The 57,671-nt window shown below is 69.8% G+C and carries 45 protein-coding genes and 1 tRNA gene; 29 read left to right on the forward strand and 17 right to left on the reverse strand.

What is annotated here, in order from left to right; all coding sequences use genetic code 11:
- Window positions 1-195 precede the first annotated feature (195 nt).
- The gene (locus tag MOX02_RS16765) at window positions 196-9,093 is read left to right on the forward strand and encodes an Ig-like domain-containing protein (protein ID WP_170267901.1); all 8,898 of its coding nucleotides are present in this window, start codon (window positions 196-198) and stop codon (window positions 9,091-9,093) included.
- Between the two features lie 153 nt (window positions 9,094-9,246).
- A complete protein-coding gene (locus MOX02_RS16770; protein WP_147026947.1) occupies window positions 9,247-9,702 on the forward strand; it encodes a four-helix bundle copper-binding protein in 456 nt (151 codons plus the stop codon).
- Window positions 9,703-9,711: 9 nt separating this feature from the next.
- Here MOX02_RS16770 and MOX02_RS16775 read toward each other — a convergent pair whose 3' ends face one another.
- Together MOX02_RS16775 and MOX02_RS16780 are read right to left on the reverse strand one after the other, a co-directional pair.
- On the reverse strand, window positions 9,712-12,879 hold the full coding sequence (locus MOX02_RS16775) for an efflux RND transporter permease subunit (protein WP_147026948.1): 3,168 nt from the start codon (window positions 12,877-12,879) through the stop codon (window positions 9,712-9,714).
- Between the two features lie 72 nt (window positions 12,880-12,951).
- Window positions 12,952-14,202 carry an efflux RND transporter periplasmic adaptor subunit gene (locus tag MOX02_RS16780; protein WP_147026949.1) on the reverse strand — a complete coding sequence of 417 codons (1,251 nt, stop codon included), beginning with the start codon at window positions 14,200-14,202 and terminating at the stop codon, window positions 12,952-12,954.
- 355 nt (window positions 14,203-14,557) lie between these two features.
- Between MOX02_RS16780 and MOX02_RS32965 the strand changes: the two genes are divergently transcribed.
- Window positions 14,558-15,019, forward strand: a complete 462-nt coding sequence (locus MOX02_RS32965; RefSeq protein WP_373866759.1) for a CYTH domain-containing protein — start codon at window positions 14,558-14,560, stop codon at window positions 15,017-15,019.
- Here the strand turns inward: MOX02_RS32965 and MOX02_RS16790 are convergent.
- Both MOX02_RS16790 and MOX02_RS16795 read right to left on the reverse strand, forming a co-directional pair.
- Window positions 14,923-16,743 carry a PhoX family protein gene (locus MOX02_RS16790; RefSeq protein WP_238178810.1) on the reverse strand — a complete coding sequence of 607 codons (1,821 nt, stop codon included), beginning with the start codon at window positions 16,741-16,743 and terminating at the stop codon, window positions 14,923-14,925. The genes MOX02_RS32965 and MOX02_RS16790 overlap by 97 nt on opposite strands.
- Before the next feature lie 193 nt (window positions 16,744-16,936).
- On the reverse strand, window positions 16,937-18,127 hold the full coding sequence (locus tag MOX02_RS16795; protein WP_147026951.1) for an adenylate/guanylate cyclase domain-containing protein: 1,191 nt from the start codon (window positions 18,125-18,127) through the stop codon (window positions 16,937-16,939).
- Between the two features lie 304 nt (window positions 18,128-18,431).
- Here MOX02_RS16795 and MOX02_RS16800 point away from each other — a divergent pair, with 304 nt between their 5' ends.
- Window positions 18,432-20,075 (forward strand): hypothetical protein, encoded by a 1,644-nt coding sequence (locus MOX02_RS16800; protein ID WP_147026952.1) that lies wholly within the window; start codon window positions 18,432-18,434, stop codon window positions 20,073-20,075.
- 22 nt (window positions 20,076-20,097) lie between these two features.
- Here the strand turns inward: MOX02_RS16800 and MOX02_RS16805 are convergent, their stop codons facing one another.
- A complete protein-coding gene (locus MOX02_RS16805) occupies window positions 20,098-20,670 on the reverse strand; it encodes a DNA-3-methyladenine glycosylase (protein WP_147026953.1) in 573 nt (190 codons plus the stop codon).
- 161 nt (window positions 20,671-20,831) lie between these two features.
- On the opposite strand from MOX02_RS16805, the gene MOX02_RS16810 reads away from it, so the two are divergent.
- The 4 genes from MOX02_RS16810 (at window position 20,832) to MOX02_RS16825 (ending at window position 26,446) form a co-directional block, all read left to right on the forward strand.
- Window positions 20,832-21,197 carry a hypothetical protein gene (locus tag MOX02_RS16810; RefSeq protein WP_147026954.1) on the forward strand — a complete coding sequence of 122 codons (366 nt, stop codon included), beginning with the start codon at window positions 20,832-20,834 and terminating at the stop codon, window positions 21,195-21,197.
- A 286-nt stretch (window positions 21,198-21,483) separates the two neighbouring features.
- The gene (locus MOX02_RS16815) at window positions 21,484-22,575 is read left to right on the forward strand and encodes an efflux RND transporter periplasmic adaptor subunit (RefSeq protein ID WP_170267902.1); all 1,092 of its coding nucleotides are present in this window, start codon (window positions 21,484-21,486) and stop codon (window positions 22,573-22,575) included.
- 66 nt (window positions 22,576-22,641) lie between these two features.
- A complete protein-coding gene (locus MOX02_RS16820; protein ID WP_147026956.1) occupies window positions 22,642-25,776 on the forward strand; it encodes an efflux RND transporter permease subunit in 3,135 nt (1,044 codons plus the stop codon).
- A gap of 49 nt (window positions 25,777-25,825) precedes the next feature.
- Window positions 25,826-26,446 carry a TetR/AcrR family transcriptional regulator gene (locus MOX02_RS16825; protein ID WP_147026957.1) on the forward strand — a complete coding sequence of 207 codons (621 nt, stop codon included), beginning with the start codon at window positions 25,826-25,828 and terminating at the stop codon, window positions 26,444-26,446.
- Window positions 26,447-26,459: 13 nt separating this feature from the next.
- Here MOX02_RS16825 and MOX02_RS16830 read toward each other — a convergent pair whose 3' ends face one another.
- The 5 genes from MOX02_RS16830 to MOX02_RS16850 all read right to left on the reverse strand — a co-directional run bounded on the left by MOX02_RS16830 (window position 26,460) and on the right by MOX02_RS16850 (window position 32,251).
- Window positions 26,460-27,110, reverse strand: a complete 651-nt coding sequence (locus MOX02_RS16830) for a LuxR C-terminal-related transcriptional regulator (RefSeq protein WP_147026958.1) — start codon at window positions 27,108-27,110, stop codon at window positions 26,460-26,462.
- Window positions 27,107-30,178, reverse strand: a complete 3,072-nt coding sequence (locus tag MOX02_RS16835) for an ATP-binding protein (protein WP_147026959.1) — start codon at window positions 30,176-30,178, stop codon at window positions 27,107-27,109. Before MOX02_RS16835 ends, MOX02_RS16830 begins: the two co-directional genes overlap by 4 nt.
- 446 nt (window positions 30,179-30,624) lie before the next feature.
- Window positions 30,625-30,834 carry a hypothetical protein gene (locus MOX02_RS16840; protein WP_147026960.1) on the reverse strand — a complete coding sequence of 70 codons (210 nt, stop codon included), beginning with the start codon at window positions 30,832-30,834 and terminating at the stop codon, window positions 30,625-30,627.
- 265 nt (window positions 30,835-31,099) lie between these two features.
- Window positions 31,100-31,444: a hypothetical protein gene (locus MOX02_RS16845; protein WP_147026961.1), complete on the reverse strand. Its 345-nt coding sequence runs from the start codon at window positions 31,442-31,444 to the stop codon at window positions 31,100-31,102.
- Window positions 31,445-31,567: 123 nt separating this feature from the next.
- Window positions 31,568-32,251: a protein-L-isoaspartate(D-aspartate) O-methyltransferase gene (locus tag MOX02_RS16850; RefSeq protein WP_147026962.1), complete on the reverse strand. Its 684-nt coding sequence runs from the start codon at window positions 32,249-32,251 to the stop codon at window positions 31,568-31,570.
- Window positions 32,252-32,814: 563 nt separating this feature from the next.
- Here MOX02_RS16850 and MOX02_RS16855 point away from each other — a divergent pair.
- Window positions 32,815-34,512, forward strand: coding sequence for a methyl-accepting chemotaxis protein (locus MOX02_RS16855; protein ID WP_147026963.1), 1,698 nt, complete (start codon window positions 32,815-32,817; stop codon window positions 34,510-34,512).
- A 33-nt stretch (window positions 34,513-34,545) separates the two neighbouring features.
- Here MOX02_RS16855 and mgtE read toward each other — a convergent pair whose 3' ends face one another.
- On the reverse strand, window positions 34,546-35,916 hold the full coding sequence (gene mgtE / locus MOX02_RS16860; RefSeq protein WP_147026964.1) for a magnesium transporter: 1,371 nt from the start codon (window positions 35,914-35,916) through the stop codon (window positions 34,546-34,548).
- Between the two features lie 535 nt (window positions 35,917-36,451).
- On the opposite strand from mgtE, the gene pqqA (MOX02_RS16865) reads away from it, so the two are divergent.
- The 3 genes from pqqA (MOX02_RS16865) (at window position 36,452) to pqqA (MOX02_RS16875) (ending at window position 36,856) form a co-directional block, all read left to right on the forward strand.
- A complete protein-coding gene (gene pqqA / locus MOX02_RS16865; RefSeq protein ID WP_109888205.1) occupies window positions 36,452-36,541 on the forward strand; it encodes a pyrroloquinoline quinone precursor peptide PqqA in 90 nt (29 codons plus the stop codon).
- 66 nt (window positions 36,542-36,607) lie between these two features.
- Entirely contained in the window at window positions 36,608-36,697 is a 90-nt protein-coding gene (pqqA, locus tag MOX02_RS16870; RefSeq protein WP_109888207.1) for a pyrroloquinoline quinone precursor peptide PqqA, read from the forward strand.
- Window positions 36,698-36,766: 69 nt separating this feature from the next.
- Entirely contained in the window at window positions 36,767-36,856 is a 90-nt protein-coding gene (gene pqqA, locus MOX02_RS16875; RefSeq protein WP_147026965.1) for a pyrroloquinoline quinone precursor peptide PqqA, read from the forward strand.
- Between the two features lie 174 nt (window positions 36,857-37,030).
- Here pqqA (MOX02_RS16875) and ldtR read toward each other — a convergent pair whose 3' ends face one another.
- The 3 genes from ldtR to MOX02_RS16890 all read right to left on the reverse strand — a co-directional run bounded on the left by ldtR (window position 37,031) and on the right by MOX02_RS16890 (window position 39,218).
- Window positions 37,031-37,540, reverse strand: a complete 510-nt coding sequence (gene ldtR, locus MOX02_RS16880; RefSeq protein WP_147026966.1) for a transcriptional regulator LdtR — start codon at window positions 37,538-37,540, stop codon at window positions 37,031-37,033.
- A gap of 162 nt (window positions 37,541-37,702) precedes the next feature.
- The gene (locus MOX02_RS16885; protein WP_147026967.1) at window positions 37,703-38,155 is read right to left on the reverse strand and encodes a DUF6163 family protein; all 453 of its coding nucleotides are present in this window, start codon (window positions 38,153-38,155) and stop codon (window positions 37,703-37,705) included.
- A 1-nt stretch (window position 38,156) separates the two neighbouring features.
- Window positions 38,157-39,218: an enoyl-CoA hydratase/isomerase family protein gene (locus MOX02_RS16890; RefSeq protein WP_147026968.1), complete on the reverse strand. Its 1,062-nt coding sequence runs from the start codon at window positions 39,216-39,218 to the stop codon at window positions 38,157-38,159.
- Between the two features lie 190 nt (window positions 39,219-39,408).
- On the opposite strand from MOX02_RS16890, the gene hemB reads away from it, so the two are divergent.
- The 10 genes from hemB (at window position 39,409) to MOX02_RS16945 (ending at window position 46,836) form a co-directional block, all read left to right on the forward strand.
- Window positions 39,409-40,479 carry a porphobilinogen synthase gene (hemB, locus tag MOX02_RS16895; protein WP_147026969.1) on the forward strand — a complete coding sequence of 357 codons (1,071 nt, stop codon included), beginning with the start codon at window positions 39,409-39,411 and terminating at the stop codon, window positions 40,477-40,479.
- The gene (locus tag MOX02_RS16900; protein WP_238179782.1) at window positions 40,476-40,874 is read left to right on the forward strand and encodes a hypothetical protein; all 399 of its coding nucleotides are present in this window, start codon (window positions 40,476-40,478) and stop codon (window positions 40,872-40,874) included. Before hemB ends, MOX02_RS16900 begins: the two co-directional genes overlap by 4 nt.
- Before the next feature lie 126 nt (window positions 40,875-41,000).
- The gene (locus tag MOX02_RS16905) at window positions 41,001-41,489 is read left to right on the forward strand and encodes an RDD family protein (protein ID WP_147026970.1); all 489 of its coding nucleotides are present in this window, start codon (window positions 41,001-41,003) and stop codon (window positions 41,487-41,489) included.
- A 128-nt stretch (window positions 41,490-41,617) separates the two neighbouring features.
- Complete coding sequence (locus MOX02_RS16910) at window positions 41,618-42,364, forward strand: arginyltransferase (protein ID WP_147026971.1); 747 nt, start codon at window positions 41,618-41,620, stop codon at window positions 42,362-42,364.
- A 206-nt stretch (window positions 42,365-42,570) separates the two neighbouring features.
- Window positions 42,571-42,771 (forward strand): hypothetical protein, encoded by a 201-nt coding sequence (locus tag MOX02_RS16915; protein ID WP_147026972.1) that lies wholly within the window; start codon window positions 42,571-42,573, stop codon window positions 42,769-42,771.
- A 141-nt stretch (window positions 42,772-42,912) separates the two neighbouring features.
- A complete protein-coding gene (locus tag MOX02_RS16920; RefSeq protein WP_147026973.1) occupies window positions 42,913-44,247 on the forward strand; it encodes a polyhydroxyalkanoate depolymerase in 1,335 nt (444 codons plus the stop codon).
- A gap of 73 nt (window positions 44,248-44,320) precedes the next feature.
- Entirely contained in the window at window positions 44,321-45,007 is a 687-nt protein-coding gene (locus MOX02_RS32970; protein ID WP_373866760.1) for a response regulator, read from the forward strand.
- A gap of 304 nt (window positions 45,008-45,311) precedes the next feature.
- Entirely contained in the window at window positions 45,312-45,560 is a 249-nt protein-coding gene (locus MOX02_RS16935) for a hypothetical protein (protein ID WP_147026975.1), read from the forward strand.
- A 103-nt stretch (window positions 45,561-45,663) separates the two neighbouring features.
- Window positions 45,664-46,311: a hypothetical protein gene (locus MOX02_RS16940; protein WP_174804941.1), complete on the forward strand. Its 648-nt coding sequence runs from the start codon at window positions 45,664-45,666 to the stop codon at window positions 46,309-46,311.
- 141 nt (window positions 46,312-46,452) lie between these two features.
- Entirely contained in the window at window positions 46,453-46,836 is a 384-nt protein-coding gene (locus MOX02_RS16945) for a response regulator (RefSeq protein WP_147026976.1), read from the forward strand.
- Window positions 46,837-46,839: 3 nt separating this feature from the next.
- Here the strand turns inward: MOX02_RS16945 and MOX02_RS16950 are convergent, their stop codons facing one another.
- Window positions 46,840-47,175: a hypothetical protein gene (locus MOX02_RS16950; RefSeq protein WP_147026977.1), complete on the reverse strand. Its 336-nt coding sequence runs from the start codon at window positions 47,173-47,175 to the stop codon at window positions 46,840-46,842.
- A gap of 484 nt (window positions 47,176-47,659) precedes the next feature.
- Here MOX02_RS16950 and purB point away from each other — a divergent pair, with 484 nt between their 5' ends.
- The 6 genes from purB to MOX02_RS16980 all read left to right on the forward strand — a co-directional run bounded on the left by purB (window position 47,660) and on the right by MOX02_RS16980 (window position 55,126).
- On the forward strand, window positions 47,660-48,982 hold the full coding sequence (gene purB, locus MOX02_RS16955) for an adenylosuccinate lyase (protein ID WP_147026978.1): 1,323 nt from the start codon (window positions 47,660-47,662) through the stop codon (window positions 48,980-48,982).
- 155 nt (window positions 48,983-49,137) lie between these two features.
- A complete protein-coding gene (locus MOX02_RS16960) occupies window positions 49,138-50,424 on the forward strand; it encodes an SAM-dependent methyltransferase (RefSeq protein WP_238179785.1) in 1,287 nt (428 codons plus the stop codon).
- Between the two features lie 319 nt (window positions 50,425-50,743).
- The gene (locus MOX02_RS16965; protein ID WP_147026980.1) at window positions 50,744-51,595 is read left to right on the forward strand and encodes a D-amino-acid transaminase; all 852 of its coding nucleotides are present in this window, start codon (window positions 50,744-50,746) and stop codon (window positions 51,593-51,595) included.
- Window positions 51,596-51,677: 82 nt separating this feature from the next.
- Window positions 51,678-52,016, forward strand: coding sequence for a hypothetical protein (locus tag MOX02_RS16970; RefSeq protein ID WP_147026993.1), 339 nt, complete (start codon window positions 51,678-51,680; stop codon window positions 52,014-52,016).
- Between the two features lie 172 nt (window positions 52,017-52,188).
- Window positions 52,189-53,481, forward strand: a complete 1,293-nt coding sequence (locus tag MOX02_RS16975) for an adenylosuccinate synthase (RefSeq protein ID WP_147026981.1) — start codon at window positions 52,189-52,191, stop codon at window positions 53,479-53,481.
- Between the two features lie 115 nt (window positions 53,482-53,596).
- The gene (locus MOX02_RS16980; RefSeq protein WP_147026982.1) at window positions 53,597-55,126 is read left to right on the forward strand and encodes a histidine kinase; all 1,530 of its coding nucleotides are present in this window, start codon (window positions 53,597-53,599) and stop codon (window positions 55,124-55,126) included.
- Between the two features lie 82 nt (window positions 55,127-55,208).
- Here the strand turns inward: MOX02_RS16980 and rpoH are convergent, their stop codons facing one another.
- Window positions 55,209-56,099 (reverse strand): RNA polymerase sigma factor RpoH, encoded by an 891-nt coding sequence (gene rpoH / locus MOX02_RS16985; RefSeq protein ID WP_147026983.1) that lies wholly within the window; start codon window positions 56,097-56,099, stop codon window positions 55,209-55,211.
- A 287-nt stretch (window positions 56,100-56,386) separates the two neighbouring features.
- The gene (locus MOX02_RS16990; RefSeq protein WP_147026994.1) at window positions 56,387-57,286 is read right to left on the reverse strand and encodes an RluA family pseudouridine synthase; all 900 of its coding nucleotides are present in this window, start codon (window positions 57,284-57,286) and stop codon (window positions 56,387-56,389) included.
- Window positions 57,287-57,486: 200 nt separating this feature from the next.
- Here MOX02_RS16990 and MOX02_RS16995 point away from each other — a divergent pair.
- Window positions 57,487-57,562: transfer RNA gene (locus tag MOX02_RS16995), tRNA-Glu, on the forward strand.
- The last annotated feature ends 109 nt before the right edge of the window (window positions 57,563-57,671 follow it).

Here is a 57,671-nt window from a genome sequence, read left to right on the forward strand (position 1 = left end):
CCCTGAGGCGGGCCGCACGGCTCGGACCTTCGGCGAACGGGCGGGGCCGCGGATCGGACCAAGGTCCGAGGCGGCCTCGGACCATCAGAGCCCAGTTCGCCGGACCTTCGCATGTATTGGGCGGGCTGGAGCCCGTGGAACACTCCCCTCAGCGCGAAGGAAGAGCGGATCTTCCGAAGTAACGGAGGGGCTGTCATGGGCGTCGAGTTCAACCGCACCGACCTGGAGTTCGTTCTCACGCAGATCGAGATGGCGGAGGCCGGGCAGGACCCCGTCAACCCGCACCTGACCTTCGGCCTGCGGCACGTCGACGGCACGGACAACAGCGTGGTCGCGGGCCAGCCCCTCTACGGCTCGGTCGACCAGCCCTTCCCGCGGCTCACGAACCCGGTCTTCCAGAGCGCCGACCCCTCGGCGTTCGGCCCCCCCGGCGGTCCGGCGACCTCCTACGCCAGCACGGCCGGCAACGTGTTCGACGCCGACCCGCGCATCATCAGCAACCTGATCTCCGACCAGTCGCTGAACAACAACGCGGCCGTGGTCGCCGCCCTGAAGCTCACGGGCTCGCAGGACCCGGACGCCGACGCCGCCCGGGTGGCCACCGCCTGGGCGGCCGTGAAGGCGGCCAAGGCCGGCACCGACGCGGCCCTCCTCGTCCAGAAGAACGCGGACCTCGCCGCGCTCATCGCCGAGCTCGGCCTCAAGGTCGAGAACGGCAGCCTCTACATCGAGAACGTGACGCCGGATGCCGGGCTCTCGGCGCCGTTCAACACGCTCTTCACCCTGTTCGGCCAGTTCTTCGACCACGGCCTCGACCTGATCGCCAAGAGCAGCGCCAGCGGCACGGTCTTCATCCCGCTCAAGCCCGACGACCCGCTCTACGTGCCGGGCGCGCAGACGAACTTCATGGTGCTGACCCGCGCGGCCAACCAGCCGGGGCCCGACAAGATTCTCGGCACGGCCGACGACGTCCACCAGAACACCAACCAGGTCACGCCCTTCGTCGACCAGAACCAGACCTACACCTCCCACCCCTCGCATCAGGTCTTCCTGCGCGAGTACATGACCGGCTCGGACGGACGGCTGCACGCCACCGGCCGCCTGCTCGAGGGGAAGACCGGCGGCGAGCCGACCTGGGCCGACGTGAAGGCCAACGCCCTCAAGCTCGGGATCCTGCTCTCCGACGAGGACGTGAACAACATCCCGCTCCTGGCCACCGACGCCTACGGCAACTTCATCCCGGACCCGGTCACCGGCGGCGTGCAGGTCGTCTTCAAGGGCGCGGACGGGATCGCCGGCACCGCGGACGACGTGCTGCGCTCCGGCACGCCGCAGAGCCCGGTCTCGACCGTGGGCGCGGTCCGCACCGGCCACCAGTTCCTCAACGACATGGCCTTCGGCGCCGCCCCGAGCGACCCGGAGGCGCCCGGCACCCATCTCAACCCCGATGCCGACACGATGGCGGGCGGCCCGCCCCCGGCCACCGGAACCTACGACAACGAGCTCCTCGACGCGCACTACATCGCGGGCGACGGGCGCGCCAACGAGAATTTCGGCCTCACCGCCATCCACGAGATCTTCCACGACGAGCACAACCGGCTCGTCCAGCAGGTCAAGGACCTCGTGACGAAGGAGCTCGTGGAGAACGGCGACACCGCCTTCGCGAGCCACTGGGTGCTCGACGGCGCCGACCTCTCGGACGGCATCCAGGACAACGAGTGGAACGGCGAGCGCCTGTTCCAGGCCGCCAAGTTCGGCACCGAGACGCAGTACCAGCACCTCGTCTTCGAGGAGTTCGCCCGCAAGGTCTCGCCGGCCATCCACCTGTTCGGCAACACCAACGTCCATCTCGACGCGGCCATCACCTCCGAGTTCGCCAACGCGGTCTACCGCTTCGGGCACTCGATGCTCGACGAGGACCTCAACGTCTACACGCTCCAGGGCAAGTACCTCGACGCGAACGGCAAGCCGACCGACGCGGTCACCGGCACGCTGAACCCGCTCGCGGGCACGCCGCTCCTCGACGCGTCGGGCAAGCCGGTGCTGAACGCGGTCGGCCTCATCCAGGCCTTCACGAACCCGCTGGCCTTCGCCGCCATGGGCACGGACGCGGCGGGCCAGGTCGCCCTCGGCACGCTCAACCAGGCCGGCAACGAGATCGACGAGTTCGTCACGGGCGCGCTGCGCAACAACCTGCTCGGCCTGCCCCTCGACCTCGCCGCGCTCAACATCGCCCGCGGCCGCGAGACCGGCGTGGCGCCGCTCAACCTCGTGCGCAACCAGATCTACGCGCAGACCCACGATTCGTCGGTCAAGCCCTACGAGAGCTGGACCGAGTTCGGCCAGTACCTCAAGCACGACGCCTCGCTGGTCAACTTCCTGGCGGCCTACGGCACCCACTCCTCGATCCTCGGCGCGACGACGCTCGACGCGAAGCGCGTCGCGGCGCTCGCCCTGATCGAGCACGGCAAGGACGGGTATTCCGGCGGCGGCCTGACGGCCGCGGAGATCAAGGACGCCCACGATTTCATGCACAGCATGGGCGCCTACGCGAACATCACCGACCCGGCGGCGCTGAAGGACAACGGCAACGCGCTGCACGACGCCAGCGGCGCGATCCCCTTCTGGAGCACGGGCAGCATCACCGGCCTCGATCAGGTCGATCTCTGGATCGGGGGCCTGGCCGAGAAGCAGAACCTGTTCGGCGGCCTGCTCGGCTCGACCTTCGACTACATCTTCCGCATCCAGCTGGAGAACCTGCAGGACGGCGACCGGCTCTACTACCTGCCGCGCCTCGAAGGCACGCACTTCCTCGGCGAGATCGAGAACAACGCGTTCGCCGAGATGATCATGCACAATCTCGGCACCAAGCACATGAGCGCGAGCGTGTTCCTCACGCCCGAGTTCACGGTCGAGGCCAGCGCCGTCAACCCGGACGACGTCTCGACCTGGACACGCAACGAGAGCGGCAAGCTGATGATCGAGGCGAGCTGGGTGCTCGACGATCACGGCAACCACGTGAAGGGCTCGGACGGGGCCGACGTCAAGTCGATCCACTTCCTCGGCGAGGACAACTTCTTCGGCAACACGATGGTGCTCGGCGGCACCGAGCACGACGACCACCTGTTCGCCGGCAACGCCGACGACGACACCGTCTACGGCGACGGCGGCAACGACGTCATCGACGGCGGCAACGGCAACGACTTCCTCTACGGGGGCGCCGGCGACGACCGCATCACCGACACGGCCGGCGACGACACCATCCACGGCGATGCCGGCGACGACTGGATCGACGGCGGCATCGGCGACGACATCATCTTCGGCAACGACGGCAACGACACCCTGTCGGGCGGCAAGGGCATCGACGACATCCAGGGCGGCCAGGGCAACGACGTCATCTACGGCGGCGAGAACGACGACGAGATCCAGGGCAACGAGGGCGACGACTGGATCGAGGGCGGCCAGGGCGGCGACCTCCTGGTGGGCGATGCGGGCGCGCCGACCGGCCAGCTCCCGCTCTACGGCGCCGACGACGTCCTGATCGGCGGCACCTGGCTGCCGACCGGGCCGGACGGCCACCCCGTCACCGGGCCCGGCACCGACGTCGCGGCCAACGGCGGCGACCGCATGCAGGGCTTCAGCGGCGACGACATCATGATCGGCGGCGGCGGCTTCAACCGCTTCGAGGGCCGCAACGGCTTCGACTGGGCCTCCTACGAGTTCGACCGGCTCGGCGTCTCGGTCGACATGAACATCAAGGACTTCATCCTCGATTCCCCGCCGCTCTCCCCCGACGCGATCCGCGACCGCTTCATCGAGACGGAGGGCCTCAGCGGCTCGTCCTACGACGACGTCCTGCAGGGCACGAACGACGCGGTCGCCGACCCGACGAACGAGCTCAACAACATCACGCTGATCACCGGGCTCGACACGTTCTTCTCGCCCGACGCGCCGGTCCACTTCTCGGGCGGCAACATCATCCTGGGCGGCGGCGGCAGCGACCGCATCGAGGGCCGGGCCGGCAACGACATCATCGACGGCGACGCCTACCTGCACGTCCGCCGGGAGGGCGGCCAGATCGTCCGCGAGATCCTCGACGGCGGCCGGCCGAACGACGTCGACACCGCCGTCTACTCCGACATCGCGGCCAATTACGTCATCGGCGCCCGCACGGCGGACGGCCGCGGCTGGGACGGCCTCGACGCCGAGGGCTTCTTCTCCGTCGTGCACGTCACGGTGGGCGGCGGGGGCGGCGGCGGGGCGGCGGGCGGCGGCGGGGTGAACCCGGTCGTCGACGACGGCGCCGACAAGCTGCGCAACATCGAGCGCCTGGAGTTCCAGGACGGCGTCCACAGCGTCGGCGAGTTCGTCCCGACCACGCCGGTCAAGAACCAGATGCCGTTCGGCACCGTCGAGATCGGAGGCAACCCCGTCATCGGGACGGTCCTGACGGCGACGAACTCGCTCCTCGACTTCGACGCCATCGGCTCGACCAACCCGGCGGCCTCCGTCGTGCCGACGGTCACCTACCAGTGGGAGTACCTCGATCCGGCCCGCGGCGAGTGGGTGCCGATCACGGGAGCCACCGGCGCCGAGTACAAGGTCTCCGCCTTCGTCGTCGGGCAGGCGCTGCGCGTCACGGCCTCCTTCGTCGACGCCCTCGGCTACCGCGAGCACGTCGCCTCGGCCCAGACCGGCGTCGTCACCACGCCGCCGAACGTCAACACGGCGCCCTTCGTGGTGCCGCAGCAGGGCCAGGTCGGCCTGCCCGACACCAGCGTCCTCGAGAAGGGCGCGGTCAACCTCTACCTGCCCGTCACGACCGTGTTCGGCGACGCGCAGACGCCGGCGGCGCAGCTCACCTACACGGTCACGCTGGCCAACGGCCACCCGCTCTCCGAGATCGGGCTCAAGGTCGAGAACCTCGTCGCCCAGAACGGGTCGCTGCGCATCACCGGCACCCTCGCGGCGAGCGTCACCGGGCCCGTCGACCTCAAGGTCAGCGCCACCGATCTCGGGCCGGGCACCCCGCTCACGGTCACCGACATCTTCCGCCTGAACGTGGTCCACCCGACCCCCGGCTCGCAGGCCGTGATCAACGGCTCGCTACAGGACGGCTACATCGCCGGCGCCACCCTGTTCATGGACTCGAACGGCGACGGCTTCCGCCAGAGCTTCGAGGCGCAGGCTACCACCGACGCCACCGGCCACTTCACCCTGGTCGGCAAGCCCGGCACGCTCATCGCGACGGGCGGGAACGGCGCCGTCGACACCGCCACCAACCTCGCCTTCAACGGCACCTTCAAGGCCCCCACCGGCTCCCTCGTCATCACCCCCCTCACCACGATCCTCGTGGAGCTGATGGGGCTCGGCGCGAGCCTCACGGGCGCCCAGAACCAGCTCCGCTCGGCGCTGAGCCTCGCCTCGGGCGTCGACGTCACGCAGATCGACCCGATCGCCACGGTGATGGATCCGGAGGCGTCGCCGGCCGACAAGGCGCTCGCCGAGCACCTCATCGTCACGGCCTCGCAGATCCTCGACACGGTCGCGATCCTGCAGGCCGCCTCCCCCTTCGGAAACCCGATGGGCGGCATCGTGTCGATGATCGCGTCCGGCGAGCCCTTCGACCTCGCGAACCCCGCCACCGTGGCGGCCCTCGTCGCGCAGGCCGGCTTCTTCCCGCCCTTCTCGACCGAGGTCGAGGCGCTCCTCAACGCCCATAACGGTCTCGTCTCTGCCCAGGCCGCATCGGGCGACGGCCTCGACTTCCTGGTCGGCGTCGCGGCGGTGAACCGGGTCGCGCAGGGCGCGGCCTCCGAGGGCCTCGCCGGCTCCTACGGCGCCGAGGAGATTGCGGGCCTGCTCCAGAAGTTCACCGGCCCCGGCCTCGCCGAGCAGGTGGGCTTCGCCAAGCACCATGTCGGCGACGTCGACGGCAACGGCCATGTCGAGGGCGACGGCGACGAGACGCCGCCCGGCCTCGCCATTACCTCGGCCGTCGAGCCTGAGGGCGCCGGCAAGCGCACCATCTCCGGCACGGCCGGGCTCGACGATGCCGGGATCACCGTGCACATCCTCGACAACGGCACCGAGATCGGCACCGCCATCGTCGACGGCACGGGCCACTGGAGCGTCGAGGTCGAGATCGCCGGCGGCGGCGAGCACCGCATCGTCGCCTCGGGCACCGACGCCGCCGGCAATACCGGCCAGAGCCAGCCCGTCACCGTCATGGTGGACGGGACGCCGCCCGCGGCGCCGAGCGTCGCCCTCGACCACGACACCGGCGCCTCGGCCGAGGACCGAGTCACGAGCGATCCCGAGATCGCGGTGACGCGGGCCGAGTCCGGCGGCACGCTGAGCTACAGCATCGACGGCCACGACTACGCGGCGGCCTACGACGAGAGCGAGCTGACGGACGGCGAGCACACCGTGCGGGTCCGGCATACGGACGCGGCCGGCAACGTCTCGGAGGCCGGCACCCTCACCTTCACCCTCGACCGCACCGCCCCCGCGGCCCCGGGCCTCGCCCTGGCGCACGACACCGGCACGGCGGGCGACAAGGCGACCTCGGACGCGACCCTCCTGCTCGCGCCGGCGGAGACCGGCGGCAGCTACGCCTACAGCGTGGACGGGGGTGACTACGCCGGCAGCTACGATCCGGCGGCGCTCGGCAACGGAGAGCACACCGTCTCGGTCAAGCACACCGACGCGGCGGGCAACGTCTCCGAGGCGGCCTCGCTGACCTTCACGGTCGACCGGGCGGCCCCCGCCGCCCCGACCCTGGCGCTCGCCCACGACACCGGCACGGCCGGGGACGGGCTGACGCAGGATGCGGGCCTGATCGTCGGCGGGACCGAGATCGGCGCAACCCTGAGTTACAAGGTCGACGGAAAAGCCGTCGACGCCTACGACCCCGCGGCCCTCCTGGACGGGCGGCACACGGTCTCGGTGACGCAGACCGACGCGACGGGCAACGTCTCGGAGGCCGCCGCCCTCAGCTTCACCCTCGACCGGGCGGCACCGGGTGCGCCGACCATCACCCTCGCCAACGACACCGGAATCGCGGGCGACAGGCTCACCCGGGACGCGAGCCTCGCGATCATTCCGACCGAGTCCGGCGGAACCGACACGTACAGCGTAGATGGCGGTGCCTACAGCGGAATTTACGCTCCGGGCAGCCTCGCGGACGGCCAGCACACCATCGCGGTGAAGCACACCGACGCGGCCGGAAACACCTCCGAGGCGGGTCATCTGACCATCACCCTCGATACGGCAGCTCCCGCGATCCCGACGCTCGCGCTCGCCAACGACACCGGCACCGCGGGCGACCGCATCACCGGCGACCCGCGGCTCGTCGCGACGGGCGCCGAGGCCGGCGGCAGCTTCAGCTACAGCGTCGACGGCAAGGCCTACGGCGCCTACGACCCGGCGAGCCTCGCGGACGGCCAGCACACCGTCTCGGTCAAGCACACCGACGCCGCCGGCAACGTCTCGGCCGCGCGCTCCCTGACCTTCACCCTCGACACCACCGCCCCCGGGGCCCCGGCGCTGGCGCTCGCCAACGACACCGGCGCCTCCCAGACCGACCGCATCACCAGCGACGCCCGCGTCACGGCGACGGCCTCGCAGCCCGGCGCCACCCTGAGCTACAGCCTCGACGGCGCCGCCTTCGGGAGCAACTACGACCCGGCCTCGCTCCCGGACGGCAGCCACACGCTGGCGGTGCGCCAGACGGACAGCGCCGGCAACACCTCCGCCCCGGCCTTCCTCACCTTCACGCTCGACCGCGGCGCGCCGCAGGCCCCCGCCGTCACCCTCGCCGACGACACCGGCCTCGCCGGCGACGGCATCACCCGGGACGGCCATCTCTCGGCGACGCCCGCGGAGGCCGGCGGCACCCTCGCCTACGTCGTGGACGGCAAGGTGTCGGCGACCTACGACCCCGCCACCCTCGGCGACGGCCAGCACAGCGTGGCGCTCCGCTACACCGACGCGGCGGGCAATGCCGCGACCTCGGCGCCCGTCAGCTTCACCCTCGACACCACCGCGCCGACACTCTCCGTGGAGATCTCCGGCTCCGGTCACACCGTCGGCCACACGGTCTCCGGGACGATCGGACCGGCGGATGCGGGCGCCGTCATCACCGTCCGGGACGGGTCCGCCGTCCTCGGCACGGTCACGGCGGACGCGGCCGGCACCTGGAGCCTGCCCGTCCTGATGACGGAGGACGGCCCCGGCCACCACTACGCCCTCACCGCCACCGCCACCGACGCGGCCGGCAATGTCGGCCACAGCGAGAGCTTCGTGTTCGACCTCGATTTCTCGGGCAATCGCGACCTGTTCTGCACGGTCGGCCACGACATGCGGAGCTTCGAGGGACAGGTCTACGCCCTCTACGACGCCATCCTCGACCGGGCGCCCGACGCTGCCGGGCTCGAGGGTTGGGTCGGCGCGATGCGGAGCGGCATGAGCCTTCGGGATGTCGCGGACGCCTTCCTCCACTCCGCGGAGGCGCAGGCGAAGTTCGGCGGCCTCGACGATCGCGGCTTCGTCGGGCACCTCTACGAGACCGCCCTGCACCGCTCCGGCGAGGCGGCCGGCCTCGATACCTGGACCGGCGCCCTCGGCCACGGCGCGAGCCGCGCCGACGTCGCCCTCGGCTTTGCCCTCTCCGGAGAGAACGTCGCCGGCCTGCAGGCGGCGCTCGGTTCGGGTATCTACGTCGACGACCACGCGGCGACCGACGCGGCCCGGCTCTACTACGCCCTCCTCGACCGCGCGCCGGACGCGGCCGGCCTCCAGTCCTGGACGCAGGCGCTCAAGGGCGGCCTGTCCGAAGCCGGCATGGCGCAGGCCTTCCTCGGCTCGGGCGAGTATCAGGGCAAGCACGCCGGCCTGTCCGACGCGGCCTTTATCGATATGCTCTACGAGAACGCGCTCGGCCGCCACGCCGAGACGGCGGGCCTCGCGAACTGGACGTCAGCCCTCGGGCACGGGGCGACGCGGGCGGAGGTCGCGCTCGGGATCGCGCAGAGCGAGGAGGCGCACCACCACCTCGCCGGGCACATCGAGCAGGGCTGGCACCTCGTCTGATCTCCTGTGCCCCGATCCTGACGGCCGGGCCCTGCGCCCGGCCGTTGCCGTCCGGCAACCCTGTCGACGGCGCAAGCTCGACCGCTCGACCCGCCGGCCGTTCCGCGGCATTCTGCCCGCGCCGCCTCGTGCGCCGGATCTGGGAGACACTCGATGGAACGCCGTGATTTCATGACCGCGATCGGGGCCGCGGCGGCCTTCGGCGCCGTCGGCTCGGCCAGGGCGCACGAGACGGGTCACGACCATGCCGGGCACGGAGCTGCCGGCCACGAGCACCCGCCGAAGTACAAGGCCCTCTCGGAGGCGAGCGCGCACTGCGTCTCGACGGGCAACAACTGCCTGCGCCACTGCTTCGGCATGCTGGCGATGAAGGACACCAGCATGGCCTCCTGCACGGCCTCGGTCCACGATCTCGTCCAGGCCTGCACGGCACTGGAGGCGCTGGCCGCCGTCAACTCGCCGCACACGGCCGTGCTCGCCAAGGCGGTGGGCGAGATCTGCACCGCCTGCGGCAAGGAGTGCGACAAGTTCCCCGACATCGCCGAGTGCAAGGCCTGCGCCGCCTCCTGCCGGGCCTGCGCCGAGGAGTGCCGCAAGCTCGCGGCCTGAACCTCCCCTTCAAGCCTCGAACGGCGCCAGCTCCGGCTCGTCGATCACGCCGTCGGATTCCGGCTGGGCCGCCGTCCGCCGGCGGGACAGGAGCAGGATCAGCACGGGCAGGATCAGCAGGATCAGGAGCGGCGCCAGCGCCATGCCGCCGACGACGACCAGCGCCAGCGGCTTCTGGACCTGCGAGCCGACACCCGAGGACAGAGCCGCGGGCAGGAGCCCGACGCCGGCCACCACGCAGGTCATCACGACGGGCCGCATCTGCGTGAGGCAGGTGCGCATCATCGCGCTGACGCGCTCCTCGCCCGCCGCGAGCAGCGCGTTGAACTGCGTGATCACGATGATCCCGTCCATCACCGCGATGCCGAGAAGCGCGATGAAGCCGATCGCCGCAGAGACGCTGAAGGGGGTGTCGGTGAAGACCAGGGCGAGGATGCCGCCCGCCACCGCCATCGGGATCACGCTGAGGGCGAGCAGCGTGTCGACGACCGAGTTGAAGTTTACGAAGAGCAGGATCGCGATCAGGGCCACCGCGAGCGGCACCGTCACCGAGAGCCGGGCCAGAGCACCCTGCATGTTGTTGAACTCGCCGACGAGCTCGAGCCGGTAGCCGGGCGGCAGCGGGACTTCGGCATCGACGCGCTGGCGCGCCTCGATGATCGTGCTGCCGAGGTCGCGCTCCCGGACGCTGAACTTCACCGGCAGGTAGCGCTCCTGGCCCTCCCGGTAGATGTAGGCCGGCCCAGACACCAGACGCACGCTGGCCACCTCGCTGAGGGGCACCTGCACCACCGTGCCGTTCGGCCCCTGGCCCGCGATGCGCAGGTTTCGGATCGCGCCGACGCTCTGCCGATACTGGGAGGCGAGGCGCACGATGATCGGGTAGTGCCGGTCGCTCCCCATGTCGTAGAGGTCGCCGGCGCTGTCGCCGCCGATCGCGGTGCGGACCGTGGTGTTGATGTCGCCGGGCGTGAGACCGTAGCGGGCGGCGCGCACCCGGTCGACGTCGATCTGCACGGTGGGCTGGCCGAGGGAGGTGAACACGCCGAGGTCGGTCACGCCTGACACCGTCTTCAGGACCGACTCGACCTTGCGGGCGACGTCGGTGAGCGTCTGCAGGTCCGGCCCGAACACCTTGAACGAGTTCTCGCCCTTGATGCCGGAGACGGCCTCCGCGACGTTGTCCTGCAGATACTGCGAGAGGTTGAACTCGATGCCCGGGAACTCCGCCCGGAGCTTGTCGAGAAGCTCCGCGGTCATGCTCTCCTTGGTGACGCCGGGACGCCACTGGTCCGCCGGCTTGAGGGGCGCGAAGAACTCGCCGTTGAAGAAGCCGGCCGCGTCCGTGCCGTCGTCCGGGCGCCCGTGCTGGGAGACGACCCGCTCCACCTCCGGCACCGCGGCGATGATCCGGCGCATCCGGTTGACGTAGAGGTTGCCCTCCCGGAGCGAGATCGTCGCCGGCATCGTGGCGCGAAGCCACAGATTGCCCTCCTCGAGCTTCGGCAGGAACTCGGAGCCGAGATTGCGCGAGGCGAAGCCGACACCGACCGTCAGGAGGGCGGTCAGTCCCAGCACCAGTGCCTGGTTGCCGATCGCCATGCGGATCGCGGGTCGGTAGAGGCGGTCGAGGGTGCGCACGAGGACGGTCTCGACCTCCTCGATATGCTCCGGCAGCAGGTAGGCCGAGAGGACGGGCGTCACCGTGAAGGTCGCGATCAGGCCGCCGAGCAGGGCGTAGGCGTAGGTCTGCGCCATCGGCCCGAAGATGTGCCCCTCGACGCCCGTGAGGGTGAAGAGCGGCAGGAAGCCCGTGACGATGATGATGGCCGCGAACACGATCGAGCGGCTGACGTCGCTCGAGGCGCGGACGATCGCCCCGAGCTTGCCCGCGAGACCCTTGGCGGCCCCGCCCGCGGAGGGCGGTCCGTGCCCCGAGAGGCGCCTGAAGATCGCCTCCACCATGATCACGGTGCCGTCGACGATGAGCCCGAAATCGAGCGCGCCGACGGAGAGGAGATTCGCGGACTCGCCCCGCAGCACGAGGATGATCACGGCGAAGAACAGCGCGAAGGGGATCGTCGCTACGACGATGATCGCGCTGCGCAGGTTGCCGAGGAACAGCCACTGGATCACGAGGATCAGGCTGATGCCGAAGATCATGTTGTGCAGGACGGTGTGGGTCGTGACCTCGATCAGGTCCGATCGGTCGTAGATCCGCTCGATCCGGACCCCGGGCGGAAGGATGCCGGAAGCCTCGATACGGGCGACCTCCGCCTCCACCGCCTTGATGGTCGGCGTGCTCTGCTCGCCGCGCCGCATCAGCACGATGCCCTGCACGATGTCGTCGTCGTCGTTCATGCCCGCGATGCCGAGGCGGGGCTGGTGGCCGATCGTGACCTGGGCCACGTCGCGTACCAGCACCGGCGCGCCGCCCGATTGGGTCAGCACGGTCCCCTCGATGTCGTCGGTCGACCGGATCAGGCCGACGCCGCGCACCACGGCCGACTGGCTGCCGAGGGTGATCCGGTTGCCGCCGACGTTGAGGTTGCTGTCGTTCAGCGTCTTCACCACCCCCGCCAGGGTGAGGCCGTAGGCGCTGAGCTTGTCGATATCGACGCTGATCTCGAAGGTCTTGGTCTTGCCGCCCCAGCCGATCACGTCGATGACGCCGGGCACGGCTCGGAACCGGCGGCGCAGCACCCAATCCTGCAGCGTCTTGAGGTCGAGCACGCTGTAGCCGGGCGGCCCGGCGAGCTTGTAGCGGAAGATCTCGCCGATCGGACTCACGGGCGAGATGGTGGGCTTGGCACCGTTCGGGAGCTGATCGAGTTGGGCGAGGCGGTTCAGCACCTGCTGCTCGGCCTCGTAGTAGGTGTACTCGAAGCCGAATTGCAGCTTCACGTCCGAGAGGCCGTAGAGCGAGACGGTGCGGACCTGCTTCAGGTTCGGCAGGCCCGAGGTGATCACCTCGATCGGCACCGTGATGTAGCGCTCGATCTCCTCTCCGGAGAGGCCCGGCGCCTGCGTGACCACGTCGATCATCGGCGGGGTCGGATCCGGATAGGCCTCGATGTTCAGCGTGCGGAACGCCGCGAGCCCGCCGATCAGGAGGAGCACGAAGGCGAGCACGACCAGCACGCGCTGCCGCAGGGCGAAGGCGACGATGGCGTCCATGTGAGTGTTCCCCCTGGCCGGCGCCCGGCCGGCCGCGCGATGCGGCGGCTCCTCCGGGAGCCGCCCGCGCCCTCAGCCCTGCGTGGCCATCCGGTCGACGAAGAGCGACCCGCGCGAGATCACGCGCTCGCCGGTCTTCAGGCCGTCGAGAACCTCGATCGTGCCGCCGTCGACGATACCCGGCTTGATCTCCCGATTCTCGACGGAGTTGTCCGGTTTCAGGACCCAGACGCTCGCCTTGCTCCCCTCGAGGATCACGGCGGCCCGCGGCACCGAGTGGGAGAGGCTCTCGCGCTCGTTGATGATGCGCACGCTCGCGAACATCTCGGGCTTGAGCAGGCCCTGCGGATTGTCGATGTCGGCGCGCACCACGATGCGGCGCGTCACCGGATCGACCGCGGCGCCGATGTAGTTCACCCGCCCTTCGAAGACCTTGTCGGGCAGCGACAGGACGCGGAAGGTCAGGCGCTCGCCGAGATCGACCTTCGCGGCATCGCTCTCTCGCAGCTGCGCGATGAGCCAGACCTTGGAGAGGTCGCCGATGATGTAGGACGGGTCGCTGCCGCCGGTGCCGATATACTGCCCGGGGCCGATCTTGCGCTGGATCACCGTGCCGGAGAGCGGCGCGTAGATCGTCGTTGTGGGATTGATCGCACCCTTCTGCAGGGCCGCCATCTCCTCGTCCTTGAGGCCGAGGATGCGCAAGCGGTTGCGCACCGCCTCCAGCCCGACCTCGGTCGTGCGCGCGTCGTTCGTCGCCGAGGTGAGGTCGTTCTGCGCGTTCTGAAGCTCGCGCAGGGTCGTCGTCCGCGACTCGAAGAGGTCGCGTTGGCGCTTCTCCACGGCCTGGGCGAGGGTGAGCTGCGAGCGGCTCTTGTTGAGGACGTTGAGGGCCGCGAGGTAGTCGTTCTGGGCTTGGACCATCTCGTTGGCCTGCAGGGCGAAGAGCGGGTCGCCCTGCTTCACCTGCTCGCCCGTGCGCGCCAGGATCGACACCACACGTCCCGGATAGGGCGAGAAGATCGGGGTGGCGCGGTACTCGTCGACGCCGACCTTCCCCTCGGTGGCGATCTCCTCGAAGAAGAGGCGCTGCTCGACGGGCTCGCTCGTCAGCGTGGCAAGTTGCGTGGGCGTCAGCACGAAGCCGCCGGCCGGAGCCGCCATCGGTGTCGCCGGCCGCTGCACGGCCGCGTCGGCGACGCTGCCGCGCTGCAGGAAGGCGTAGCCCAGCAAGCCTGCGACCGCGAGGCCGGCGAGAATGAGGAGTTGCGTGCGCAGCCTCAGCCCGATCGGGCGGAGGTGCTGACCCTTGATGTCGCTCATCGGAGGAGGCTCAGGCGTTCGCGCTGGAGGGCGGCGTAGGTTGGGACACGCGGTTCATCGGCCGCTCTCATGCATAGACGGGCGATCCGACACCAGTCCTGAACGCCGCGAGCGCGTCGGTAGGCCAACATTTTGACGGGTCCGTGACTGATTTCACCCAGCCCAACATGGCAGAACACTGAGACCCCGAGGCGCGCTCCCGAAAACGATCCTGCCGCCCTTACAAAGATGGGCACGTTGTCGTGAGCGACCGGCGCCCGAACGCCTTCGAGTGGCCGCCTCGCTCCATCGGCCGGGTGCCCGGTCGCCGGCGCCGTGCTCATCCGCCGCGCAGTCTGTGATCTCTGAGTTGTGAATGCGCGTAGAGATCGAGCGGAAGTTCAGGGTCGCCCATGACGGGTGGCGGGCAGCAGCGACCGGGTGCCGCATCCTCAAGGATGGCCTCGTCGGACAGTTGGAGCGGGGCAAGGTGCGCGTGCGGCTCGAAGCGGATCGCGCTTGGCTCACGGTCAAGGGCGCGCGCAGCTGCCTCGCCGAGGTCGAACTGGCGCACGAGGCGCAGGATTTCGACCGGCCGGACTGGCTCGGCGCGGAGGTCACCGGCGATCTCCGCTTCCGGCAGACGGCCCTGCTGCATCTCTGCGGCCAGCCGGACGGTCAGCGCGCACTCGCCGATCTCCTGTCGATCGATCCCGCGCGGCAGGCGATGTCCCGCCGCGCTCAGGCGATGGCCCCGCCGCCCTTCCGCGTCACCGCGACGATCGCGGGACGAGGCGGCATGTCGGGGCGGAAGTCGGGCCAGCGGGTCGAGGGCTGATCGAAGCTCGCGGGGATCGCATCGTCGTCCGACTCGCCCGGGTGCTGGACGGCGACGAAGAAGGTCTCGTCGTCGGGCGTGAAGCAGGGGCCGCACAGCTCGGCGCCGATCGGCACCCGGAAGAAGTGGCGCGACGTCGCCCGGCGCGGCCCGTCCGTCTCGACCGCCCAGATCCCGTCCGCACGGCCGGTCGCCTTGCGCGAGTTCCCGTCCGTCGAGACCCAGAGCCGGCCGCGGCTGTCGATAGTGCAATTGTCAGGCATGCCGAACCAGCCGTTCTCCGTCGTCTGCGACGAGAAGGTCGCGCCTGCGGCGGGCGGCCCGCACCGCACCAGGATCTCCCAGCGGAAGGCCGTCGCGGAATGGTCCTCGTTCTCGGGAAGCATCTCGATGATGTGGCCGAAGGCATTCTTCGGACGCGGGTTCGCCGCGTCGACCTGATCGGCCTGTCGCCGCCCGTTGTTCGTCAGCATCACGTAGACGCGGTTCGAGCGCGGGTTCGCCTCGATGTCCTCGGGACGATCCATCTTGGTGGCACCGAGGATGTCGGCGGCCCGCCGCGTCTCGATCAGCACGTCGGCCTGCGAGGCGAAGCCCGCGGGCGCGTCGAGGCCGCCGGTCCCGTGGACGAGCGGGAGCCACGTCCCGGTGCCGTCCGCGTCGAAGCGCGCCACGTAGAGCGTGCCGGCATCGAGGAGATCGCGGTTCGCCGCACGGTCGCTCGGGTCGACGCGGCCCGCGGTGACGAACTTGTAGACGTAGTCGAAGCGCTCGTCGTCGCCGAGATAGACCACGTAGCGGCCGTCCCTGGCCACGATGCCGGCCGCACCCTCGTGCTTGAGGCGCCCGAGCGCCGTCCGCTTTTTCGGCACGGAATGAGGGTCGAACGGGTCGATCTCGACGACCCAGCCGAAGCGGTTCGGCTCGTTGGGCGCCTTCGACAGGTCGAAGCGGTCGTGGAAGCGGCCCCAGCCGTAGAAGGGGCCGCCGAGCCCGTAGCGTCGGGCGTTCTCGGCCTCGCGGCTCCCCTCGGGCAGCGCTCCGATGAAGTAGTAGTGGAAGTTCTCCTCGCCCGAGAGCCAGGTGCCCCAGGGCGTGATCCCGCCCGAGCAGTTGTTGATCGTGCCGAGCACGCTCCGGCCGTTCGGGTCGTCTGAGGTGCGCAGGCGCGGATGCCCGGCCGCCGGCCCGGTGATCTCCATCGGCGTCTCGGCGGTGATGCGGCGGTTCAGGCCGGAGCCGAGCACCGGCTTCCAGCGTCCGTCCTCGCGCCGGATCTCGACGACCGAGCCGCCATGCGCGGCGATCTCCACCGCGACCTGCTCGCGCGAGAGCACGTCGAGGCTGGTCTTGCGGCTCTGCGGCCCGAGCCCCGGGAACATCAGCTCGCTGTTCGTGTACTCGTGATTCACGACGAGGAGCCCGTGCTCGCTCGATCCGCCGATCGGCAGGTAGCCGACGAAGTCGTTGTTGTACCCGAACTGCCGCCGCTGACGCTCCGCATCCTGCGCCCTCGGGTCGAGGGGCGCCGCATCCGAGAACAACGGGTCGCCCCAGCGCAGGAGGATGTCGGCCTCGTAGCCCTCGGCGACGTGGTGCGTCTCGTCCACGCCGGCCTCGATCTCGGGGAACGCGAAGCTCCCCGCCGCCTCGGCCTCCTCGGCGGACAGGAGCGGCGCGCCGAGTCCGGCAGTGAGGGCGGAGGCGGCGAGTGCGCCGCGCATCAGGTCGCGCCGACTGAGGCGGACGGCGATGAGATCGTCGAGGGTCGGGTGAGCCCCGATCTCACCGGCACCCGTTCCGGGCTCAGGATTGCGGACGCTGCGTCCGTTCGACATCGCGGTGGGCCTCGGACTGGAGAGGGCTGCAGGAGCGCGGGAAGCTCCCGCATCCGCATGTCAGACCTGTGACGGGAAATCAGGCGAGGCCGTAGAGCGTTCGCTCGGCCCGCACGCCGCGCAGGCCGAACGTGCCCAGGCGAACGGTCGGCCGCGCGCAGCGGCGGGCGACGTCCTCGGACAGGACGATGCTGCGCCCGAGCTCGTCGCAGAGCGCCTCCATCCGGCAGGTCTCGTTGACTGCCCGTCCGATCACCGTGAAGTCGAGCCGGCGGCTCGCCCCCACATTGCCGTAGACGACCTCGCCGTAATGCAGCGCCACGTCGACCGCGAGCGCCGGCTCGCCGCGGCGACGCCGCGCCGCGTTGAGCGCGTCGTTCCTTGCGACGGCCTCCTCGGCCGCCCGGAGCGCGGCCTCGCAGCTCGGACAGGGCAGGCCTCCGGCCTCGCGCACCGGAAACACGGCGAGCATCCCGTCGCCCAGAAACTTCAGGATCTCGCCCCCCTCCGCGGTGACGGCGTCCCCGATCGCCTCGAAATGCTCGTTGAGCCACGCCACCACCTGCAGCGCGTCGGCCCGCTCCGTCAGGTCGGTGAAGCCCTTGAGGTCGGCGAACAGGATGGCGGCGGCGATGCGCTCACCCTCGCCGCGGCGGATCTCTCCGGCAAGCACGCGCTGCGCGGTGTTCGGGCCGAGATAGACGCTGAGAGCGCTCGCCGCCGTGCGCGCCGCGCTCGCGCGGTAGGCCGCGAGCCCGAGCGCCGGCATCAGGCCCGCGACCGCGGCGATCTCGGATGCCGTGAACCCGCCGGGGCGATCCGTCGCGAAGGAGAAGGCGAAGCCGCGCACCACGGAGCCGCCGTCGCCGAAGGTGACGAGGCGCATCACGTAATCGGTGCCGCCGGCCTCGCGCAGTGTCGCGAGTAGCTCGAAATCGTTCGAGCCCTCGCCCGCCTCCAGTCGCCAGCGGAACTCCGCGAGGTCCTGTGACAGCAGATGGTAGATCACGCTGCGCTGGAAATTCCGCTCCTGCTCCGGCCCGTGCAGGAAGGTGCCGACCGTCACCGGCTGATCGCGCCACCATTTGTGCGTGAGCGCGCGGAAGTGCGGATCGATGGTGGGCAGGTCGAGGCTCGCCCGCCAGACCGGCACGCCCCGCGCGACGAGCCGCTCGCAGATGCCGGCGAGCAGGCTGCCGAGATCGTCGGTGGCGAGAGCGTGCCTGAGGATCCAGTCGATGAGGTCGTGGGGTTCGGCCGAAGCGTCCATGCGGCAGATATGCGACTCGAAACGTGCCGGAGCGTAACCTCGTCGCGCTCGGGGCGCAGGAGGAGCGTCCTGGCGAAAAACAGATTCCTGCCGAAATCGGCAACAGCGGATTATCTCAGTAAGACCGCCCCTCTCTCCGCAGCATTAGACTTCCGAGTGTTTCCTGATACTGTCGATCTTACGACGGTCGGCAGTGCTTCGACCGTGCGGTTTCGTACAGGACCGCCGGCAAGCGAGGCCGTCCTGTGGTGTGACGCGCGAGATCCCTCCCGCCCCTTCCCGGGCCCCAGCGGAGACGGTTCAGATGGCACCGCCGACCCTGCAGAACTACTACGACATCTCCCGCTGGATGTACGGGTTCCCGGACAGCAACGCCCTGCCTCCCATCCCGACGGGACTGCAACCGTTCGTCTACGGCGGCGGCCAGTTCGACTCGGGGCTCCTGCCGAGCGGCTTCCACGGAGCGTCCTTCCTGACGCAGGGTCCGCAGCCGGAGGTCGTGATCGGGTACGAGGGCACCGATACGGCGGGCATCGAGGAGCGCCCGGACTTCCTCCTCGCGCAGGTCGAGGCCGACGTCGCGCTCTATTTCGGTGGTGTCCCGACAGCGCTCACGGACGCCGTGGCGTTCAGCCGGCAGGTGATCGCCGCGGCGGCGCTGCAGGGGATCACGGCGGACCGCATCACCATCACGGGCCACTCGCTCGGGGCGGCCGAGGCGGCCTACGTCGCGGCCGAACTCGGCGTCGACGGGCTGACCTTCGCGGCACCCGGCCTGTCCACGACGCAGATCCCGTCGAGCGGAGCCGGCACGCTGACGAACTACGTCGAGTATCTCGACCCGATCGCGAACTACAGCTTCACCCCGGTCAATTACGAGACCGAGTTCCTCTGGAGCGACACGATCCGGCGCGTGGGCGATCCGACCTATATCGGGTCAGCGCTCGAAGAGGCGCTGCGCGGGCTGCTCTCCAGCGCGGGCGACCAGTTCGGCCCGAATTCGACGCTCGCCGACCGGACCGCCGGCCTCGCCGCGTTCGGAGCCCTCGCCCTCACCTACCACCCGCTCACGAACTACGGCGCGGATCTCAATCTCCTCGAGAACAACACGCCGATCCTGGTCGACGGCAGCCGCATCGTGTCAGGGCGCGACTACCTGCTGCTCTACGGCGACATCGCCGACCGCAGCGGTCTCGTCAGCGATGCCTTCTACACGATCTCCAACCCGGACGTTCGGGCAGCCGGGCTCGACGCCGAGGGGCACTACGCCGCCTTCGGCTGGCGTGAGGGCCGCGATCCGGACGCGTTCTTCTCGACTCTGGGCTACCGGGCGGCCTACTCCGATGTCGGGCGCGCGCAGGTGAACCCGCTGGCGCATTACGACCAGACGGGATGGCGCGAGGGGCGCGACCCCGGCGCGAACTTCGACACCGATCTCTACCTCCTGCGCAATCCCGACGTGGAGGCGGCCGGCATCGATCCTCTCGCCCACTACCTCGATTTCGGGCGCTACGAGGGGCGGGCAGCGCCGGATCCGGCCATCGGACGGGCCGCGGACCTCGGCGCCGCCCGCGGCTTCGACGCGGCGTTCTACCTGCTCGACAACCCGGACGTGGCGCGGGCAGCGCTGAACGCCGGTGACACCCTCACCTACGCGCGCCAGCATTACCTCGCCTTCGGCTGGCGGGAGGGCCGCGACGGCAATGCCTACTTCGACACGGACGCCTATCTGGCGGCCTACGGCGACGTGCGGGCGGCCGGGATCGACCCCCTCGCCCACTACGACGCCTTCGGCTGGCGGGAAGGCCGCGACCCTTCGTCCACCTTCGACACGCAGGCTTACCTCGCCCAGAACCCCGATGTCGCGGCCGCCCGCATAGACCCTCTGCTGCACTTCCTGACGCAGGGCATCTACGAGGGTCGCACCGCGACGGCGGGCGACATCTGACACGCGATCCAGGCCGGGCGAGTCAGGCCGGGGCTGAGCGGACGCGCGGAGCCCGGCGGCTCACGAAGGGCGAGCCCGCGAGCAGAAAGCGCCAGGGCGTCTCGGCCCCGCGCGTGATGCCGATCCTCGGCCCGGCCTCGATCGTCCCGCCCGGCGCACCGGGCTCCACCCGGAAAGGCGGGCGGTCGAGGGGCAGGCCGTCCTGCTCGGCCGTGATGCCGAGGGCCTGGCACAGCCGCCCGGGCCCAGCGCAGAGAAGGCGCGGGTCGGAGAGCGCCCGGCGCGCGCGCATCGTCTCGAGCCCGCAGGTCGGCTCGAGCGCCCGGATGAGAACGGCGCTTCCCGGCTCGCAGACGACGTTGAGGCACCAGTGCATCCCGTACGAGCGGTACACGTAGGCGTGCGCGGGCAGCCCGAACATGCTGGCGTTGCGACGCGTCGGCCCGGCGAAGCTGTGCGAGGCCGGATCCGTCCTGTCGTAGGCTTCGGTCTCGACGATGATCCCACCCGCCTCCTCGACCATCAGGCGCCAGCCGATCAGGTCCGGCGCGACGCTCGCGGCAGGCCGGTCGAAGAAGGCTGAGGAAGGCATCATGACGATGGGGCGGAGGTTCGGGTGAAGAGGCGGGGATCGTGTCCTCCCATCGCACACATCTACGCGATCTCTCAGCGCAACCTTCGCGCGAATCAGTCAAAGTCATCTCTCGCGCGTCGCGCGGCCGCCGGTGCGGCTCCTCGCGTTCGGAGATGGTGAGGATGAGACGGATCGCGGTGCCCGTGCTCGCAGCCCTCGCGGCTGGCGTCTGCTTGGCCGGTGGTGCAGTGCCCGCGCGCGCCGCGGACTACTTCGAGGCGGAACCCCTTCCGCCCCCCGTCGTGACGCGGCGGACCATCGTCGAGCGGCCGGTGCTGCTGCCGCCCCGCCGCGCCGTGCGCGAGGTCATCGTCGAGCGTCCCATCGTGTACCCTCCGCCCGTGGTGCGGGAAGTGATCGTCGATACGCCGATCGTCTACCCGCCGGGCCCTTACATCCCGGCCGCCGTCCAGGCGCGGATCGGGCTGTTCGAGACCCGTTTCGGGCCGAGACCCTTCCCTTACGCGGGAATCGATCCACTGGATTGAGAAGCCGCATTCGAAACCTCGGCCGCGCGGCGTGGCGTGGCCGTAGAGGCAAATATGTGCTCCCGCGCACATCGAAGAGGATGCTCGGGACGAGACCCCGGAGCAGTTTTCAGTTCTTCAAGCCGCTGGTTTCGTTAAATAAAATTCCGTCGGCCGCGACTTTGCCCGCGCCTGCCGAGAGCATCTGAGCGCGCTTCCAGAAATTGACGATTATTGACGATCGTCAATTTTGTGGCAGCTTATGGCTGCCGGACGAACCCGGATGCCCGATATCGCGAGGGCTCCCATGAAGTGGTCTCCTCTTTCCATCGCCCCCGTCCTAGCGGTCGCAGCCATCGGCCTCGCCGGCTGTGACGAGGCGCAGACTTCGACAGCCCGACCCGACACGACCCGGCCTGTCCTCGTCCAGCGCGTCGCCGCCGAGAGCCGGGTGCCCGAGCGCAGTTTCGTGGGCACGATCCGCCCGCGCATCGAGAGCGATCTCGGCTTCCGCGTGCAGGGCAAGGTCGCGCGCCGCCTCGTGAATGTCGGCGACGTGGTCAAGGCGGGCCAACCCCTGGCGAGCCTCGACGAGATCGATCTCAATCTCCAGACCGAGCAGGCGGAGGCCGAGCGCCGGGCCGCGAACGTCGCGTTGGAGCAGGCCGAGGCCGACCTCAAGCGCACCCTGACGCTCGCCGCGCAGGGCTGGACCGCGACCTCGGTCACCGACCGCCAGAAATCCGCCACCGAGGAGGCGCGCAGCCGCCTGCTCCGTGCCGAGCGCGCCCTGAACCTCGCTCGCAACGCCGCCTCCTACGCCGTGCTGAGCGCCGACGCGGACGGCGTCATCACCGCGACCTCCGTCGAGCCGGGTCAGGTGGTCTCGCCCGGTCAGGCTGCCATCCGGCTGGCCCGCACGGCCGAGCGCGAAGCCGTGGTCGCGGTGCCCGAGGCGCTCGTCGGCCGGGCGCGGGAGAACGGGGCGAGCGTCTCGCTCTGGTCGCAGCCGAACGTCCGCTACCGGGCACGCCTGCGCGAGCTCGCGCCCGCGGCGGACGCCGCGACACGAACCTATCTCGCCCGCTTCTCCCTCCCCGACGCCGATGCCGCCGTGCAGCTCGGCATGACGGCCACCGTGACGCTGACGGCCGACGCCGCCGAGCGCGTGGTGCGCCTGCCCCTGGCCGCGCTCTTCAACCAGGGCAGTGGTCCCTCCGTCTGGACGGTCGACGACGACGGGCGCCTTGCACTGAAGTCCGTCTCGGTGGCGGCCTACGAAGCGCAGGACGCGCTGATCGGCGCCGGCCTCTCCGAAGGCGAGCGCGTGGTGCGGCTCGGCGTGCAGAAGCTCGATGCCGGGCAGCGCGTGCGCGCCGTCGAGGCGATGGATTTCTGAGGCCGGCGGCCAGGCCCGCCTCGAAGCGAGGCGGCCTCCGATCTGCGAAGGCAGGGAGCGGATCCCATGAAGCGCTTCAATCTCTCCGAATGGGCGGTTCACCATCGGGCGGTGGTGCTGTTCCTTATCCTTGCGGTGGCGGCGAGCGGAACCTTCGCGTTCCTGCGCCTCGGCCGCGCCGAGGACCCGAACTTCACCATCAAGGTCGCCGTCGTCACCGCGATCTGGCCCGGCGCCACCGCCCGCGAGATGCAGGACCAGGTCGCGGACCGGATCGAGAAGAAGCTCCAGACGCTGCCCTATTTCGAGAAGGTGATGACCTACGCGAAGCCTTCCTTCGCGGCGATGCAGGTCACCTTCCGCGACAGCACGCCGGCCGCTCAGGTGCCGGGCCTGTTCTACCAGATCCGCAAGAAGCTCGACGATGTGCGGGGCGAGCTCCCCGCGGGCGTGATCGGCCCGAGCGTCAACGACGAGTACGGCGACGTCGATTCGATCCTCTACATGCTCACCGGCGAGGGGGCCGATTACGGCCAGCTGAAGAAGGTTGCGGAGGGCTTGCGCCAGCGCCTGCTGAAGGTCGACGGCGTCACGAAGGTCAACCTCTACGGCGTTCAGGAGCCGCGCATCTTCGTTGAGTTCAGCCACGCCAAGCTCGCGACGCTCGGGATCACGCCGCAGACTCTGTTCGACTCGCTCGCCCGCCAGAACGCGGTGACGCCGGCCGGCACCGTGGAGACGGGGGCGCAGCGCATCCCGCTGCGGGTCACCGGCGCCCTCGACGGCGTGCGCGCCGTGGCCGAGACGCCGGTCGAGGCGAACGGGCGCACGTTCCGCCTCGGCGACGTGGCGAGCGTCACGCGCGGCTTCGCAGATCCGCCGGACCAACTCGTGCGCCAGCGCGGGGCGCCGGCCCTCGGGGTCGGCGTGGTGATGGCGCGCGGCGCCAACATCCTGGCGTTCGGCAAGGCCGTCGATGCGGCCACGGCGGAGTTCATGCAGGCCGTGCCGCGGGGCATCGCGGTCGAACAGATTGCCGACCAGCCGAAGGTGGTCGAGGGCGCGATGTCCGAGTTCGAGCACTCCTTCGTGGAGGCGCTCGCGATCGTGCTGCTCGTGAGCTTCCTCTCCCTCGGCTGGCGCACCGGCATCGTCGTGGCGCTCTCGGTGCCCCTCGTGCTCGCCATGACGTTCGTGGTGATGCAGGCGATCGGCCTCGACCTCCACCGCATCACCCTCGGCGCGCTCATCATCGCGCTCGGGCTCCTCGTGGACGATGCCATCATCGCGGTGGAGATGATGGTGGTGAAGATGGAGCAGGGCTGGGACCGGATGCGGGCGGCGGCGTTCGCCTGGGAATCGACCGCCTTCCCGATGCTGACCGGCACTCTCGTCACGGTGGCGGGCTTCCTGCCCGTCGGCTTCGCGAACTCCTCCGTCGGCGAGTACGCGGGCGGCATCTTCTGGGTGGTGGCGATCGCCCTCGTGGCGTCCTGGTTCGTGGCGGTGATCTTCACGCCCTATCTCGGCGTCCTGCTCCTGCCGAAGAACCTCGCCAAGCGGCACGCCGCCCACGCCGACCCGGACGCACTCTACGACACGCGCCTCTACCGGGGGCTGCGCCGCGTCATCCAGGCCTGCGTGCGGTGGCGGTCCACCACCGTCCTCGCCACGGTCGGCATCTTCGCGGCCGCCGTCGTCGGCTTCGGCCACGTGCAGCAGCAGTTCTTCCCGCTCTCCGAGCGCCCGGAACTGTTCCTGCAGCTGCGCCTGCCGCAAGGCACCGCCATCGGCACCACGCGGGCGACGGTCGAGCGGGCCGAGGCGCTGATCGGGCAGGACGACCCCGACGTCGCCACCTACACCGCCTATGTCGGCCAGGGCTCGCCGCGCTTCTGGCTCGGCCTCAACCCCGAACTGCCGAACGAGGCCTACGCCGAGATCGTCATCGTCGCGAAGGGCGTCGAGGCGCGCGAGCGCGTCAAGGCCCGCATCGAGACGTCTGTCGCGGCGGGTGCGCTCGCCGAAGCCCGCGTGCGCGTGGATCGCTTCAACTTCGGACCGCCGGTGGGCTTCCCCGTGCAGTTCCGCGTGGTCGGACCCGATCCGGCCAAGGTGCGCGACCTCGCCTACCGCGTCCGCGACGTCGTTCGGGCTGACGACCGCATCGTCGAGGCGCAGCTCGACTGGAACGAGATGGCCCCCTCCGTGCGGCTCGTCGTCGACCAGGAGCGGGCGCGCGCCCTCGGGCTCAACGTGCAGGACGTCTCTCAGACCCTCCAGACGCTGCTCACCGGGATCAGCGTGACCACGGTACGCGAGGGCATCGAGCAGGTCGGCGTGGTGGCGCGGGCCAACGCCGCCGAGCGGCTCGATCTCGGCCGGATCGGCGATCTGACCGTGATGGCGCGCAACGGCGTCGCCGTGCCGGTGGCGCAGGTTGCCCGGCTCGAATACGCGCACGAGGAGCCGATCCTGTGGCGGCGCAACCGCGACATGGCGATCACGGTGCGCGCCGACGTGGTCGACGGCGTGCAGCCGCCCGACGTCACGAACGCGCTCTGGCCGCGTCTCAAGCCGATCCGGGAGGCGCTGTCGCCGGGCTACCGGCTGGAGATCGGCGGTGCGGTCGAGGAGTCCGACAAGGCGAACGCCTCGCTGTTCGTGCTCTTCCCCGTGATGATCCTCGCGATGCTCACCCTGCTGATGATCCAGCTTCAGAGCTTCTCGCGCCTGATCCTCGTGTTCCTGACGGCGCCGCTCGGGCTGATCGGGGCCTCGCTCGGCCTGAACCTCGCGGCCAAGCCCTTCGGCTTCGTGGCGCTCCTCGGGCTGATCGCGCTCGCCGGCATGATCATGCGCAACGCCGTGATCCTCGTCGATCAGATCGAGGCCGACGTGGAGACGGGCCGGCACAGCCGCCGCGAGGCGATCGTGGAAGCCACGGTGCGGCGGGCGCGGCCCGTGGTGCTGACGGCGCTCGCGGCGATCCTCGCCATGATCCCGCTCTCGCGCAGCGCCTTCTGGGGTCCGATGGCCATCACCATCATGGGCGGGCTGTTCGTGGCGACCTTCCTGACGCTGCTGTTCTTCCCCGCCCTCTACGCCCTCTGGTTCCGCCGGCGCCTGGACGAGCGGGCCCCCGCGACCCAGAATCAGGTAAGCGTGCCTGTCCCCCACCTCGCCATCGCCGCCGAGTGACGGACTCTACGCGGATGGCATTTCTCAGCGTTCGAGCGTTCTGCCTTCGATGCCCGTGACCGACCTCGCCACCGATGCCACCCTCGACCGCGACACGGGCGACCTTCGCTCGCGCATCCTGACGATCGCCGAGCGCCTGTTCCGGGAGATGGGCTACCGCAAGACCACGGTGGCCGACATCGCCGCCTGCCTGCGCATGAGCCCCGGCAACGTCTACCGCTTCTTCCCCTCGAAGAAGGCGTTGAACGAGGCGGTGGCCGAGCGCCTGCTCCGGCAGATCGAGGCCGAGCTCGGGTGCATCGTCGCCGATACCGGGATGTCCGCGCGCGAGCGGCTGCGCAGATTCGTGCTCACCATGCACGCGATGAGCGCGGGCCAGTTCACGGCCAACCGCCGCATGCACGACATGGTCGAGGTGGCGATGGCGGAGAGCTGGGAGGTCATCCACGCCCATATCGGCCGCGTCGAGGAACTCCTCGTCACCCTGGTGGCCGAGGGCGCCCGGAACGGCGAGTTCCGGGTCTCCGATCCGCGGGCCGCGGCGCGCTGCGTGCAGACCGCGGTCGTCCGGTTCTGCCACCCGGCGCTGATCGCTCAGTGCGCCGACCGCGAGCAGCCGACGATCGAGGAGATGACGGATTTCCTGATGACGGGCCTGCGCGCAGAATGAGCGCCGCCCGTCCTCAGGCCGGGTCCGCCATGTGGGCCGCGCCGTAGCGGTTGTGGACGCCGAGCGCCCGGTAGAGGGCGTTGGCGTGCACCTTCACCGTGTTCTCGGTGAGTCCGAGGGCGATCGCGATCTCCTTGTTGGAGCGGCCGCAGCGGATCAGGCGCAGCACGTCCTGCTGGCGCGGAGTGAGCTTGCCGGTGAGCTCCGGCAGCCGCGCCGGCACGTTCACGACCGGCGGGGCCGATTGCGGCGGCAGCTCGGTCACCGCGGCGGGCACGTAGATGCTGCCGCCGAGCACCGTGCGGAAGGCATTGGCGATCTCGGCGATGCCGAGCGTCTTCGGCACGTAGCCGTGGAGGCCCGCCTGCAGGGCGAGGAGGATGTCGTCCCGCCCGCCCGAGCCCGTGACCACGACGACGCGCACCTTCGGGAACACTTCGCGCACGCTGCGCAGGCTGGTGGCGTTGCCGACGCCCGGCATGGCGAGGTCGAACGACGCCAGCGAGATCTCCGGGTGCTCGCCGAGGACCTGCATGGCCTCGTCGAGGGAGCCCACCTCGATCACCGAGGTGAAGCCGCAATCGCGCTTCAGGAGATCGGCGACGGCCGCTCGGAACAATTCGTGATCGTCGGCGACGAGGGCGACGGCGCCTGGACTGGTCATGGTCTGCCACCTGCGCGTGAGTTGAGCCGCTTCATGAGGCTGCTGGGATAGGAGGACGCCATCGCGGTGCCGTCAGGGGCCGCAGCCCCCTCGCCCGGCGGCATCACAGCGTCCGGCACCTCGATGGCCCGTGAGCGCTGCGCCGCGCGCGCCTCGCCGATGGCCGCGACGGTCTCGTCGAGGCAGTCGAGGAAATGCGCGCGCTCCGGCCCGTCCGGCGCGCCGGCCTTGCAGGCGACCTCGAAGGATTGGGCCGCCTTGCTGAGCGAGGGGAAGTCGAGGATGCAGGCTGTCGAGATCATCGCGTGCGCCTTGCAGGCGGCGGCCTCGAGATCGCCGGTGGCGATCGTCTCGCGCAGGATGCGGATGTCTTCGCGCAGGTTGCCCCGCGCCGCGTCGAGGCGTTCGTCGGACAGCCAGTGCCGGCCGGACGTCGAGGCTTCGGGGCTCGGGACCGGCGGCGTCTCGCGCTGTACCGGCTGGGTGCGGAGGCGGAACGCGTAGCGGATCAGGACCTTGGCGAGCGCGGCCTGGGTCAGAGGCTTGCCGACATGGCCGTTCATGCCCGCCTCCTCGAAGCGGCGCAGATGGTGCGAGAGCACGTCGGCCGAGCAGGCGATCACCGGCACGTCGCGCGCCGGATGGTCGAGGCCGCGGATGATGCGGGTCGCGGCGCTGCCGCTCATGCCGGGCATCTGCTCGTCCATCAGGACGAGATCGTAGGACTTGGCCTGGACGGCGGCGATCGCTTCCTCGCCGGAGGAGACGATGTCGACGCTGGCGCCGAGCGCTGTGAGCAGCTCGCCGATCAGCTCGCGGTTGAGCGAGATGTCCTCGACCACGAGGACGTTGGCCTCGAAGGCGCTGCACGCGAGCGGCACCTCCTCGGACGGGCCGGCCGACATGTCGGCCACCGCGAGGTCGAGGAAGAGCCGGAACACGGAGCCGGTGCCGAGCGCGCTCTCGACCTCGATGCGGCCGCCCATCTGCTCGATGAGGTGGCGCGAGATGGCGAGCCCAAGGCCGGCGCCGCCGAAACGCCGCTCGCTGCCCGCATCGACCTGCGAGAAGCGCTGGAACAGGAGATGCTGCAGCTCGGCCGGGATGCCGATACCGGTGTCCGAGATCTGGATGGTGAGGCGGCAGCGCCCGTCCTGCGACGGCGGCGCCTCGGCCCGCAGGACGACACCGCCGGTCTCGGTGAACTTGATGGCGTTCCCGAGCAGGTTCAGCATGATCTGCTTGAGGCGGTCCGGATCACCGAGGAGCGCCGGCGGCAGACCGTCCTGGATCTCGATGTCGAGGGCGAGCGACTTCGCCTGGGCCATCGGCATGACGATGGCGGACGCCTTCTCCACGAGGTCCTTCAACGAGAAGGGGCGCAGCTCGAGGGTGACGTCGCCGGCCTCGATCTTGGCGAGGTCGAGGATGTCGTTGACGATCCGCAGGAGGCCGCTCGCCGCATCTTGGATGCGGCTGATGCGGCGGCTCTGCGCTTGGCTCAGCGTGCGGTCCGATCCGAGGAGATCCGCGTAGCCGAGGATGCCGTTGAGCGGCGTGCGAAGCTCGTGGCTCATCGTGGCCAGGAAGTCGGCCTTGGCGACGGAGGCGGCCTCCGCCTTCTCCTTGGCGACCTGCAATTCCTCGTCGCGGGCGTGGTGGGCGGTGACGTCGCGCGAGATCGCGAGGATGCGCCGGGTCAGGCCGTCGGCCCCGACCATGGGTGTGACCAGCACGTCGAGCCAGCGCTGCTCGCCGCCTGCCGTCTGACGCCAGGCCGTGAACCGGCTCGGACGGCCGCGCTGGGCCAGGGCGATGGCCTCGCGGGCCGCCTTGCCGCCCTCGCCCGGCCAGAAGGTCGACCACAGGCGGCCCTTGGCGACGCTGCGCGGGTCGCCGCCGTGCAGGGTGCGACAGCGGTCGTTCGTGAAGATGACGCGGCCCCGCACGTCGAGCACCTTGATGATGTCGGGGCTGCTCTCGAGGATGCTCTCTGTCAGGACGTGGCTGTCGGCGAGCTCGCGCGTGCGGTCGGCGACGCGCCGCTCCAGCTCCTGGTTCGTGCTGCGCAGGCTCTCGGCCTGGTCGCGCAGGCGGTCGGACGCCTCCGCCAGGATGTGACAGATCATGTCCGACTCGGCGATGCCGGTGCTGCGGCGATCGACCGGCTCACCGCGCACGAGCTGGCGGGCGGCCTCCTTGGTGAGACGGGCCGCGAAGCGCATCCGCCGGGTCAGGATCACGGCGCAGGGCACGGCGATCAGCATCAGCGAGGCCGCCACCGCGGCCAGCAGCCAGAGCGACTGGCGGGTCGATTTCTGGAGAGCCGCGTGCGAGACCGAGGTCAGCACGAACCAGCCCGAGATGGGCGAGCGCCGGTAGAACCGCCGGACCTCGACGCCACCGACATTCGTCGCGTCGACGCGGCCCGTGGCACCTTCCATCGCCGAGAAGTCGGTGACGCGCGAGCCCATGAAACGGTCGCTCTCGACGGTCCGGGCGATCATCGCTCCGGTCCGGTCCACAAGGGCGCCGAAATGCGGAGGCGCGAGGCGGGCCGACTGCAGCAGCGCGGTGAAGTGCGCCGGTTGGAGCGCGAAGACGAGAAAGTAGCGCTGACCCGCTGAGCCGGCGACCGGCAGCGAGACCGTGACCTGCCGTCCGCGTCCCTGCGCGGCGGGCAACAGGTCGGAGATGAGAACGTGTCCGGCCTCGCCCGCCCAGGCCGCAGCGCTCGGCCTCAGAACCTCGGGCACCCAGTGAGGCTCGCCCTTCGCCAGAACATCGCGACCCTCGTGGTCGAGAAGCATCAGGTCTCCGGGGCGGCCGGCGAGCGCTTCCTGACCCTGGAGGCGGAAGCGCGCGAAGTCATCATCGAGGATAGGAGCGGCTGCCAGCGCTTTCAGCGCGGCGATCAGCGTGATCAGGTCACGCTCGACCAGCAGACCGAGATCGATATTCGCCTCGATGGAGACCCCTTCGAGCTTGGAGCGCTCCGACTGGATGAACCGGCTCGTGACGAAGGTCAGGATGCCGAGCAGGGGCAGCGTCAAAACGAGGGCGAACACGCACAGGTAGAACGAGAACGGCCAGACCCGGGGAGACTTTCGCTGCCCCGCTCCGGCGAGTCGTGCGACCCGGTCTGTGCTTACAACCCAGGACACTGGTCCGTCCGCTTATGCACACTTTCAAGTTGGTACGATTTTGAGCATGGGTCGGAAATGCTGACAAGAGACTTTCGCCCCCGATCAGTCGGATATTTGGAATTTTCCCCTTCTGACAACTTTTCTGCCACACGAACACTGGTGCTAGATCGGGTACTAATACCGTGTCCACACGAAGACACAGCTTAACATTGGATAGAACTTTGCGGCCGAAACGACTCAGTAGTTTGCCGCACAAAACCTGCTCTTTCGCGAATACCAGCCCGTGATCAGAAGTTGTTTCAGCGGCTTGGATTGCCGCGCTGCACAAATCGCCGCCCGCAGATCAGAGCGTCAGCGACAGGGAGAATTCAATCGAGCCCATGCAGCCGAGGCATCCGTAAGTCCCGGTTGCCGCGCAGTCTCGCACCAATGTGAGGTAGTTTTCCTAAAAGCCCCTGAACTACATGCACGTACTGCATGCGCGCGATCTGGCGTGTATCATACCAAAATAGCTGATGCTGCGGCGCAAAACGCTGTGCGCCGGAACAATCATCGAGGAGCGCCACGACGATCGGCATTGCTTGCGATCGTTGCCGCAGGCGCCGCGCATCTGCTCCACAATCTTGGCCGCTCGCGCTCCGCCGCCGAAGAACCACGCCGCGGGTCCTGAGGCACTGCAGGGCGGAAGCCGAGCGAACTGCGCCGCGCAGCCCCCCAGCCACCGTCAGGAACCAGGAGGTTCACCCGACGCGAAGCTCCGGGCCGATTCTAGGAATCCTCACCTCGCCGCTGCGGGTCCTCCAGGGCTCTCGTCCGCGAGACGCGGTGTGACGGGCCGGCCTGTCAGCGAGGCGCCGGCTCGGACTTCTCGGACGGAGGCAGCGTGGCATACCACGCGGCGTAGGGTGTCGCGGCTATGAGGCGCCGGTCGAGATCGGGGGCGCCGTCCGTCCACCAGGCCGGGCCGCGCTCGCCGAGATCGCGCTTGGCCGCCTCGATGGCGGTGCGGGCCTCGGCCAGCGCCTCAGGATCGCGGGCCCGCCGGCCGGCGCGGAGCGCTCGGCGCGCCTCCATGAGGGCCCTCAGGCTGCGGTCGCGCGAGACCGGCTCGAGATCCGGCCGGTGGCGCCGCCAGAGCCGGCCGAGGAGCACGATGTAGCGGCCGTCCGGCGTCTCGATCACCCGCATGCCGGCTCTCCAGAGAGCAGGATCGAGGCGGGATGATGCGCGCGCCGGCAATCTGCGGCAACCGCTGACCGGCGCGCCGCTCCGACCGGCATCGGCCCGGCATCGCGGACCTCCGATGCAGGCTCAGGGGAGCATCGTTGCGACCGGCTCCGACTCGTCATCGCGCCACCCCATCGCGCCGATCAGAGGCACGAAGCTTACCGGACCGAGCGGGAGCGTGTCGAAGCGGTCCGCGTCCCGACGCAGCACCTTCACCAGAACTTGATCGCCCCTGCGCGACCCGACCGGCATGATGAGCCGCCCCCCGACGCGGAGTTGCCGGCGCAGCGTCTCCGGAACCTCGGGCCCTCCCGCCGCCGAGAGGATCGCGTCGAACGGCGCCCGCTCGGGCAAGCCCAGGGTGCCGTCGCCCGCGTGGACCCGTACGTTGCCGAAGCCGAGGCGCGCGAGGCGTTCGGACGCCTCGTCCGCGAGCGCGCCGTGGCGCTCGATCGCGTCGACTTCGCCCGCGAGCCGGCTCATCACCGCCGCTGCGTAGCCGGACCCTGCGCCCACCTCCAGCACCCGGTCTCCCGGACGGATCTCGGCCGCCTCGACCATCAGGGCGACGATGTAGGGCTGCGAGATCGTCTGGCTCGCTCCGATCGGAAGCGGCCCATCCTGGTAGGCGGCTCCGCGCACGGCCTCGGGCACGAAGCATTCGCGAGGGACGGCACGCATCGCCTCGATCACGCGAGAGTCGACCAAGCCGCGCCCCACGATCTGCCGCTCGATCATGCGGTCACGCTCACTGGAGAATCCCGTCATGCGCGCCTCCCGAGGTTCGCCATGCGTTCTCCGAGACAAGACCGGCGCACCGGGCGCGTTCCAGTCCGGCGCGCGGCACCACCTCGGACGAATCGGGTCCTCAAGGGCGGCCATCGCGAATGTCACGAAAGCTTGGCTGTGCCGCGGCGCGGTCGCCCATCCCCAGGCGCGAGGGAAACTCCGCACCGTGGCGAACCCCGCGCCGGCTGCGCCCGCTCCGTGCGGCTGACCCGGCGTTTCTCCCCCTCTTCGGAGGCGCGGCCGGCCGAGAACGCCACGATCCGCAAGAGCTACCCCGCTCCGGCGACGCAGCGAGCAACGAACCGGACTCCGCCGACGCGCCAGCGGCGAATCCCAGAGTTGATCAATGCCCGCCCCTGCGCAGCGCGGACCACCTGATCGTTGATGCCCACCCCGCTCATTTTCCGAAGAATATCAGGCTATTCATCGCCGAATTTGATTGTATCTAGAAGTTGTAATACAGAGCAATATTGCGTGATTAACGATTTATTCACTGTGCGAGCAGATGAATCTTCTCCAACGCGCAACTTATGGAGCCGCCGGTGAGACTTTTCAGCAACGCCAAGTTCATGACGAAGATCGCCTTGCCCCTGATCATCACGGTCATCGTGGCGGCGGGGCTCGTCGTGTATGCACACTCCGCGCTCCAGAACCTTTCGGATCGGACCCGCCAGATCGTCGACGTCCAGGCGGCACGCCTGGAGAAGATCATGAGCGTCCGGATCAACGTGACCGAGGCGGCGGTCCAGGCCCGCAACATGATCCTCGAGACGCGCGACGCGGAGATGGCGGCCTTCCGGAAGCGCTACGAAGCTGCCGTCAAGGAGACCTATGCGGCCACCGACACGCTGAGCAACCTCGCTATCACGCCCGAGCGGCGCGCGACGATCCAACGGCTGCGCGGCGCCGCTGAGGACTTCTTCGCGATTCTCGAACGCGGCAACGCCCTTGCGTTGAAGAACGAGAACGAGGTCGCCACGAAGATCCTTCTCAACGAGGGGTCGGTAGCGCGAGGCAAGGTCCGTGAAGCCGTTCAGGAACGCATCGACACGCTGACGCAGGAATTGCGCACGGCGCGCGACGATGCGGAGGCGGAGGCCCGGATGGGTACGGTGGTTCTCGTCACTGCGGCCGTCATCGGCCTGCTCGCTGCCGTCGCGCTCGCCGGCGGCATCGTCATCCTGGGCATCACGCGGCCGCTCGGAAGCCTTGTGGGCGTGCTGCAGCGCATGGCGCAGGGCGAGATCGACGCCGAGATCCGCGAGGCCCGGCGCGGCGACGAGGTCGGCGCGGTCGGGCGCGCCGTCGAGGGCATCAAGGCGATGGTCGCCAGGAAGGCGGTGGACGAGGCCGAGCGCAAGCGCGTCGCCGACGAGGCCGCGGCGGCCGAGCGGCGCCGGACCATGCTGGAGCTCGCCGACGGCTTCGAGCGGGTGGTCGGCGGCATCGTCGGGCTCGTCTCCTCCTCCGCCACCGAGCTCCAGGCCACCGCCCAGACCCTGACCGCGAGCGCCACCGAGACGGCGAGCCAGTCCACCACCGTCGCGGCCGCGGCCGAGCAGGCGGCCGGAAACGTCGGCACCGTCGCCGCAGCCGCCGAGGAGCTCGGCTCGTCGGTCGCCGAGATCGGCCGGCAGGTTTCGGGCTCCGCGGATCTCGCGCTGGTCGCGGTCGGCGAGGCCGACAGGACGACCGAGCTCGTTCACGCGCTGAGCGTCGCGGCGACCCGCATCGGCGACATGGTGGGCCTGATCTCGAACATCGCGGGCCAGACCAATCTCCTGGCCCTCAACGCCACCATCGAGGCGGCGCGGGCCGGAGAGGCAGGCCGCGGCTTCGCCGTTGTCGCCGCCGAGGTCAAGGAACTCGCCAACCAGACGGCCAAGGCCACCGAGGAGATCAGCCATCAGATCGCGCAGATCCAGGGCGTGACGGGGCAGACCGTCGGCGCGATCGGCGGGATCGCGGGACGCATCCGCGAGATCAACGGGGTCGCCGCAACGATCGCCGCGGCGGTGGAGGAGCAGGGCGCGGCGACGCACGAGATCGTGCGCAACGTCGCTCAAGCGTCGACGGGCACGGCGGAGGTCACATCGAACATCGCGGGCGTCGCCAACGCGGCTGAGGAGACGGGAGCCGCCGCCGCCCAGGTCCTCGCCTCGGCCTCCGAGCTGTCGCGGCAGTCCGAGCATCTCGGCTCGGAGGTCACCCGCTTCCTGCAGACGATCCGCGCGGCCTGAGCGGTGCCCGGCGGCCGGGGCGCGCCCCGGCCGCTACAGCAGAGTGCCCTTGAGGATCACCAGCGCCACCGTGAAGTAGATGACGAGGCCCGTGACGTCGACGAGCGTCGCGACGAAGGGCGCCGAGGCGGTCGCGGGGTCGAACCCGATCCGCTGCAGGACGAAGGGCAGCATCGAGCCTGCGAGCGAGCCGAAGGTGACGATGCCGACGAGGGCCGCCCCGACCGTCGCCGCCACGAGCGGCCAGTGCGGGCCGTAGTCGTAGAAGCCGGCCTTCTGCCAGATCACGATGCGCACGACGCCGATGGCTCCGAGGATCGTCCCGAGGAGGAGCCCGGTCGGCAGCTCGCGCAGGGCCACCCGCCACCAGTCGCGCAGACGCACCTGATGCAGCGCCAGCGCCCGGATCAGCAGCGAGGTCGCCTGCGAGCCGGAATTGCCGCCCGACGACATGATGAGCGGGATGAACAGCGTCAGGACGATGGCCTTCTCCAGTTCGCCCTCGAAACCCTGCATCGCCGAGGCCGTCAGCATCTCGGAGAGGAACAGGGCGCAGAGCCAGCCGGCGCGCTTCCGGATCATCGTGAAGAAGCCGATGTCCATGTAGGGCTCGGGGAGCGCCTCCATGCCGCCGAAGCGCTGCACGTCCTGCGTCTGCTTCTCGACCATGGCGTCGATCATGTCGTCGACCGTCACGATGCCGATCAGGTGGCCGACCGCGTCCACCACCGGCAGCGCGAGAAGATCGTATTTCGAGATCAGCCGCGCCGCCTCCTCGCGGCTCGCGGTCGGCGAGACGGCGAGCGGGCGCCGGCCCGGCGCCACGGTGAGCACGTTGTCGTCCGGGTCGCCCGTGATCAGCCGCCGCAGCGGCACCGATTTCGTGAGCGCGCGCGTGCGCGGATCGAGCACGAAGATCGCGTAGATCGTCTCGCGGGTCTTCTCGACGCGACGGACGTGATCGAGGGTCTGGGCCACCGTCCAGTTGCCCGGCACCGCCACGAATTCCGTCGTCATCAGCGAGCCTACCGTCTCCTCCCCGTAGGCGCTCAGCCGATCGACGACCCCGCGCGTCTCGGCGTCGAGCCGGGCGCGCAGATCCGATCGGCCCGGCTCCTCGATCTCGCGAAAGATGTCTGTGACGCGGTCCGCCGACATGCCGGAGAGATACGCGGCGACCCGGTCGCGAGGCAGCATCTCGATGATGTCGGCCGCGCATTCAAGCTCGGGCTGGTCAAGCACCTCCACCGCCCGCTCCTGGGGCAGGCCGAGGAGAATAGCGGCCGCGACCTCGGGAGCCTCCTCGTTGAGGGCCTCGACGATGTCGGGGGCGCGCTCGTCCGACAGGCGCGCGGCGAGAACGGCGGGGTCCACCCGCGCGTCGAGGAGAGCGGCTTCGGTCATCGGTCTCGCCTCCGGGTCCTGGGCTCTCTGCCCCGGCTCGTCGCGCAATCCGGCCGTGCCGGCACGCGGGGCGCCCCGGAGGCGCCTCAAGGCGTCAGGCGGGGCAGCGGCGCGGAGCCGGGCACGGCTCGGACGATCGGTCGGACCTGTCGCTGGGCATCGGGATCGAGGGTGTCCTGGCCGCAGCGCCTCTCGAGGCCACCGTCGGCGCGCGGTTGGTGGCCTGCGCCGGTGATTCCGTCAAGCACTTCCCACGACGTGGCGATGCTGCACTACCCTGCCGGTTCGGCAGAGCTCGGGCCCGCTCCCAGCCCGCCGCGCGATCCAGGCTCAACTCTGGCGCGAGGGCCGTTGAAACCGCGCGCTTCGATCACCATCTCATTGTCGTTAAAAGGAAATTTTCGACTGTCCTGGGTCGCTTCGGCAGGGTGTCGGCCGGCCCGCTCATCCTATGAGAAATATAAGTGTAGGGCCCACTTGTATTGCGCCCAACGCATCGCCTATCTTCCCTCCATCGAAGCGAAGGAGACACGTCATGAAGTGGTCCGCCCCCGTCGTTCAGGAAGTCTGCGTCGGTATGGAGGTCACCAGCTACGAGTCCGCCGAGATCGACACCTTCCACTAAGGTGCAGGCGGCTCGGCCGTGCCGGGTTTTCTTTATAAGATCTGAATATTACCTAGGAGAAACGCGATGAAGTGGTCTGCCCCGATCGTTCAGGAAGTCTGCGTCGGCATGGAAGTCACCAGCTACGAGTCGGCTGAGATCGACACCTTCCACTAAGGCTGCCCTCGGCTCTGACGAGCCGGTCGCCTCTCGAACCGTCAAACCCGTTCTTTCAGGAGAATCATCATGATGTGGTCCGCCCCGATCGTTCAGGAAGTCTGCGTCGGCATGGAAGTCACCAGCTACGAGTCGGCTGAGATCGACACCTTCCACTAAGCTGACCGTCGCGTAAGCGAGCCGGTTTCGGGCGCCGTTCCCTCGGGGACGGCGCCCTTTCCATATGTGGCGTCCGCTTAGAGCAACGCAAAGCGCGGACGAAGCGATGACGGCCGGGCGGCGCCTCCTGCACCGCGCGGCCGTCATCGTTTTGGGTGAGGGCTGCGCCGCGGCTCAGAGCCGATAGCGGATCTGGTCGGTCCAGAAGCGCTCCAGGCGACCGAGCGCCTGGTTGAGGCGTCCGAAATCGTCGTCCGAGATGCCGCCGATCGGCTGGATCGTACGGGCGTGCTTGTCGTAGAGGCCCTGGATGATCTCGTGCACCTGGCGCCCCTTCTCGGTCAGGCTGATGCGCACCGAGCGGCGGTCCGTCTTCGAGCGGGCGTGATGCAGGTAGCCCGCCTCGACGAGCTTCTTCACGTTGTAGGAGACGTTCGAGCCGAGATAGTAGCCCTTGGTCCGCAACTCGCTCGCCGTCAGCTCCTTGTCGCCGATGTTGTAGAGGAGCAGCGCCTGGACGCTGTTGACGTCCTCGCGCCCGCGGCGCTCGAACTCGTCCTTGATCACGTCGAGGAGGCGCCGGTGCAGGCGCTCCACAAGGTGCAGCGCCTCGAGGTAGGAGCCGCTCGCAACGGAGGCGTCGGGAGCGGTGGTTTCGACAACCTTGACGGCCTGGGTCTTCATCGTGTGCCTCACCCGATTGTTTTGCCGGTCGCCGCGAGGTCGGGCGCCGCTTATGGGCACAACGTATGGCTCGGGAATGAAAGGCGATTTAAGCGACAGGATGAATTCGCGATTTACTTCTCTCGGTAAATGCAAACTGAAACGATCGCATCAACGTTCCATTTACCTGACCTCCCGGGCTGCAAACCAAGACAGCACGAAGTAGATCGCAACAATACTTGCCTGGACGATCAGGATCGGCACGGGGGTCGGCAGGAGCTGCGGCGTGAGGATCGCGAGCGTCAGCGCCGAGGTCGCGGCGAGCAGCCAGATCACCCCGCCCCAGGCACTGGTCAGCCAGAGCCCGACCGCCGCCGTGAGGTCGATCACCGCGAGATAGACGATCACCGCCTGCCGGCCCACGGGCTCCGTCTCGAATGGCCGGCCGCCCGGAACGACGTCGAGGATGGTGGCCCAGGCATGCACGCCCTTGGCGAGCCAGAGCAGCGCCGTCACGCGCATGAACCAGACGAGCACCGTGTCCCAGGTCGTGCGCGGCGCGGCGGCGCTCCGCTCGATCCGGTCGCCCGACAGGTCGCCGACCGCGCCGCGGCCGATCCGTCCCGGCCCGCGCATCTCAGGCGAACCGCGGCTCGGGCCGGCCCGATGGCCCGAAGGCCGCCCGAACGGCCTCAAGGTCGACCTCCTCGACCCGCGCAGGGCGCCAGGCGGGCTTGCCGTCCTTGTCGATGATGACGGCGCGCACGCCCTCGTAGAAGTCGTTGCCCTGCATCAGGCGGGTGACGAGACGGTACTCGGCGAGGATGGCCTCGGCGAGGCTGAGGTTCGTCCCCCGCCGCATTTGCTCGCGGGCGATGCACAGGCTGGTGGGCGAGCGCGTGCGCAGGAGCGCCGCCGTGTCGGCCGCGAAACCCGAGCCAGCCTCGGCCTCGGCGTCGAGCCGGGCCAGGATCTCCGGGACCGTCTCGGCCTCGAAGCAGGCGTCGATGAGGGCGCGCTCGGCGACGAGCGGCCCGGTCTGCGGGGCGGGCGCGGAGAATTCCCTGATCGCCTCCGCCGCCGCGACGCCGGCGGCGAGCCGGTCGAGGATCCGGTCGAAGTCGGCCCCCCGCGCGTGGTGCGTCGCCAGCCCGACATTCAGGGCGTCGCCCGCGCCGATCCGGGCCCCGGTCAGCGCGAGATAGAAGCCGGTGTGACCGGGCAGGCGCGGCAGAGAATGGGTCATGCCGACATCGGGGAAGAAGCCGATGCTGACCTCGGGCATCGCGAAGGCGTAGCCCTCCCCGGCGACCCGGTACTCGCCGTGCAGCGAGATGCCGACACCGCCGCCCATGACGATCCCGTCGATCAGCGAGACGTAGGGCTTGGGGTAGCGGCCCACATACGCGACGAGTCCGTACTCGCCCGCCCAGATGTCGTAAAGTTCCGCCTCGTCGCCGGCGCGCGCCACCTCGTAGATGCGGCGGATGTCACCGCCCGCGCAGAAGGCGCGCCCGCCCGCTCCCCGCACCGCGACGCGGCTCACCGTGTCGTCGTCCTCCCAGGCCCGGAGCTGCGCGTGCATCGCGCGGATCATCGGGAGGGACAGGGCGTTGAGCGCCTTCGGACGGTTGAGGGTGACGAGCCCGAGGGGACCGCGCCGCTCGAACAGGATCTCGCCTCCGGCCTCGCTCGTCATGCTGTGCGGGTCTCCCCTGCTGGATGCCTGGACTGCGCGTCGCTTAGACGCCGAGCGGTCGGCCCGCGTCAACCGAAGCCCTGTCGTGCACGCGCGGATAGCCGGGTTTCGCGCGGAATCGCGAAATGATAGGCCCGGGCTCGCGGCAGGCCCGAGCGTCCGCCGCGAGCCACGGAAGACCAGCGCAGCCATGCCGCAAGATCCGTCGAACGACACGCCCCGGCCGCGACCGCTCGCCGTGGAGACCGCGCGGGAGGACGCGCGCGCCGAGGGCCTGAAGATCACCCAGCGCCCGCGCCGCAGCCGTAAGGCCGAGTGGTCCCGCCGCCTCGTCCGCGAGCACACGCTCACCGTCGACGACCTGATCTGGCCGCTCTTCGTGATCGAGGGCTCCGGGCGACGCGAGCCCGTCGCCTCGATGCCCGGCGTCGAGCGCCTGAGCGTCGATGAGATCGTGCGCGATGCCGAGAAAGCGGCCCGGCTCGGCATCCCGGCGATCTCCTTCTTTCCCTACACCGAGCGGGAGCTTCGCGATCCGACCGGGTCCGAGGCGCTCAACCGCGACAATCTCGTCTGCCGGGCGGTCCGGGCGGTGAAGCGGGCCGTACCCGAGATCGGCGTCATGACCGACGTGGCTCTCGACCCGTACACGAGCCACGGCCACGACGGCCTCCTGGAGGACGGCGCCATCCTGAATGACGAGACGGTGGCGCTCCTCGTGGAGCAGAGCCTGATCCAGGCCGAGGCCGGCACCGACATCATCGCCCCCTCCGACATGATGGACGGGCGCGTCGGCGCGATCCGGGCCGGGCTCGACAAGGCGGGCTTCCGCGACGTCCAGATCATGGCTTACGCGGCGAAGTACGCGAGCGCCTTCTACGGTCCGTTCCGGGACGCCATCGGTACGCAGGCGGCCCTCGTCGGCGACAAGCGCACCTATCAGATGGATCCCGGCAACGGCACCGAGGCGCTGCGGGAGGTCGCGCTCGACCTCGACGAAGGGGCCGATTCCGTGATGGTGAAGCCGGGCCTGCCCTATCTCGACATCATCCGCCGGGTGAAGGACGCGTTCGGGGTGCCGACCTTCGCCTATCAGGTCTCGGGCGAGTACGCGATGATCGAGGCCGCCGCCCGCAACGGCTGGCTCGACGGCGAGCGCGCGATGACCGAGAGCCTGCTCGCCTTCAAGCGGGCGGGCGCCGACGGCGTGCTCACCTACTACGCGCCGCGCGTCGCCGAGCGCCTGCGCTCGGGAGCGTGAGCCCGTCGGGCCCTGGGCTCAGGGGCCGGGGGCTCATCCTCGCCGGAGCCCTCGCGGGCTTCTCCCTGAGCCTCGCCGCCTGCGAGAGCGCCGTGCAGCGCCAACGGGTCACGCTGTGCCGACGCGCCGTGCCGGCCCTGGTGCCCGGAGAGGCCGACGTGCGGCTGCTCAGGGCGGGTCCAGGCTCCGCACCCGACAGCGTGCGCGTCGACTACACCATCGGCCCCCGCCCGCACGCCGCACTCTGCCGCTTCAACGCGGGGGCGGAGCTCGTCGGCGTCACGCATGACGGGACGCCCCTCAGCGGCGCTGCCCTCTACCTGCTCAAGCGCTACTATCTCGATACGCCCGAGGCCGAGGCGGCCGACCCCGGGGCGGCCGTGCACCGGAACTGAGCGCCGGTGCCGCCGGAGGCGCCTCGCCGCGCAGGGCCGATCTTGAGCGCCGCCGCGGCGCTTCCTACCTGAACGCCAGCGGCCGGATCGACTTGGAGGACCGGACCGCCCCGAGAGGACGCGGCCATGCTCAATCCCCCGCCCGGATACGCCGAGCGCATCGACGCGCCGGCCTACAACCCCCTGACCGCGCTGCCCGCCCTGCGCGGAAGCCTCGGCGCGCGTTTCGTCGCGTACCTCCTCGACATCCTGTTCATCTTCGGCTTCACGGCGCTCCTCACCCTGGCTATCACGGTGCTCGGCGTGATCACGTTCGGCCTCGGCTGGACGCTGTTCGCGATCCTTCCGGCAAGCGGCGTGCTCTACAGCATGATCACCGTCGGCGGTTCCCGCCAGAGCACGGTCGGCATGCGGATGATGGGCCTGCGCGTGGTCTCGCCGGAGAGCGGGCGGCCGGTCGACATGATCACCGCCGCCGTCCATGCGCTGCTCTTCTACGTAGCGCTGTCGACCTTCCTGCTCTGGTTCGTCGACATGCTGTTCGGTGTGATGCGCAGCGACCGACGCCTCGGGCACGACCTCCTCCTCGGCCTTGCGGTGGTGCGCGCGCCCTGAACGGTCCGCTTCCCGACGTTGAAATCCCGGCTGCGGGACGAACGAGGCTGTTGAGCGGAGCCTTATCGACGCTACACTCAGCACCGGCGGCGCTGGGCGCGCCGTTGGCCTCGAGGGCGACCTGAAGCGTGACGAGCCATCCGCGCGATACACCCCAGTTCTATCTCACGGCCCCCTCCCCCTGCCCCTACCTGCCGGGGCAGGAAGAGCGGAAGGTTTTCACCCATCTCGTCGGACGGCGGGCCCGGGACCTCAACGAGATCCTGACGCAGGGAGGCTTCCGCCGGTCGCAGACCATCGCCTACCGGCCCGCCTGCGAGACCTGCCGGGCCTGCATCTCGGTGCGCGTGGTGGTGGACGATTTTCGGCCCACCGCGAGTCAGCGGCGCATCGTCGCCCGCAACACAGACCTCGTGGGCAACCCGGAGGCAAACCGGCCTGCCTCCGAGCAGTACGCCCTGTTCCGCCGCTACCTCGACGCGCGCCACGGCGACGGCGGCATGGTCGACATGACCGTGCTCGACTACGCCATGATGATCGAGGACAGCCACGTGGACACGCATCTCGTGGCCTATCGCCGCCGCGGGCCCGACACCGCGATCAACGGCCGCGGCACCGGCGCGCCGCTGGCCCTGTGCCTGACGGACGTGCTCGCGGACGGGCTGTCGATGGTCTACTCGTTCTACGATCCCGAGGCTGCGGCGCGCTCGCTCGGGACCTACATGATCCTCGACCACATCGCCCGCGCGCGGGCGCTCGGCCTGCCGTACCTCTACCTCGGCTACTGGGTCGAGGGCTCGCGCAAGATGGACTACAAGGCCCGCTTCCTCCCCCAGGAGCGCCTGCTCGCCCAGGGCTGGATGCGCGTCGAGTGACGTCGCTCGGCTGAGGGAAGCCGCTCTGACCGAGGTCGTGCCGGCACGCGTCACGGTTGCACCCGCGCGATCCGGACCGTCCTGCGGCGTGCTGTGGCCGGAACGGCACAGCCCACAGGAATCGGCACGACCGCCTGCCCGCCGCCTTATTTCGTCCTCTCGAGCGTGACCGCATGACCGGACCGGGATTGCGAGAGAGGAAGTCCATGCCGACCTCATTCACCCGCCAGGATCTGCGCCCCCTCGAAGCCCCCGCCCTTCGCGGCCTTCTGAAGGGCGTCGGCCCCGCTCTGCGGCACGCGCTTCCGCCCGCGCACCACGCGCCCCTCACCCACGAGATGGCCGCTCTGATCGACCGCCTTCATGCCGGACCGCTCGGCGTGCCCACCCGCCGCCGCGCCGCGTGACGCGGCGGGACCCGTGGTCGGTGCCCCATCAACAGCCGGCTTCTTTTCACGAGCAACCCAACATCACTATCGCGCGTTGGACGTCCCCAAGATGAGATGAAGGACAGCGGCAACAGCGTGCTGTTCTAGGGAGCGCACGCTTTGCTGTATCTGACACGCGATACGTGTAATCTGATGCTCGCGCCTGCGAGATTTGCGGCAGATGCAGTAAAGCTTGCGTGCGAGAATCCGCTCAACCCCTTCGCGAGTGCGCCGGGAAGCCGCATGATGGCGGCCTCCTGCGAGATGTTCGAGCGCGCGACCCGCACCTATCCGAAGCCCCGTTTCGATCTCGGCGTGCCCGAGAGCGTCGTCTGGGAGCATCCGTTCTGCCGGGTGATCGCTTTCGGGGACCGTGATGCTCGGCGATCGAAGCCGAAGCTCCTTCTCGTTGCCCCGATGTCGGGTCACTTCGCGACGCTCTTGCGCGGCACCGTGGAAGCGTTCCTCGACACGCATCAGGTCTTCATCACCGACTGGGTCGACGCGAAGGACGTGCCGGCGACGGCCGGACAGTTCGATCTCGATGACTACGTCGACCTCTGCATCGACCTGTTCGCGGAGTTGGGGCCCGACCTCAATGTCGCGGCCGTGTGCCAGCCCTCCGTGCCGGTGCTCGCCGCCATAGCCCGAATGGAGGCGGAGGATCATCCGCGCATTCCGCGCACCGCTACCTTCATCGGCGGCCCCATCGACACGCGCATTGCGCCCACGGCCGTGAACCGGCTCGCCGGCGAGCGCGGCCTCGCGTGGTTCGAGCGCAACTGCATCCACACGGTGCCCTGGGGCCACGCCGGACGGGGCCGTGCCGTCTATCCGGGCTTCCTGCAGCTGACCGGGTTCATGAGCATGAACCTCGACCGTCACCTCACGGCGCACTGGGACATGTTCAACCATCTGGTCGAGGGGGACGGCGACTCGGCCACGAAGCACCGTGCCTTCTACGACGAGTACCTCGCCGTGATGGACCTGACGGCCGAGTTCTACCTCCAGACGATCGCGACCGTGTTCCTCGACCACGCCCTGCCGCAGGGCCGGATGCGCCACCGCGGGCACCCGGTGGATCTTACCGCCATCCGTCGCTGCGCCATCATGGCGGTCGAGGGCGAGAAGGACGACATCACCGGCGTCGGCCAGACCCGCGCGGTCCTCGACCTGACCCCGAACCTTTCGGAAACCAGGAAGGCCTATCACCTTCAGCCGGGCGCCGGTCATTACGGCATCTTCAACGGCTCGCGCTTCCGCGCCGAGATCACCCCGAAGCTCGGCGCCTTCATGGCGGCTCACGCGCGGCGGATCGAGCGGCGGGACCGGTCCGGGTCGGCGATCCGGCTCGCCGACCCGGCGCGGACCGGTCTCCCCCGGCCCACGCTGCCGGTCCGGGTCTCGCGCCCTCGTGCCGCGGCGCTCGCCGTCGCCAACCGGCCGCGAGCCTAACCTGCCGCAAGGCGGCTGCCGCACCCATGTGGCAGACTTCTCCTCGGACAGGGGCGCTCACGCTGGAGGCCGGATGTCTGAGGATCACGGACCTCTGGCCGGGCGGCACGTCCTGCTGGTCGAGGACGATTATTTCATCGCCTTCGACATGCAGCGCCATTTCGAGACCAGTGGCGCCCATGTCCTCGGCCCGGCGCCGAGCGTGCGCGAGGCGCTGGCCCTGATCTCCGGGGCGGCACGGATCGACGCCGCGGTTCTCGACATCAATTTGCGCGGCGAGATGGCCTTCGCGGTCGCCGACGAACTCGCGGCCCGGGGCGTGCCATTCCTGTTCACGACCGGTTACAGCAGACGTCCATTCCGTCGCGTTACGCCGCCCAGCGCCGCTGCGAGAAGCCGGTGGAGCCGGAGCAGATCGCCCGCTTGCTGTTTGCCTGAACCGCGCGGCAGTTCAATGGGCGTTGCCCGGCTTCAGCGCGCGGCAAGCCTTGTCGAGGCTGTCGAGCCTGCGCATCAGCGGCTCGCGTCGCCGCTGCCGCTCCGCCTCGAGCCGCCTGAGGTCGGGTGTCGGCGGTCCTTCCTGGTCGGGATCCCAGCCGCGCTGCTCGCAGGCCACCGCGAAGTCGGTCTCCACGTCCGCCAGGGCCGCGAGGACGTGCTGGATCTCCCCGAGCAGGACCTCGTGATCCACCGGCGCGCGGAGCGCAAATCGATCGGTCATGGCCGCCTCCTCGATCAATCTCCGGGAGCGCAGGGTTAGCACGGCAGACGCCGGGCCGGATTAGCTGTGGAAGCATTGCCACGGTCGAGAGAGTCCCGATCCGAGCATGCCGCCCAGGCCCGTCTTAGGGTTGACGAAACCAATGCACTGCATCATCTCGGTTCCAGCCGCACGACATGCCCCTCGGGTTGGCGAACGGCCCCACAGGAACCTGCAAACCCCATGCCCAGCGACAGTAGTCGATGGTTCGTGCCGCCTTCGGCCGCTCGTGTGACCCGCGCCTGATCGCTTGATCCGGCTCGCCCACGAACGGCCCCAGGCGGCCGTTCGAACGAGGTGAGCCATGACGACCCTCAAGACCAAGACCCGTCGGACCCGGGCGGGCAGCACCTATGCCGCGCGTGACCGGAGCATCGCCCTCATCATCGTCTTCATGATGGGGCTCGTCTTCGTCCCCGTCCTCGGCCTGCACGTCGCCGCCGCCTTCGGCGGGCTCGACGTCACCTCCGAGATCGCGAGCGCTCCGTCTCCGAGCAGCGCAACGCCGAACGCGGTCAGCGCCTCGCGCGACGCCAAGGACCGGCGCGGCTGAGCCGCGCCATCTCTTCCAGCGCACACCGCACGCATTCCCGACCCCGCCTCGGGACGGCCAAACTCTGTTCCTAACCGACACGCTCGGGGGATGGAGGGACGCGATGCGGATCGGAACCATTCTCGCCGGGCTCTGGCTCGCGGCCGGAGCGGCGCAGGCGCAGGCGCCGGACAAGACCCGGCAGGACTACAACAGGGCCGACCTCGTCCGCGGCCTCTGCCAGCCGGACGGATGCGACGAGTTCGCGATCCTCTCGGTTGAGCCTGTGCGCACCACGCCCGAAGGCGTGCTCAAGCGAACCCGCTTCAAGACCTTCCACGCGAGCTCGAGCGGGCGAGAGGCACGCTCCGAGGAGACCGGCTACGTCTACTGCTCGCAGACGAGGCCGGCCGTCGTCGCGGAGAAGCAGGGCCGCACCGTCGGCATCCTGCTGGCGCCCTTCGCGACCCAGGATTCCCGCGAGACCGTGCGCCGCTACGCGAATGTCGCCGCCACCTACTTCGCGGTCTGCCACGGACTGGAGAGCGGGCGCGCGGCCGCCAAGGATCTGGCAGGCGTCGCGCACGCCCTCGGCTACCGGGTTCCCGCTCCGCAGACCGTCACCATTGACCTGCGCGCACCCGAGGATGTCGCCCAAGCAGCGCCACAAGCGGCACAACGGCCGAACGTCGTGGCGCCCGCCAAGCCCGCGGCGGCCGACGAGCGGCGTGAGGACGAGTCCCTGACACAGGGCCCGATCCCTGAGGATTGAGTCCGAATGCCGGGGATTGAACCAAGCCTGCCCGCCGTGGTTACTTCCGATGTTCGTGCCAACGGCACCGCCTGCGATCCGTCGTGCGTTCCGTCCGGGCGGAGAGAGGCGCCGTCGCCGGACCGATCGTTGGAGACGTGAATGGGACAGGCCACGCCACCCGCCCGAACCGCTCTCGTGGTCGAGGACGACCGCGCCCTGCGCAACCTCGCCGCCGCCGTGCTGGAGGAGACGGATCTGCGGGTCATCGAGGCGGACAGCGGCGAGGAGGCCCTGTTCCACCTGCGTGAGCACGCGAACGAGGTGGCCTTGATCTTCGCGGACGTGCGCCTTCCCTGCATCCTCGACGGTGTCGACCTCGTTCGGGCCGTGAGCACCCGCTATCCCTGGATCAAGCTTCTGGTCACGTCGGGCGATCCGGGCGACCGGATCGAGCACCTGCCGGCCGGCGCCACCTATCTGCAGAAGCCGTGGCGCTCCATCGACGTGCTGAAGGCCGCCGAGCAGGCCGCGGCGGCGCGATGAGGCTCAGCGCTGCCACTCCCAGCCTTTCGGCTTCGAGGGAAGCGGGTTCAGCGACTGCAGGCCGGCCGTCACGTAGGGGAGCGGGACCGTGGATGCCTCAGGCGCCGGCTCCGGCCTGCCGACGGAGCCCGTCGTCGCAGGGAGGTTGTCGGCATCCGCGCTCGCCAACGTGATCTGAGGGACCTTCTCGCGGCGCGCCGGCCGCTCGACGTAGACCGGCACCTCGCGCTCCACGTAGACGATCCTCAGGCCCCGACCGTGCCGGGCGAGGCGGCGGCCACCGCGCACCGCATGGAAGCCGGCCCGCTGCACGTCCCGCCGGAAGGCTCTCTCCGACACGCAGATCCCGCGCGAGGGGCGATAGTACTGCCCCGACCGGCAATGCGCCGCCTCCGCAGCGGAGCTCCAGAGGATGCAGGCAAAGCCCGCTGCCATCACGGCCGGAACGCACGACGCCATTCGGATACTCCACGCCAGATCACACTCCGCAGCCAGCTTACGCGGGCAAGACTGCATTGATCAGCGTCGATGAAGGCCCGTGTTTATGTCGAAAATGCGCACCTTTCGGTGTTCAATACCGTACGATCTCTTGAGTTAAACATATGTTTACTTTCGGTCTGCCTTCCCAATCGCCGGGTGCGTGCGAGAATTTGCAGCTTCTCCGGCGAAGCGCCCGATCCGGTGCGTCGAGCGGGCATAGGATCCTCTCGGTGCCTTGCCTTCGCGGGGCGGTTTCACTAGCCATCGCCGCGTCACGCCCGTCAGCTCGAATTTGTCCGGCGACGCCTCGGCGCCGCCGGGTTGGTCCCGCAGGAACTCTCCCATGATTCCCCGCTACAGCCGCCCCGCGATGACCGCGATCTGGTCGCCGGAGACCCGCTTCCGGATCTGGTTCGAGATCGAGGCGCACGCCACGACGGCGCTGGCCGAGCTCGGCGTGGTGCCCAGGGAGGCCGCCGACAGAGTCTGGGAGAAGGGCCGGGACGCGGTCTTCGATGTCGCCCGCATCGACGAGATCGAGGCGGTGACGAAGCACGACGTGATCGCCTTCCTGACCCATCTCGCCGAGATCGTCGGCCCCGAGGCGCGCTTCGTGCACCAGGGCATGACGTCGTCGGACGTGCTCGACACCTGCCTCAACGTGCAGCTCGTCCGAGCCGCCGACATCCTGATCGCGGATGTCGACGCACTCCTCTCCGCCCTCAAGCGCCGGGCCTTCGAGCACAGGATGACGCCGACGATCGGCCGCTCGCACGGGATCCACGCCGAGCCCGTCACCTTCGGCCTCAAGCTCGCCCAGGCCTACGCCGAGTTCGAGCGCGCGCGCGCAAGGCTCGTCGCCGCCCGGGAGGAGGTCGCCACCTGCGCGATCTCCGGCGCGGTCGGCACCTTCGCCAACATCGATCCGCGCGTGGAGGCCCACGTCGCGAAGGCGATGGGGCTGACCCCCGAGCCGGTCTCCACGCAGGTCATCCCGCGCGACCGGCACGCCATGTTCTTCGCCACGCTCGGCGTCGTCGCCTCCTCGGTGGAGCGCCTGTCGGTCGAGATCCGGCACCTGCAGCGCACCGAGGTGCTGGAGGCGGAGGAGTTCTTCTCCGAGGGTCAGAAAGGGTCCTCGGCGATGCCGCACAAGCGCAACCCCGTGCTCACCGAGAACATGACCGGACTCGCGCGGATGGTGCGGGCCTACGCGCTGCCCGCCATGGAGAACGTGGCGCTCTGGCACGAGCGGGACATCTCGCACTCCTCGGTGGAGCGCATGATCGGTCCCGACGCCACCGTGACGCTCGACTTCGCCCTGGCGCGCCTGACCGGTGTCGTGGACAAGCTGCTGATATACCCCGCCAACATGCAGAAGAACCTCGACCGGCTCGGCGGGCTCGTCCACTCGCAGCGGGTTCTGCTGGCGCTCACGCAGGCGGGTGTCTCGCGAGAGGACGCCTACCGGCTCGTCCAGCGCAACGCCATGCCGGTCTGGCGCGGCGAAGGTGACTTCCTGACCCTACTCAAGGCCGATCCCGAGGTGACCGCGGCCCTGAGCCCGGAGCAGATCGAGGAGTGCTTCGATCTGGCCTATCACTTCAAGCACGTCGACACGATCTTCGCGCGCGTGTTCGGCGAGGAAGGCCGCCCGGAAACCTGATGCTCGGCCGGCTTCGAGAGCCCCACCTTTCGTCCGAACCTGACGAAGGGGTCGGAAGCGGGGCCTCGACGCGCGGAACCGCTTGACGGCCTCCCGGAGACTCATAACCTCTACTTGCGGATTGTAGTCCTGCATCTAGAGGCTGCGGCGTGTTGATCGACCGTATCCTGGAGTGGGCATTCGCGGTCAGCGGCCTCAGCGGCCGCCTGACCGTGACGACGGCGAGCGGTTACCGCTTCGACGCGGGCGACGGGCACGGTCCCGAGGTGGCGATCCGCTTCCGGGACGCGGCCGCCGAGCGTGCAGCCCTGCTCGATCCGGAATTGCGCCTCGGCGAGCTGTTCACGGACGGGCGCCTCCTGATCGAGGGCGGCACGCTGCCCGAACTGATGGCGGTCCTGCTCGCCGCCAATCACGGCTCGCCGCCCTTCCCACCCGTGCGCGGGCACGGCCTCGCCCGGAGCCTGCTGCGTCGCCTGCTGGACTGGAACGGCCCGAGCCGTGCGCGGCGAAACGTGGCCCGCCACTACGATCTCGACGAGCGGCTCTACGCCCTCTTTCTCGACGCGGACCGGCAGTACTCCTGCGCCTACTACGCGGCACCCGGCCTCGACCTCGACGCCGCTCAGACCGCCAAGAAACGTCACATCGCGGCAAAGCTCATGGCGGGCCCCGGTCACAGGGTCCTCGACATCGGCTGCGGCTGGGGCGGGTTCGCCCTCTATCTCGCGGAGGTCGCGGCCTGCGAGAGCGTGCGCGGCATCACGCTCTCCACCGAGCAGCACGGCGCGGCGTTCGCACGCGCCCGGGCACGAGGTCTCTCGGACCGGGTCCACTTCGCCCTTGAGGATTACCGCGCGGTGCGGGGCAGCTACGACCGCATCGTCTCGGTCGGCATGTTCGAGCATGTCGGGCCCGCACACTACGATCGCTTTTTTCGGATCTGCCGCGAGCGCCTCGCCGAGGATGGGGTGATGCTGCTGCACACGATCGGCCGTACGGGGCGGCCCGCGGCGACGAACCCCTGGATCACCCGCTACATCTTCCCCGGCGGCCATCTGCCAACGCTGTCCGAGATGATGCCGGCGATCGAGGGATCGGGCCTCGTCGTCAACGACGTCGAAGTCCTGCGCCTGCATTACGCGGCGACCCTGAGCGACTGGCGAGCCCGCTTCCTCGCCCGGCTGACGGAAGCGGAACGTCTCTACGACGCGCGCTTCTGCCGGATGTGGGACTGGTATCTCGCGAGTGCCGAGGCTGCCTTCCGCCACGAGGACGCGGTGGTGTTCCAAGTGCTGCTCACCCGCCGCAACGACGTCATTCCTCCGACGCGGGGCTACATCGCGCGCGCCGAGCGGCGGTTGCGGCGGCGGGAGGCGAAGCTCGCCTCGATCGGAGACGCGGAGCTGGAATTGCGGATTGGGCTCGACGCGTCGCCTTGAAGGCTCCGTGCGCCGCGATTTCCCTGTTACCCCCGAACGAAGTCGCGCGAGGTCGTGACGATTGGGGCCGGCGACGGGTTCGGCTCCCGTTCCAGACGTCGTCGCGCGGCGATCTTGGCGCGTCGCGCGGCAATCTTGGCGCGTCGCGCGGTCATCAAGAATTCTTGAGTTTCGGCGCTCGGCGATCGCAAGAGTGGGTAACGGCTGGCCGCGATGAAGGCAGGCCTGCACGAATCCTGCACCCTGCCCAGCCGTCGAGCCTCTTGCGGATGGTCGCGCGCCGATGCTTGGAAGGGGTGCCGGCACCCGAGGAGAATCCATGTCCCGCACCGTGTATCTCGACGGACGCTTCGTCCCCTTCGCGGAGGCGCGCGTGCCGATCATGGACCGGGGCTTCCTGTTCGCCGACGGAATCTACGAGGTCTCGGCGGTGCTCGAGGGGCGCCTCGTGGACAACGCGGCCCACCTCGCCCGGCTGGACCGCTCGCTCTCGGAGATCGGGATCCGCAATCCCCTTTCCTCGGAGGAGTGGACGCGCCTGCAGACGGAGCTCGTCGCCAGCAACGGCGTGCGCGAGGGCCTCGTCTACATGCAGGTGACGCGGGGCGTCGCCGAGCGTGACTTCGCCTTCCCGGCGGCCGACACGCCGCCGACCGTCGTGATGTTCACGCAGGAGAAGGCGATCCGGGCGAACCCGCTCGCGGAGAGCGGCGCCAGGATCGTGACGGTCGAGGATCTTCGCTGGAAGCGGCGCGACATCAAGTCGGTCGCGCTCCTCGCGCAGGTCCTCGCCAAACAGGCTGCAGCCTCCGCCGGCGTCGCGGAAGCCTGGATGGTCGAGGACGGGGCGGTGACGGAGGGCTCGTCCTCCACCGCCTTCATCGTCACGGGCGATAACCGCCTGGTCACCCGCCCGCTCTCGACGGCGATCCTGCCCGGAATCACCCGGCAGGCGGTGCTGCGGCTCTGCGCGGAAGGCGATCTGCGGATCGAGGAGCGACCCTTCGCGGTCGAGGAGGCGGTTGCGGCGGCGGAAGCGTTCTACACCAGCGCCTCGGCCTTCGTGATGCCGGTCGTGGCGATCGACGGGTATCTGATCGGCGACGGCAGGCCGGGCCCGCACACGCGGCGGCTGCGGGAGCTCTACATGGGGATGGCTCTCGAATCGTGAGGGTCGGCTGTCCTCGACGGCAGGAACGGATTGCAGGGGCAACGGTTGCTCTCGGACTTGAGCGTTCCCGAGAGAGGAAATGATGCCGAAACTGATCTCCGGGCTCGCGGCGCTCGCGATCGGCCTTACGGCCGGGGCGGCGCTCGCGCAGCAGCCCGACGCGCCGCTGAAGGGGCGCGACACCGACCCGAACCTGCTGCCCCAGAGCCAGACGCCGCCCGAGAAGGTGCGGCCGGATGACGGCACCACCGGCAACGGCACCCTGAGCGAGAAGCTCGAGAAGAACGACGGCGTGATCAAGCCGCCGGGCAACGCCGCTCCCGGCATGGTGGTGAAGCCGCCGGAGCCGAACGCGGGCACGATGCCGGTGATCAAGCCCGGCGAGTTGCCCGGCCAGCAGCCGAACACGGAGGCGAAGTAGGCCGCTCGCTCGGCCCGCCTGCCCCCCGCTCCGTCCCCCGCCGTCTGGCCGGGTTGCGGGCGCTTTGCTTGATTTCCCGGGCCGGATCGCGGAAAGACCCTACCGACAACGGGTTACCGGGAGCCGTCGGGCCCGGCGCCCGTCCTTGCGGCACGGTACGGGTTTTGAGCGCATGGCGAACGTCGTCGTCGTAGGCGCCCAGTGGGGCGACGAGGGCAAAGGCAAGATCGTCGACTGGCTGTCGGAGCAGGCCGACATCGTGGTCCGTTTCCAGGGCGGCCACAACGCGGGCCACACGCTCGTGATCGGCGAGGCGGTCTACAAGCTCTCGCTGCTGCCTTCCGGCGTCGTCCGCCCCGACACGCTCGGCGTGATCGGCAACGGCGTCGTGCTCGACCCCTACGCGCTGGTGGCCGAGATCGACCGCCTGTCGGCGCAGGGCGTGCGCGTCGGCCGCGAGAACCTGCGCATCGCCGACAACGCCACGCTCATCCTCTCCCTGCACCGGGAGCTCGACGCCCTGCGCGAGGACGGAGCGCCCGGCACCAAGATCGGCACCACGAAGCGGGGCATCGGCCCGGCCTACGAGGACAAGGTGGGCCGCCGCGCGATCCGCCTGATGGACCTGTCGGAACTCGACGCGCTCGCGCCCAAGATCGAGCGGCTGCTCGCCCACCACAACGCGCTGCGGCGGGGCTTCGGCCTGCCCGAGTTCTCGCCCGACGCCATCTACGAGGAGCTTGCCGCCATCGCCGACCGGGTGCTGCCCTACCAGGACACGGTCTGGCACCTCCTCGACGAGGCGCGCCGCGCCGGCAAGCGCATCCTGTTCGAGGGTGCGCAGGGCGCGCTCCTCGACGTCGATCACGGCACCTACCCGTTCGTGACCTCCTCCAACACCGTCGCAGGACAGGCGGCGACGGGCTCCGGCCTCGGCCCGGGGGCGATCGGCTACGTGCTCGGCATCGCCAAGGCCTATACGACCCGCGTCGGCGAGGGTCCGTTCCCGACCGAGCTTCACGACGCGATCGGCGAGCGCATCGGCGAGCGCGGCCACGAGTTCGGCACGGTCACGGGACGCAAGCGCCGCTGCGGCTGGTTCGACGCGGCGCTCGTGCGCCAGACGGTGCAGACCTCCGGCATCGACGGCATCGCCCTGACGAAGCTCGACGTGCTCGACGGTTTCGAGGAGATCAGAGTCTGCACCGGCTACGAGATCGACGGAACGCGCCTCGACCATCTGCCGGCGAGCCAGGGCGCGCAGGCCCGCGTCACCCCGGTCTACGAGACGATTCCCGGCTGGACCGGCACCACGGCGGGCGCCCGCTCCTGGGCGGACCTGCCGGCGCAGGCGATCAAGTACGTGCGGCGGATCGAGGAGCTGATCGGGGCGCCCGTCGCGCTGCTGTCGACCTCGCCCGAGCGCGACGACACCATCCTGATGCACAACCCCTTCGAGGATTGAGGCCGGGCCCGCCGGGCCGACGCGGCCGGCATCAACCGCGCCGCGAGGGGAATGGGCGCGGGAGCACGGCGGGCCAACGAGGCAGAGGACCAGGCGAGAGGCGGATCGGGGCACGATGGCCGACTACTATCCGTTGCTGGCGCGGGCGCTCGACGCCCTGCCCGACCGCTCGCCCGCCATGCGCAAGGCGGTCTACGACCGCGCGCGCGGCGCCCTGATCGGGCAGCTCCGCTCCCTCGAGCCGCCGCTCTCGCAGGACGACATCGACTTGGAGAGCAAGGCTCTCGATGCGGCGATCGACCGCCTGGAAGTCGATTACGGCGGGGCGCCGGCGCCGGCGAACGATCCTGCTCCGGCTGCCGAGGTGCCGGCCTCTCCCGCGGCCGCAACGCCTGGGCCTGCCACGCCCGCCGCTCCCTTCATGCCGGCAGCGCCGCAATCCGAGCCGGCAGAACCCGCGTCCGCGAAGCCTGAGCCCGACGACGGCCTGTTCGAGGCCGAGCCTGCGGCGCGCCGCGAGCCCTCGCCGCCGGTTTTCGTGGAAGCGGAGCCCACCCGCTCCGAGCCATCCCTGCCGCCGGCCCCGCCGCCCGACCTCGGGGCCATGCCCGCGCTGCCCGAGCCGGAGCCGGTGCGGGACGCCCCGCCGCTCGCGATCGCGCCGCGCAAGGCGAAGCCTCCGGCCGCAGAGGAAGCCGCGCCCGCGATTCCCGCCGAGACGGAGCGCGAACCGGACGTGGAGACGGAGGCGGGCACGCCCCGCGCCGACGCTGCGGGCGGCCGCCAGCGTCCGCGCATCGACGTCGTGACCCCGCGCGGGGGCCGCTCGAAGATGCTGCGCAACGCCTTCGTGGGCGCGGTGCTCGCCGTGGTGATCGGTCTGATCGCGGTCGCCGCCTTCCTCCTGCGCGACAAGCCGGCCGATCTCCAGCAGACCGAGGCCGAGAGCGGCGCGCCCGCCGACACGAGCGACCAGAAGTTCGCGGATCGGGTCGGCGGCGAGCCGGCTCCGGCCCAGCCGGCCCAGGGACAGCCCGGAACGGCCACGCAGGCCGAGACCCCGGCGCAAGCCCCGCCGCCTAGTCAGGCCGACCTCGCCGTGGCGCAGCGCGCGACGCTGATCGAGGAGAACACGGCCGGCCAGAATGCGCAGCCGACCTCCACCACGGGCCGCGTCGTCTGGCGCCTCGAGTCCGTGAGCGGCGAGCAGGGCCAGCCTCTCGAGACCGCCGTGGTGGCGACGGTGGAATTCCCCGAGGCAGGATTGACGCTGGTGGCCACCCTGCAGCGCAATCTCGACGCGACGCTGCCCGCCTCCCACACGATCAAGCTGGCTTTCACGCCGAGCGGCCCGGAGGGCGAGCGGCGCGCCGTTCAGGATATCGGCCTGCTCCAGGCCAAGGACGAGGAGGCCGCGCGCGGCTCGCCGCTCTCGGGGCTCCCCGTGCGCGTCCGGGAGAACCTGTTCCTGATCGGGCTGTCCTCGCTGCGCAACGACATCGAGCGCAACACGGACCTTCTGCTGCACCGCAACTGGTTCGATCTCGCCGTGAAGTACGCGAGCGGCCAGCGCGCCGTGATCACCTTCGAGAAGGGTACGTCCGGCACCTACGCGCTGCAGCGCGCCTTCGAGCAGTGGCGATAGGGCGGACGGCGCCGCGGCTGCCCCTGACTTCGGAAAACGGCCGCCCGCCCCAGAGGACGGGCGCCCCGCATGGCGACTGCGATCAGGCGCCGGCGCCGGCTCGCGGCAACTCGCGGACGGCAAGGTTCTTCTTGACCGCCTCCTGAACCTTCTCGAAGGCGCGAACCTCGATCTGGCGGACGCGCTCGCGGGAGACGCCGAACTCGCCCGAGAGATCCTCCAGCGTGATCGGATCGTCGGCGAGGCGGCGCGCCTCGAAGATGCGCCGCTCGCGCGGGTTCAGCACCGAGAGCGCGTCGCGCAGCGCCGTCAGGCGGTTCTGCCCTTCCTCCTCGCGGGCTAGCACGGTCTCCTGGCTCGGCGAGTTGTCCACCAGCCAGTCCTGCCACTCGCCCTCGCCCTCCTCACGCAGGGGCGCGTTGAGCGAGGTGTCGCCGGACAGGCGGCGGTTCATCTCGATCACGTCCTGCTCCGGCACGCCGAGGCGCGTCGCGATCTGCTGGACCTGGTCGGGGCGCAGGTCGCCCTCGTCGAGCGCCGAGATGCGGCCCTTGGCCTTGCGCAGGTTGAAGAACAGCTTCTTCTGGTTGGCCGTCGTGCCCATCTTCACGAGCGACCACGAGCGCAGGATGTATTCCTGGATCGCCGCCTTGATCCACCACATGGCGTAGGTGGCGAGCCGGAAGCCCTTGTCGGGATCGAAGCGCTTGACCGCCTGCATCAGGCCGACATTGCCCTCGGACACGACTTCGCCGATCGGCAGGCCATAGCCGCGATAACCCATGGCGATCTTGGCGACGAGGCGCAGGTGCGACGTGACGAGCCGATGGGCCGCCTCGCGGTCCCCGTGGTCGCGCCAGCTCTTGGCGAGCGTGAACTCCTCCGCCGGCTCCAGCATGGGGAACTTGCGGATTTCATCGAGGTAGCGCGAAAGGCCACCCTCGTTGGCGAGCACGGGCAAAGCGCCTGCCATGGCATACCTCCTTGGACTGTCCCCCTGACGGGCGGACGATAGCGCGGTCGACCGCTCCTTGAGCCGGTCGTCCGAATTCCCATCTGTACTGTGGAAATCCCCGATCCGGTAGCGGGTCCGCGGCGCGAACGTCGTGGTCAACGCACGAACGGGCGTATGGGTCGACCCTCGCACGAAAGGTCGCGGGTCGCGGTGTGGTGGCGCACGCCTGCGCGGCCGGGCCTTGACTGTGCCGGGCCTGCCACAGATCCCTCATCGTGTTGCTGTTCGCGCGTGGGATCAATCGGTTACGTCTCGCCACCGAGCGCCCGCATCAGCCGCGCCATGTCGTCCGGGACCGGGCTCTCGAAGCGCAGGGGCTTGCCGGTGCGCGGGTGCGCGAAGCCGAGCAGCCCCGCGTGCAGCGCCTGCCGGCCGAGGTCGCGGAGCGCGGCCTGCGCGGGCTCCGGCAGCCGCGCCGCCTTGGTCTTGAAGGCGCTGCCATAGACCGCATCCCCGAGCAGGGGATGGCCGCGATGGCTCAGATGGACCCGGATCTGATGGGTGCGCCCCGTCTCCAGCCGGCAGGTCAGGAGCGCCACCTCGGGTCCGAGCGGGCGTTCCGTCACGTAATGCGTGATCGCGTGGCGCCCCTCCCCTGCCCGCACCACCGCGATCTTCTCGCGGTTGCGCTGGCTCCGGGCGAGGTTCGCCTCGATCGTGCCGGAGCGCGGCTCCGGCGTACCCCAGACGAGCGTGCGGTAGGCCCGCTCCAACGGGCCGCTGCGGCCGTGGTCGGCGAACTGCGCGGTGAGGCCGCGATGGGCCAGGTCGTTCTTGGCGACGACGAGCAGACCGCTCGTGTCCTTGTCGAGGCGATGCACGATCCCGGGCCGCCGCACGCCGCCGATCCCGGACAGGCTCTCCCCGCAATGGGCGATCAGGCCGTTGACCAGGGTCCCGCCCTCGTGGCCGGGGGCCGGGTGCACGACGAGGCCGGCCGGCTTGTCGATGACGATGAGATCGTCATCCTCGTAGGCGATCGCGAGGGCTAACGGTTCGGCGAGCGGCTCGGCGGGCGCGGCCTCCGGCACGGCGACGGAGAGACGCGCGCCAGGCAAAACCTTGAGCGATGGGTCCAGCACGGTCGCGCCATCGCGGCGGACATGGCCGGCGCGCACGAGTTCCTGCAGGCGCGAGCGGGACATCTCGGGAAAGGCCAGCGCGAGCGCCCTGTCGAGCCGCTGAGCCCCCTCCCCGTCCGCGACGGTCGCCTCCCGAAATCCAACCCCGGTCCCGATGTCCTGCAACGCTTGTCCCCACTCGCCCGGCGCGGTGCGAAAAAGGCTCGCCCCGGCTCTTGTGCCCGCGCCGGCACGTCGCTATACGAACGCCTCCCGACCGGAAAGCTCCCATCGTCTAGCGGTCTAGGACGTCGCCCTCTCACGGCGAAAACAGGGGTTCGAGTCCCCTTGGGAGCGCCATCCGCTCGGGTAACACCCAGATTTTCCTTTCAGTTTAGCGGCCTTTCCCAAATCACCTGCGGGCGGTTTGGGAACCTGCGACCCATTCCGGGTCGGCAGCTTGACGATG

Source organism: Methylobacterium oxalidis (assembly GCF_007992195.1).
GTDB classification, from domain to species: Bacteria; Pseudomonadota; Alphaproteobacteria; order Rhizobiales; family Beijerinckiaceae; genus Methylobacterium; species Methylobacterium oxalidis.

Bases quoted from the DNA above. Each gene is read 5' to 3' on its own strand.
- MOX02_RS16850 (WP_147026962.1), bottom strand. From the start codon at position 32,251: ATGACGGGATTCTCCAGTGAGCGTGACCGCATGATCGAGCGGCAGATC.
- MOX02_RS16840 (WP_147026960.1), bottom strand. From the start codon at position 30,834: ATGCCGATCGTCGTGGCGCTCCTCGATGATTGTTCCGGCGCACAGCGT.
- MOX02_RS16815 (WP_170267902.1), top strand. From the start codon at position 21,484: ATGAAGTGGTCTCCTCTTTCCATCGCCCCCGTCCTAGCGGTCGCAGCC.
- MOX02_RS16830 (WP_147026958.1), bottom strand. From the start codon at position 27,110: ATGACCAGTCCAGGCGCCGTCGCCCTCGTCGCCGACGATCACGAATTG.
- mgtE (WP_147026964.1), bottom strand. From the start codon at position 35,916: ATGACCGAAGCCGCTCTCCTCGACGCGCGGGTGGACCCCGCCGTTCTC.
- MOX02_RS16800 (WP_147026952.1), top strand. From the start codon at position 18,432: ATGGCACCGCCGACCCTGCAGAACTACTACGACATCTCCCGCTGGATG.
- ldtR (WP_147026966.1), bottom strand. From the start codon at position 37,540: ATGAAGACCCAGGCCGTCAAGGTTGTCGAAACCACCGCTCCCGACGCC.
- MOX02_RS32970 (WP_373866760.1), top strand. From the start codon at position 44,321: ATGTCTGAGGATCACGGACCTCTGGCCGGGCGGCACGTCCTGCTGGTC.
- MOX02_RS16975 (WP_147026981.1), top strand. From the start codon at position 52,189: ATGGCGAACGTCGTCGTCGTAGGCGCCCAGTGGGGCGACGAGGGCAAA.
- MOX02_RS16845 (WP_147026961.1), bottom strand. From the start codon at position 31,444: ATGCGGGTGATCGAGACGCCGGACGGCCGCTACATCGTGCTCCTCGGC.
- pqqA (WP_109888207.1), top strand. From the start codon at position 36,608: ATGAAGTGGTCTGCCCCGATCGTTCAGGAAGTCTGCGTCGGCATGGAA.
- MOX02_RS16780 (WP_147026949.1), bottom strand. From the start codon at position 14,202: ATGAGCGACATCAAGGGTCAGCACCTCCGCCCGATCGGGCTGAGGCTG.
- rpoH (WP_147026983.1), bottom strand. From the start codon at position 56,099: ATGGCAGGCGCTTTGCCCGTGCTCGCCAACGAGGGTGGCCTTTCGCGC.
- MOX02_RS16890 (WP_147026968.1), bottom strand. From the start codon at position 39,218: ATGACGAGCGAGGCCGGAGGCGAGATCCTGTTCGAGCGGCGCGGTCCC.
- MOX02_RS16945 (WP_147026976.1), top strand. From the start codon at position 46,453: ATGGGACAGGCCACGCCACCCGCCCGAACCGCTCTCGTGGTCGAGGAC.
- MOX02_RS16905 (WP_147026970.1), top strand. From the start codon at position 41,001: ATGCTCAATCCCCCGCCCGGATACGCCGAGCGCATCGACGCGCCGGCC.
- pqqA (WP_109888205.1), top strand. From the start codon at position 36,452: ATGAAGTGGTCCGCCCCCGTCGTTCAGGAAGTCTGCGTCGGTATGGAG.
- MOX02_RS16805 (WP_147026953.1), bottom strand. From the start codon at position 20,670: ATGATGCCTTCCTCAGCCTTCTTCGACCGGCCTGCCGCGAGCGTCGCG.
- MOX02_RS16820 (WP_147026956.1), top strand. From the start codon at position 22,642: ATGAAGCGCTTCAATCTCTCCGAATGGGCGGTTCACCATCGGGCGGTG.
- MOX02_RS16790 (WP_238178810.1), bottom strand. From the start codon at position 16,743: ATGCGCGGCGCACTCGCCGCCTCCGCCCTCACTGCCGGACTCGGCGCG.
- MOX02_RS16990 (WP_147026994.1), bottom strand. From the start codon at position 57,286: ATGTCCCGCTCGCGCCTGCAGGAACTCGTGCGCGCCGGCCATGTCCGC.
- pqqA (WP_147026965.1), top strand. From the start codon at position 36,767: ATGATGTGGTCCGCCCCGATCGTTCAGGAAGTCTGCGTCGGCATGGAA.
- MOX02_RS32965 (WP_373866759.1), top strand. From the start codon at position 14,558: ATGCGCGTAGAGATCGAGCGGAAGTTCAGGGTCGCCCATGACGGGTGG.
- hemB (WP_147026969.1), top strand. From the start codon at position 39,409: ATGCCGCAAGATCCGTCGAACGACACGCCCCGGCCGCGACCGCTCGCC.
- MOX02_RS16915 (WP_147026972.1), top strand. From the start codon at position 42,571: ATGCCGACCTCATTCACCCGCCAGGATCTGCGCCCCCTCGAAGCCCCC.
- MOX02_RS16795 (WP_147026951.1), bottom strand. From the start codon at position 18,127: ATGGACGCTTCGGCCGAACCCCACGACCTCATCGACTGGATCCTCAGG.
- MOX02_RS16940 (WP_174804941.1), top strand. From the start codon at position 45,664: ATGCGGATCGGAACCATTCTCGCCGGGCTCTGGCTCGCGGCCGGAGCG.
- MOX02_RS16825 (WP_147026957.1), top strand. From the start codon at position 25,826: ATGCCCGTGACCGACCTCGCCACCGATGCCACCCTCGACCGCGACACG.
- MOX02_RS16970 (WP_147026993.1), top strand. From the start codon at position 51,678: ATGCCGAAACTGATCTCCGGGCTCGCGGCGCTCGCGATCGGCCTTACG.
- purB (WP_147026978.1), top strand. From the start codon at position 47,660: ATGATTCCCCGCTACAGCCGCCCCGCGATGACCGCGATCTGGTCGCCG.
- MOX02_RS16885 (WP_147026967.1), bottom strand. From the start codon at position 38,155: ATGCGCGGGCCGGGACGGATCGGCCGCGGCGCGGTCGGCGACCTGTCG.
- MOX02_RS16765 (WP_170267901.1), top strand. From the start codon at position 196: ATGGGCGTCGAGTTCAACCGCACCGACCTGGAGTTCGTTCTCACGCAG.
- MOX02_RS16965 (WP_147026980.1), top strand. From the start codon at position 50,744: ATGTCCCGCACCGTGTATCTCGACGGACGCTTCGTCCCCTTCGCGGAG.
- MOX02_RS16980 (WP_147026982.1), top strand. From the start codon at position 53,597: ATGGCCGACTACTATCCGTTGCTGGCGCGGGCGCTCGACGCCCTGCCC.
- MOX02_RS16935 (WP_147026975.1), top strand. From the start codon at position 45,312: ATGACGACCCTCAAGACCAAGACCCGTCGGACCCGGGCGGGCAGCACC.
- MOX02_RS16770 (WP_147026947.1), top strand. From the start codon at position 9,247: ATGGAACGCCGTGATTTCATGACCGCGATCGGGGCCGCGGCGGCCTTC.
- MOX02_RS16810 (WP_147026954.1), top strand. From the start codon at position 20,832: ATGAGACGGATCGCGGTGCCCGTGCTCGCAGCCCTCGCGGCTGGCGTC.
- MOX02_RS16775 (WP_147026948.1), bottom strand. From the start codon at position 12,879: ATGGACGCCATCGTCGCCTTCGCCCTGCGGCAGCGCGTGCTGGTCGTG.